Here is a 56,460-nt window from a genome sequence, read left to right as displayed (position 1 = left end):
GGCTGTGTCATGCTTGGCGCTCCCCTGCTGGCGGCCAATTTTCCGCGCGCCTATCTCGACGCCAACCGGGAGCCCTGGGAACTCGATCCGCGTATGTTTTCGGAGCCGGTGCCTCCCTATTGCAACATTCGCTCCGCCCGCGTGGCGGGCGGCCTTGGCACCGTGCCGAAGCTGGTCGGCGACGGCTTCGACATTTATTCCGGCCGCCTGCCGCTGGCCGAGGCGGTGATGCGGATCGAAACCGTCTACAAGCCTTTCCACGAAACCCTGAAAAAGCTGGTAATGCGCACTCATGCGGCCTTCGGTTTTGCCGTGCTGGTCGATTGCCATTCCATGCCCGCCGGTGTGCGTGTTTCCGATACGGGGCTGCGCCCCGATTTCATCGTCGGCGACAGGTTCGGCACCTCCGCCTCAAGCGCGCTGACCGTCACCGCGATCGACCTGCTCTCGGCCATGGGCTACAGCGTGGCCCACAACAAGCCCTATGCCGGCGGCTTCATCACCGAGCACTACGGCCGCCCGACACGAAAGGTCCACGCGTTGCAGATCGAGATCAATCGTGGGCTCTACATGAACGAGGGCACGCTTCAGAAGACTGCCGGATTTGATGCGCTTGTCGAGGATCTGACCCAGTTCTGCGCCGACCTGATGGCGTTGACGGACCATCATTTTCGCATCCCGCCGCTTGCCGCGGAATAAGCCTCTGCAGCCCCGTGACTTTGTCTGCGGCTTTGCTATGACTGGCTGACACCTGCGCTTTCCCGATCAGGAGATACCATTGCACATTTCACCCGATTTTCTTCGGCGCGTCGCCGGAGTTGCCGCGGCCGAGACGTTGCCCCGGTTCCGCGCTCAGGGAGCCGTCGACAACAAGGAGGCGGCTGGTTTCGATCCCGTGACCGAGGCAGACCAGCAGGCCGAGCTGGCGATCCGGCGCCTGATCAATGCCGAGTTTCCCGATCATGGCATTCTGGGTGAGGAGCATGGCAGCGAGAACCTTAGCAGCAGCCATGTGTGGGTGATCGACCCGATCGACGGCACCCGTGCCTTCATTTCCGGCCTGCCGGTATGGGGCACGCTGGTGGGATTGACGATCGATGGCGAAGCGGTCGCCGGAATGATGTCCCAGCCGTTTACCGGCGAGCTGTTCTATGCCGATGGTGCGGGATCGCACTATGAGGGACCGGGCGGGCCGCGAAGGCTTGCCACCCGCAAGACCGAAAATCTTGCCGAGGCCATCTCGTTCACCACCACGCCTTCCCTGTTTAAGGGCGATATGCGCAAACGTTACGACGCATTCGAGAGCAAGGTGCAATTGGCGCGCTACGGCACCGACTGCTACGCCTTCGCCATGCTGGCGGCGGGATGCGTCGATATCGTCATGGATCCCGGCCTGAAGCCCTATGATATCGTGGCGCTGATCCCGATCATCGAGCAGGCCGGCGGCATCGTGACCACCTTCGACGGCGGGCCGGCCGAAAATGGCGGTGACATAGTGGCTGCGGCGACGCCGCAGCTGCACGAAGCAGCGATGGCCGCCCTGCGTAACTGAGGCCGTAATTGCCACTCTGCGCGGCTGATGCCGCGCTCAGCCTTCAGGCGGCCTTGAATATCTCTTCTTCGGTGCCGGGAATGAAGGCATCGAAGGCAGCCAGAAACTGCTCGCGGTAGAAGTCGGCTTCCTGCAGGATTTCGTGGCGGGAGCCGTCTATGGTGAGCAGCGAGCTGAGCCGCAGGCGCCGGGCATAGTCGGATGCGGCACGAGTGGAGACGATGCTGTCGGCCCCGGCGGTTACGATCAGGGTCGGAATGCGCATGGCGGCCAGGAATTGCGGATCGCTGACCCTGAGCACGGCCATGCTGGCCGCGCGCAGCCAGCGCACCGTCAGCCCGCTGAGCGCAAGATGGGGATGCTCTTCATAAACGGACGTATTGCGCCGGTATCGGACGGGATCCGAGGTCAGGTCGTTGATCTCGAAAGGTGCCGCCGCCTTCGCCCGCTTTCTTTTGACGTACATCCGGCCAAGTCCCATGAACATGAGAGCCGTCGTCATGGTGCGGATCGACTTCATCGAGTAGCGCTGCCCCGGCATGCCGATAAGCGGGGTCAGCAGAACCATGCGCTGGACGCGGTTGACCAGCGAGGCTGACGCCAGCAGAGCGACCAGCGCGCCGGTCGAATGGGCGAGGATGTAGTAGGGGCCGCGGCAATCCGGAAGCACGACCTCCCGGAAGAAGATGTCCAGATCGTCCACATATTGGCCGAAGCTTTTGACGTATCCCTTTTGGGGATCCCGGATCAGCCGGTCCGAGCCGCCCTGACCGCGCAAATCGAAGGTGGCGGTGCCCAGCCCTCGCGCCGACAGATCGCGGATGGTCTCGAAATATTTTTCGATGCACTCATTGCGGCCCTGCAGCAGGACGACCGTTCCTTTTTCGGGCCGGCCGCCGGGCGCAAAGCGCGCATAGCGGATCTGCCTGCCGTCGCGGGCTCTGAAAAAGCCGCCGCTGGCATTGTCGGGAACGGGGTTGTCCGTCGTGTGAAAGAAAAGCTCTGTCATACGGCCGCCGGCCTGTGCTGCGGGTCTGGTCACGGTGATAGGAAGGGCACGTTCATATTGCAAAGGAAATCATTGCAGGAACAATCCGGCACGCTTGTGGCGGAGTGGGAGCCGGAAGTCGCCTCAAACGACTTCCGGCCACTGTCGACCCGGATGGAAGGGACGTTACACCCGGATCGGCTCTGGTCTGGCATCGCCGCCGTTCCGTTGCAGAGAAAGGAATAGGGCACACAAGCTGAACGGCTTTTGAGCGAGCCGTTCATCGCGCGTTCATCCCTGCGCGAATGGCATGAGCGACAGGGTCTTGAAACCGTTTTGGCAGGCACCCAAATGTACTGTGCGGTCGCCGATGTCGGGGCCGCTGGCCCGGAAAGCGCCATCAGGGTTTTCAAGTGGTCACAACGCAAACCTTGTTGCTCGACAGGAGAACACACCATGCGTCACGTTGATTTTTCGCCCCTCTATCGCTCGACCGTAGGCTTCGACCGCCTGTTCAATATGATTGACTCGCTCGGTCAGCCCGAAGGCGGCCAGTCCTATCCGCCCTACAACATCGAAAAAACCGGCGAGGATGCCTATCGCATCTCCATGGCCGTGGCCGGCTTCGCGGATGACGAGATTTCCATCGAGGCTCATCGCAATGTGCTGACCATCAAGGGTGAGCGCGGGCAGGAGACCGAAAGCGACGGCGCCGAACTGCTTTATCGCGGCATTGCCTCGCGCTCCTTCGAGCGCCGGTTCCAGCTTGCCGACCATGTCGATGTCGTCGGCGCGGCCCTCAAGAACGGCCTGCTCCACATCGACCTGAAGCGCAACATCCCCGAGGAACTGAAGCCGCGCAGGATCGCCATCACCTCGGTGCCGGCTGACAATTCCCGGCAGATCGAAGCCAAGACCGTCAACTGATCTTCTCTCACTCCTCCCGAGGGAGAGGCGGCGCGGGGAAACCCGCGCCGCTTTTGCGTTCACGCGGGATCAGCGGATCAGGCCGGCCAGCCGCTCTATATCATCGTTCTGCGTGGCGAAGCTGGTGACGAAACGATAGATTTTTTCGTCCTCGCCAAGCTGTCCGCTAAACCCCGCCGGCGCCGGCCATTGGTGGAAAGTCGCGCCGGCGGCCTGCAGTCTGGCGGCCATGTCATCGCCGAATATGGCGAAAACCTCGTTGGCCTGCGGCTGCCATGCGAGGCGCGCGGTGATGGCTGCGTCGATCGCTTCGGCAAGGCGGCTGGCCATGGCATTGGAGTGCCGGGCGTTTTCCAGCCACAGGCCGTCATGGAAATAGGCGTCGAACTGTGCGGCCACGAAGCGCGATTTCGAGAACAGCTGCCCGGCACGCTTGCGCAGGAAGGCCATTTCGCGCGCCAGATCGAGGTCGAACAGCACGATGGCCTCGGCGCACCAGCAGCCATTCTTGGTGCCGCCGAAGGACACCACGTCAATTCCGCGCTTCCACGTCATTTCCGCCGGCGTGGTTTCAAGTGCCACCAGCGCATTGGCGAAGCGCGCGCCGTCCATGTGCAGGGGCAGGCAGCGGCTGCCGGCGATGGTGGAAATCGCCTCGATATCCTGCAGTGAGTAGACAGTGCCGATTTCGGTCGACTGGGTGATCGATATGATGGCCGGACGCCCGGTGTGAACTGATTCGGGGAAGAAATGGCCGAGTGCCTTCTCCAGCGCTGCCGGGTCCATGCGGCCGAGGCTGCCATCGATGCCGAGCAGCCGCCCGCCGCCGGAGAAATATTCGACCGCCCCGCACTCGTCCTCCATGACATGCGCTTCCCGGTGGCAGAATGAAATGCCGCCGGGCTTTCCATAAAGGGCCAGGGAAAGCGAGTTGGCCGCCGTGCCGGTGGACACGAAGAACACCGCCACTTCGCGTTCGAAGACTTCGCTGAATTTTTTATAGACGGCGCGGTCGAGATCACCGTCGCCATAGGCCGTGCTGAAGCCCGCCGCAGCCCCTGACATGCGCGCGGCAACGGCAGGGTGGGCGCCGGCCCAGTTGTCTGACGCGAAGAACATTTCCGGCTCCGATGCTGATGCTTTTCAGGTGCGCAATTGATCCTTTTCAGCAGCGCCTTGCAAGGTAGCGATGGGCATTGTGCCGCTTTGCTGCCCGCAAGTGGCTTCGGAGTGAGCAAGAATCGACGGAAAGTTTCCCTTTGTGTCAGGCTTTCGCAACTTTCTATCCAAAAGACGCAATTTTTTTCATCAATCGGTCTTGTGCGCTTTTTTGATTTCTGCCATAGAAATTTAGGACAGCAATGCTGTCTTATTTATCCGCGCAAAGCAGCCCGGATCGGCGTATAGTGAAATTGTCGATCCGACTGGTGGCGCAAGCGGCTTTTCCCCGCTGACCGGCGGGGCGTGAAGAGTTCTCGCCAGCGGTTACGCATACCCAACCGGGAGCCTGATGCTCCCCAAGGCAACCAGACGCCTCTCCGGCGCGAAAATGGAGGACGACAGCGATGACGCATGTGACGCCATCTGTGACGACGGATTTCAGGCCGGCCGCACAGACCGGGGCGGCCACCACGAAACGCATCGCTAACCGGGGCATCCCTCCCTCCGCGCAAGGCCTTTACGATCCGCGCAACGAACATGATGCCTGCGGCGTGGGCTTCATCGCCAACATGAAGGGCGTGAAGTCGCACCAGATCGTCCGGGATGGCCTGTTCGTTCTGGAAAACCTGACTCATCGCGGCGCGGTGGGCGCCGACCCACTGGTCGGCGACGGCGCGGGCGTGCTCGTGCAGATGCCCGACCGTTTCTTTCGTGAGGAAATGGCGACGCAGGGCGTCGAGTTGCCGCCGTCCGGCCGCTACGGCGTCGGCCACTGGTTCATGCCGCAGGACGAGGCCGCGCGCGCCCATGTGAACGATGTGATCGTGGAATCGGCGCAATCGGAAGGTTTCACCATTCTGGGCTTCCGCGAGGTTCCCGTCGACAATTCGTCGCTTTCCAGCGCACCGGAGATCGTCGCCGCCGAACCGTTCCACACGCAGGTCTTCTTCGACCGGCCCTCCGATGCCGGCGACGATGACGAGTATGAGCGCCGCCTCTATATCCTGCGCAAGGTGATCTCCGGCCGCATCTATGCCGAGAACGACAATCGCGATGTCGGCTCCTACTGCGTGTCGCTGTCGGCCCGCACCATCGTCTACAAGGGCATGTTCCTCGCCAATCAGGTGGGCGCCTATTACACGGACCTTCTCGATCCGCGCTTCGAATCGGCGCTGATCCTCGTGCACCAGCGCTTTTCGACCAACACCTTCCCGTCGTGGAAGCTGGCGCATCCTTACCGCATGGTCGCGCACAATGGCGAGATCAACACGGTGCGCGGCAACAACAACTGGATGGCGGCGCGTCAGGCGTCGGTGGACAGCGAGCTTTTCGGCAACGACATCTCGAAGCTGTGGCCGATTTCCTATGAAGGCCAGTCCGACACGGCCTGCTTCGACAACGCGCTCGAATTCCTGTTCCAGGGCGGCTACAGCCTCGCCCATGCCATGATGATGCTGATCCCGGAAGCCTGGGCCGGCAACAAGCTGATGGGCGACGAACGCAAGGCGTTCTACGAATATCACGCCGCCCTCATGGAGCCGTGGGACGGGCCGGCCGCCGTGGTGTTCACCGACGGGCGCCAGATCGGCGCGACGCTCGACCGCAACGGGCTGCGCCCGGCGCGCTACATCGTCACCGACGACGACCGCGTCATCCTCGCCTCCGAGGCCGGCGTGCTGCCGGTGGCGGAAGAGCACATCGTCACCAAGTGGCGCCTCCAGCCGGGCCGCATGCTGCTGATCGACCTCGAAAAGGGCCGTATCGTCTCCGACGAGGAGATCAAGACCGAGATCGCCACCCGGCACCCCTACGGCAAGTGGCTGGCGAACACGCAGCTCATCCTCGAAGACCTCAATCCGGTCGAGCCACGCGCGCTGCGCAAGGACGTGTCGCTCCTCGATCGCCAGCAGGCCTTCGGCTACAGCCAGGAGGACCTCAAGCTTTTGATGTCGCCCATGGCGACGACGGGGCAGGAGGCCGTCGGCTCGATGGGCACCGACACGCCGATCGCGGCCATGTCGGACAAGCCGAAGCTGCTTTACACCTATTTCAAGCAGAACTTCGCACAGGTCACCAATCCGCCGATCGACCCGATCCGCGAGGAACTGGTGATGAGCCTCGTGTCCTTCATCGGGCCGCGGCCGAACATCTTCGACCTCGTCGGCACCTCGCGCCGCAAGCGGCTGGAAGTGCGCCAGCCCATTCTCACCAATGCGGACCTCGAAAAGATCCGCTCCATCGGCCATACCGAGGAGCGCTTCGACACCAAGACCATCGACATCACCTATTCGGTGACGGAAGGGGCCGAAGGCATGCCGGCGGCCATCGAGCGGCTGTGCGAGCGGGCCGAGGCGGCGGTCGCCGGCGGCTACAACATCATCATCCTGTCCGATCGCCAGATCGGGCCGGACCGCATCGACATTCCGACCCTTTTGGCCACGGCGGCGGTGCATCATCACCTGATCCGCAAGGGGCTGCGCACGTCGGTCGGGCTGGTCGTGGAATCGGGCGAGCCGCGCGAGGTGCATCATTTCTGCTGCCTTGCCGGCTATGGCGCCGAGGCGATCAATCCCTATCTCGCCTTCGACACGCTGGTCGACATGCACGCAAAGGGGCAGTTCCCGCCGGAAGTGGACCCGCAGGAGCTTGTCACCCGCTACATCAAGTCGATCGGCAAGGGCATCCTCAAGGTCATGTCCAAGATGGGCATCTCGACCTACCAGTCCTATTGCGGCGCGCAGATTTTCGACGCGGTCGGGCTGAAGTCCGAATTCGTCGACCGCTATTTCACCGGCACGGCCACGCTCATCGAGGGCGTGGGGCTGGAGCACATCGCTGCCGAGACGGTCGCGCGCCACGCGTCCGCCTTCGGAGACGATCCGGTGCTGCGCCGGGCGCTGGAAGTGGGCGGCGAGTACATGTTCCGCATGCGCGGCGAGGCGCACGCCTGGACGCCGGATGCGGTCGCGACCCTTCAGCATGCGGTGCGGCAGGGGTCGGCCGAAACCTTCAGGCAGTTCTCAGAACAGGTGAACGACGCCACGGCCAATGCCCACGCCATTCGCGGCCTGTTCAGGATCAGGACGGCGGAAGAGGTCGGCCGCAAGAAGGCGCGGTTGGACGACGTGATGCCGGCTGCCGAGATCGTGAAGCGCTTCTCTACCGGGGCCATGTCCTTCGGCTCTATCAGCCGCGAGGCGCACACCACGCTGGCCGTGGCCATGAACCGCATCGGCGGCAAGTCGAACACGGGCGAGGGCGGCGAGGAGCCGGACCGCTACCTGCCGCTGCCGGGCGGCGGGGCCAACCCCGAGCGCTCGGCGATCAAGCAGATCGCTTCCGGCCGATTCGGAGTAACGACGGAATATCTCGTCAATTCCGACATGATGCAGATCAAGGTGGCGCAAGGGGCGAAGCCCGGCGAGGGCGGCCAGCTTCCGGGCCACAAGGTCGATGCCACAATCGCCAAGACGCGGCATTCGACGCCGGGCGTCGGCCTGATCTCGCCGCCGCCGCATCACGACATCTATTCGATCGAGGATCTGGCGCAGCTCATTTATGACCTGAAGAATGTCAATCCGCGCGCCGACGTGTCGGTCAAGCTGGTGTCGGAAGTGGGCGTCGGCACGGTTGCGGCCGGTGTCGCCAAGGCGCGCGCCGATCACATCACCGTCTCCGGCTATGACGGGGGCACGGGTGCCTCGCCGCTCACTTCGCTCAAGCATGCCGGCAGCCCGTGGGAGATCGGCCTTGCCGAGACGCACCAAACGCTGGTGCTGAATGGGTTGCGCAGCCGTGTAGCCCTGCAGGTCGACGGCGGTCTGCGCACTGGGCGCGACGTCATCATCGGCGCGCTGTTGGGCGCCGACGAGTTCGGCTTCGCCACAGCACCGCTGATCGCGGCCGGCTGCATCATGATGCGCAAATGTCACCTCAACACCTGCCCGGTGGGCGTGGCGACGCAGGACCCGGTTCTGCGCAAGCGCTTCAAGGGCACGCCGGAGCACGTCATCAACTACTTCTTCTATGTGGCGGAAGAGGTGCGCGAGCTTCTGGCCGAAATGGGCTTCACCCATCTCGACCAGATCATCGGCAACACCGATCTTCTGGAAAAGCGCGCGCTCATCGACCACTGGAAGGCTCGGGGGCTCGATTTCTCGCGCCTGTTCCACAAGCCGGACGCGCCGGCCGAGCAGACGCACTGGACCGAGCGTCAGAACCATCCGATCGACGATGTGCTGGACCGCAGGCTGATCGAGCTTGCCGCCCCGGCGCTCGATGCCCGACAGGCGGTGAGCATCGAGGTTCCGATCCGCAACGTGGACCGTTCGGCGGGCGCGATGCTGTCGGGCGAGGTGGTGCGCCGCTTCGGCCACAAGGGACTGCGGCCCGATACGATTTCCGTCACGCTGACGGGAACCGCCGGCCAGTCCTTCGCGGCCTTCCTGTCGCGCGGGGTGTCGTTCGAGCTGGTCGGCGACGGCAACGATTATGTCGGCAAGGGCCTTTCGGGCGGCCGCATCGTCATCCGTCCGCCGCATGACACCAAGATCGTGGCCGCGGACTCCATCATCGCCGGCAACACCGTGCTCTACGGGGCCATCGAGGGCGAGGCCTATTTCGCGGGCGTCGCCGGCGAGCGGTTTGCCGTGCGCAATTCGGGGGCCATCGCGGTTGTCGAGGGCGTCGGTGATCATGGTTGCGAATACATGACCGGCGGCGTGGTGGTGGTGCTTGGACGCACGGGTCGCAACTTCGCGGCCGGGATGTCCGGCGGTGTCGCCTATGTGCTCGACGAGGACGGCGATTTCGCGCAGCGCTGCAACATGGCCATGGTCGAGCTGGAGCCGGTGCCGGAAGAGGATGACATCCTCGAAAAGCTGCACCATCATGGCGGCGACATCGCCCACAAGGGCAGGGTAGACGTGTCCGGCGACATGACCAGCCATGACGAGGAGCGCCTTTACCAGCTCATCCTCAACCATGTGCACTATACGGGCTCCAGGCGCGGCCGCGCCATTCTCGACGAATGGGCAAGCTACCGGCCGAAATTCCGTAAGGTCATGCCGGTCGAGTATCGCCGTGCCCTTCTGGAGATGGAGCGCGCCCGCATGAACGTGGCGGCGGAATAGGAATGAGCACGCCGCTCTTCCTCTACGGTGTTCCGCCAGACCTCAAACCGGGGGCGCGTCCGCGCTAGCCTGAGGAGCCTTGCCGCGCAGGGTTCCCGTACCCGTCGGGCGCGGCGTCGCGCCCGGAACCGTCAGCACCCGTACGAACGGCCCGCGCGCCATGCGCCTGCGTGCCGCACGCAAAGGTCAAGGAAGCATAATGGGCAAGGTAACTGGTTTTCTGGAGATCGACCGGCAGGTTCACAAGTATCAGCCGGCATCCGATCGCATACGTCATTTTCGCGAGTTCACGCTGCCCCTGTCGGACAGCGAGGTGGAAAAGCAGGCGGCGCGCTGCATGGATTGCGGCATTCCGTTCTGCCATGGGCCGACCGGCTGCCCGGTGCACAACCAGATCCCCGACTGGAACGATCTCGTCTACAATGGCGAGTGGGAGACGGCGATCCGCAACCTGCACTCCACCAACAATTTTCCCGAGTTCACCGGCCGTATCTGCCCCGCGCCCTGCGAGGAAGCCTGCACGCTGAACCTCGAGGACATTCCGGTTGCCATCAAGACGGTGGAGCAGGCGCTGGCCGACAAGGCCTATGAGATCGGCTATATCCGGCCCTATCCGCCGCTGATGAAGACCGGCAGGCGGGTTGCCATCATCGGTTCCGGCCCGGCCGGAATGGCCGCGGCGCAGCAGCTCGGCCGGGCCGGCCACGAGGTGCATGTCTATGAGCGCGAGAGCCGCCCCGGCGGGCTGATGCGCTACGGCATCCCCGACTTCAAGATCGAGAAGCATTTCATCGACCGCCGCATCGAGCAGATGCAGGGCGAAGGCGTCACCTTCTTCTGCGGAGTGAATATCGGCGTTGACAGGAGCGTGGACAGCCTGCTGGCGGAGTATGACGCGGTGCTTTACTGCGGCGGCTCCGAAACGCCGCGCGCCGCCGGCATTCCCGGTGCCGATCTGGAAGGCGTGCACGACGCCATGCCCTATCTGGTGCAGCAGAACCGCCGCGTCGGCGGAGAAGATATCCAGTCGGTGGCATGGGCGTCGCCGGAAATCCTCGCCAACGGCCAGCATGTCGTGGTGGTCGGCGGCGGCGACACCGCATCCGACTGTGTCGGCACCGCCTTCCGGCAGGGAGCCGTGCGCGTCACCCAACTCGACATCCGGCCGCAGCCGCCCGAGAAGGAGGACAAGCTTTCGGTCTGGCCCTACTGGGCGACTAAGATGCGCACCTCTTCTTCGCAGGCCGAGGGCGCAAATCGCGAATTTCAGGTGGCGACGCTGGAATTCATCGGCGAGGACGGCAGGCTTGTCGGCGTCAAGTGCTGCGAGGTGGACGAGAAGCGCAAGCCTATCGCGGGCAAGGAATTCGTCATTCGTGCCGATCTCGCCTTCATCGCCATCGGCTTTGCCGGGCCGTTCCGGAAGGGCGTGCTGACGGAACTGGACGGGCGCATGAAGACGATAACCGACAATCGCCGCTCCACCAACATCGCCGCCAGCGACCGCGACTATCGCACCAGCATGGACCGCCTGTTCGCTGCCGGCGATGCACGGCGGGGCCAGTCGCTGGTGGTATGGGCGATCCGCGAAGGCCGGCAGGCCGCGCGCGCCATCGACGAGGCGCTGATGGGGGCCTCGCTGCTGCCGCGGTGACGGCGCTCTAAGGCTTGTGGGGGTTCATTGTGAATTGATGACGGCTGCGGCGAGATAGATCATGGCTGAGAAGCTGCGGTCCGTCTTGCAGGCGCGCATGGCGATGCGCTTGAACTCCTTGAGCTTGCAGAAGAAGTTTTCGATGAGATGGCGCCATTTGTAGAGGTCGCGATCGAGCGGGAGCGGCTTTGCGCGGCTCGGATGCTGGGAGATGACGACCTTGGCGCCGCGTGCGTCGAGATCGGCGACGATGGCGTCGCTATCGAAGGCTTTGTCGGCGATCAGGCCCCCAAAGGCGATGCCGTCGAGCAAAGGCGGAACTCCGACTGTGTCGAAGCGATGGCCCGGCATGAGGCGGAAGCGGACCAGATTGCCCAGCGCGTCGGTGAGCGCGAGGATTTTGGTCGTCATACCGCCTTTGGAGCGGCCGATGGCCTGGCTCTGAGTCCCCCTTTTGCGCCCTGACCGTGCCGGTGGACCTTTACGATCGTCGCATCGACCATGGCATATTCCATGTCCGGCTCGTCCGAGCACGCCTCGAAAAGCCGGATGAAGACATCGGCTGCGCGCCAATCTCTAAAACGCCTAAAGGCCGTGCTCCAATTGCCGAAATGCGCCGGAAGGTCACGCCAAGGGCTACCCGTGCGGGCGATCCAGAGCACCGCCTCCACAAACCGACGATTGTCGCTGCCGCTCCGGCCGGGGTCGCTGCGCTTCCCCAGACAGTGCGGTTCCATCCTCGCCCATTGGGCGTCCGTCAAAACATAGCGATCCATCCAAAGCGTGAATCACATCTCACGCTCCTTGTGAATCCCCACAAGCCTTAGAGCATGCCGCCCAAAAGTGGGAACCGGTTTCGGGACAACGACATGCGCAAAAGCAGAAACTTAAAGCGTAAGGAACGAATCTGAAAGATCGCGACACGCTTTAAGGCCAATTCCGGGGGCAAGATTGCCGCCACTTTTGCCGGAAAGGCGTCAGTTCCTGCGGGTCACGGAACCGGTCGTCTCCTGCGGCGCAGCCGTCGCGGTCGTGCGCTGCGGCGGCCATGTGAAATCGTCGGCCCGGCCGGGAGAGACCTTGCCGGCCTCACGCGTATCCTGCTCTTTTTTTGCAGGGGTGTCTTTGGTCGGCAGGGACGCGCCGAGCAGTTCCGTGCCGCCGTCCAGTGCCGGGTCGCTCAGCAGCATCGGCGGCGTGCGGTCGATATTGACCGGCATCTGCGGGCTGTCCGGCGAGCCGGGGATCGGGGCCGGAAGCACCAGATCTGCCGTCGTGGCATTGGGAGAAGCCAGCCCGAGCAGCTTCAGCAACGGCTTTTCGGTGTAGAAAGCGACCTTGCGCTTGCCGGCGCGCGTCATGTTGATGCCGTCCTCGGCGCGCAGGGTCACGGGCTGGCCGTTGATGTCGGGGCCTCTGGTGATGAAGGCGCCGTTTTCGTCGACGAAGCCTTCCCATATGTCGACGAATTCTCCGCCGGCGGTCTCGGCCGCATCGCGGTAAATCTCGTTGAGGGCAAGCATATCGGAGGTCATCGTGCCCGGCCGGAAGGAAGGCATGCCCACCCACAGGAAGGGCAGCTTCGCCTCTGCGATGTGCTTGCCGAAATTCACGGTCCGCTGCTTGTATTCCTGCGTCCAGCCTTCCGTGCGCGGCGCTTCACGGCCCTCGCCGACCTTCATCTGCTGGCGGTCGTTGGACCCCATCATTACCAGAACGACGGCCGGCTTCTCGGTTTCCAGTATGGGGCCGATCTCGCCCGGCCAGTTGTAATAGTCGTCACGCACGAAACCGGACGAGCCGTTGGAGCGGTCCACCACGCGCACGGCCGGGTTCTCCGCGAAGACGGTGGTGAGCCCGTCGGCCAGCCCGCTGGCCAGAAAATCGCCCACCACGAGCACGACGCGCGCGTCGGCTGCCTTTTCCACAACCGGAGCCGGCGGTGGGGCGGGTTCTGCCGGCCTGGCGCGCACCACATTCTTCCTGGCGGCAGGAGCCTGGGTTCTCGGCTGCTGCTTCTGTGGCACGGCGGCGGGAGGTTCGACCCGCTCGGCGCGGCGCGGCGAGAACAGGTTGCGCAGCCACGGCCGCAGCTGCAAATCCTGCCCGTAAGCGGGTGAAGATTGCAATGAGGCGCCGGCGCCCAGAACCAGAACGGCAAAGCCCGCCAGCAGGGCAGGCTTCGCCATTTTTCCGATCCGCTGAGACAATGGCAAAGCCAAGGCGACCCCTCTCCGAGCCTGAAGACTTACACGGGAACCGCGCTCATGCCGCCTTTTCTGGCAACCGGCGGTTCCCGTATGGCTGCTCGCGACCCTTACTGGTTGCGCCGCAGCCGCGACAACACTTCCATGCTCGGATGGCCATCCTGCTGCATGCCGATCTTGGCCTGGTAGGCCATGATCGCGGACCGCGAGCCGGAGCCGATCTTACCATCGAACTTGCCGCTATAGTAGCCATACTGCGACAGGCGCTGCTGCAGTTCCTGCCGCTCGACGAAGCTCAGCTTCGTGAAAGGCCGGTTCCAGTCCTGCACCATCCCGCCATAGCCGGCGATCTCGTCGGCGAGCAGGCCGACCGCCAGCGCGTATTTGTCGGCATTGTTGTAGCGCTTGATCACTGAGAAGTTCTTGATGACGAGGAAAGCCGGACCCTGACGGCCGTCGAGAACCTTCAGTTCCGCCTGATCCGAACCGCTGACGAAAGGTTTGCCGTTGGCGCGCTTGACGCCGATCGAGGCCCATTTGTCGAGCGACATCGAACCGCTGGGGAACTTGCGGCCCGGCGGCAGCACAACCTCGTAACCCCATGTGCGGCCGCTCTGCCAGCCGTTCTTGGCGAGCAGGTTGGCGGCGGTGCCGAGCGCGTCGGGAACGGAGCTCCAGATATCGCGCTTGCCGTTGCCGTCCATGTCAACCGCATAGGCCTGATAGCTGGTGGGGATGAACTGGGTGTGGCCCATGGCCCCGGCCCACGAGCCGGTGAGGTGGCTCTCGTCGATGTCGCCGCTTTGCAGGATCTTCAGCGCTGCGATCAGCTGGGTGCGCGCGAACTTCGCCCGCCGCTTGTCGGCATAGCCGAGCGTGGCCAGCGAACGCACGACGGAGCGCATCACGTCGTCGCGCTTGAGGATTTCGCCATAGTTCGATTCCATCGACCAGATGGCGAGCAGAATGTGCCGGTCGACGCCGAAGCGCTTTTCGATGCGGTCGAGCCATGGCTTCCACTGGCGTGCCATCTGGCGGCCGGTGGCGACGGATTCGTCGTGAACGCGATTGTCGAAATAGTCCCAGGTGGGTGCCACGAATTCCGGCTGGAAGCGGGCTTTCTCCAGAACCACGGGATCGATCTCGGTAATGCCCCGGAAGGCGCGGTCGAAGGTGGCGCCGGAGACGCCGTTCTGCGTCGCCGTGGTGCGGAAGCTTTCCACCCACTGGCGGAAGCCGGCATCGGCAAAGGCCGAGCCTGCCGGAAGCATTAGAGCGAGCGACAGACCTGCCACGGTCAGGGCGCGCAGGAAGGGGCGTGCTTTTCGATCGGACATCTGGTTCTCCTGAGATATGCCGGAAAGCCAATCCATTGCAGGAATTGGGTTAGGATTTAGTTTACCATAGGCCTGACAGAGGAACGAAAACGAGGGCAGGCTGTTTACTCCACGTAACCGCCGGGAGCGGTCGGATTCCGGCTGTTCAGTATTCCTCAATTTCGCCATGCGAATGTTCCGTACGGTGGTGGCAAGAAAAGAGTGAGACGCTGAGATTATGAAGAAAGTAAGAAAGGCAGTCTTCCCGGTCGCGGGACTGGGTACGCGCTTCCTTCCGGCTACGAAGGCCATTCCGAAGGAAATGCTGACGGTGGTGGACCGGCCTGTCATTCAATATGTTGTCGATGAAGCGCGCGAAGCGGGCATCGAGCATTTTATCTTTGTCACCGGACGCAACAAGGCGGTGATCGAGGATCATTTCGATATTCAGTTCGAGCTCTACGACACGCTGGAACAGCGCGGAAAAACCGAGGTGCTGGAGCGCCTGCAGCAGTTGCAGCCGGCTCCGGGCCAGACCAGCTTCACCCGCCAGCAGGTGCCGCTCGGGCTTGGCCATGCGGTATGGTGCGCGCGCGAGTTGGTCGGAAACGAGCCGTTTGCCCTGCTTTTGCCGGACATGATCATGCAGTCGCGCAAGAGTTGCCTCGCCTCCATGGTCGAGCTTTACGAGAACACCGGCTCCAACATCGTGGCCGTTCAGGAATGCGATCCGGCCGAGGCCCATAAATATGGCATCGTCGGGCGGGGAGAAGCGGCACATTCGGGGTTCCGCATCACCGAGATGGTGGAAAAGCCGGCTCCGGGCACCGCACCTTCCAATCTCTACATCAATGGTCGCTATATTCTGCAGCCGGAAATCTTCAGCATTCTGGAAGGGCAGGAGAAGGGTGCGGGCAACGAAATCCAGCTCACGGACGCCATGCTGCGTCTGGGCAAGGAACAGCCCTTCTATGGCTATCGCTACGAAGGGCGCACCTATGATTGCGGCTCGCCTGAAGGATTTGTCGAGGCCAATGTGGCTTTCGCCCTGTGGCGCAGCGACCTGAGCGCTTCGATGGCCGGCTCGATCCGGTCGCTGCTGGACGAGATCAAACCTGCGTGATCGGCAAACGCATGTGACTTAACGGCGGGCGGCAGTGAGCCGCCCGTTTCGTTTTTGAGGCTTCCGTTCAGATGGGGTTTCGGTCTGACGACAGCTTTCAGCGTCTTGCGGTGATACCCAGATAGACACTGTTGGTTTTGGAATCCCGGCCCGTGATATTGCTGTCCAGCGTCTCGTGGCGGGCACGCACGGTAAGACCCATATAGCGGTTCATCCACCATGTCAGGCCGGCTTCGGCGCTGTAGATGAGATCGCGCGCATCCGAGCCGCTGTAGTCGCGCCAGTCGATGCCAAGTGCGGCATTGGCCGTCAGATTGGCGCGGATCTGGCGATCGCCGGTCAGGCGGAGCGCGTAGAGCACCGACCCGCTTTCGCCCGGCGTCGTGCTGCCCTCAAGTGTTGTCGTGCCACGCAGGCCGATATTGGTGCCGCGCTGCGGTGACCATCTGAGCGTCGCATCCAGCGTGGCCGCCGAAAGGGGGCGGAGGCGATCGTCGTCGAAGCTTTCGCGCAGCCAGCCGGCGGCTACTTCGCCGCCCAGCTTCTCGCCGAGATCGAATTCCGTGCCGATGCTGGCGCCGACACGGTCGGCGGAGCGGCGATAGGTGCCCGGATCGACGCGCTCGTCATAAATGCGCCGCCCGCCTTCGATCTGCACGAACGGAGTCAATGCGGGCGAAATCTCGTAACCCGTGCGCAGCCTAGCGGTGTAAAGCGTCGAATCGCGATGTTTTTGCGAAAGCGTTCCACCCGATGAGAGCTTCGCGTCCTCATAGAGGTCGCGCTGAACTTCGCCGGTAAGGCCGAGGCGCAATTTGCCGAGAGACTTCTCCACACCGATGCTGCCGTCGATCCTGTGGCGCGTCGGCTGCGAGGCCGTGCCGGTGATGGCGACCGGCGACGAGGCGGATTCGGGCGAGCTTTCATAGCCGAGCCGTGCAATGGCGCGCCATTCCCGGTCGAGGTCGAGATTGAGCGTGGCATCGATCCGGCCCCGCACCTCGTCCAGATGCTCGCCGGAAACGGATTTGCGCCATGTCGTGTAGCCGGTGATGTCGGCCGAATGCCTGTTCCAGTCCGATACGGCACCGAGGCGCAGCGTCGTGTCGGAAAGCACGGCGGAACCGCCGCCAGCACTGCCGCTGGCGTTCGATGTCGCAGTCAGGCCCTGTTCAAATGAGGGGCGCAACATAAAGCTGCCCATTCTGATGCCGGGCGCCGCAAACGGATCGTCATCGAAGCTGCCGGTTCCGCGTTCTATGGCGCCGGTGCGCTCCTCACGCATGTTGGTTCGCGAAATCTCTTCCGGATTGACGGCACCTGTGCGCGGGTTCGGCGCCTGTCCTTCCTCGCGTTCTTCTGTCACCGTTGCCGGCCGGCGACGGGTGGGCGCGGGTTCGGGAGGCGCATCGAGTGCTGCATCGACCAGCGGGTCGACGCCCTGCGCGATGTTTGCGTCTGGTGGCGGTTCGGAGTCTGCGCCGGAGGTGGCAGGCCGGTAGGCGGGTGCCGGAATGCCCCGCTGACGCTCCTGCTGCCGGGGTGAAGCGGAGGTTCCGCGCAACTCCATATCCTGAGCTGACGATGGCGCGACAGGTATCAGAAAACTCGTCATCAGAAGCAGCGCGCCGAGTTTCCCGGCACGCTGAACGGTTCCGAATCTGGAGTTCAAACGCGGCATCACCACCTCATAGGCGCGGGCGCGCCATGCTTACCGAACCGTAAACGGTGATGGTTAACGGAGGGTTGAATGGAGGTTCGGGTGAGGGCGTCAGGAGCAAATTATTGGACATGAAGCGTATGAAGCGCTAAGCGCACGCCCATGACCGATACCAGCGCTTCCGATCTGCGGCACCCGACCGTGGAATCCGCACTCCGCACCGTCGCGACCGGGCAGGCGGGATTGCTTGCTCTGACCGATGCCCTGCAGAACGGACTGGCCGGGCCTTTCCGGCAGGCCGTCGATACGATTTCGGCCATAAAGGGCCGGGTCATCGTCACCGGCGTGGGCAAGAGCGGGCATATCGGTTCCAAGATCGCCGCCACGCTCGCCTCGACGGGCACGCCGGCTTTCTTCGTGCATCCTTCCGAGGCCAATCATGGCGACCTTGGCATGATCGCCCCCAACGACGCGATCATTGCGCTGTCATGGTCGGGTGAGACGGCGGAACTGAAGGGCATCATCGCCTATTCGCGCCGTTTCTCCATTCCGATGATCGCCATTACTTCCGGTGCGGAATCGGCTTTGGCGCGGGCGTCGGACGTGGTTCTGCTTTTGCCGCGGGTTGCGGAAGCCTGTCCGCATGGGCTGGCGCCTACCACCTCGACCCTGCTGCAACTCGTGCTTGGCGATGCTCTGGCCATCGCGCTTCTGGAAGCGCGGGGTTTCACGCCGGAACACTTCCGCACCTTTCATCCGGGCGGACAGCTTGGCGCGAATCTGACGCGGGTTTCGGAAATCATGCGTGTCGGGGATCAGATTCCCGTGGTCAGGCCGGGCACTGGAATGCCCGAAGCCATCGCGATGCTCGCGCAGAAGCGCGTGGGTTGCGTGTGCGTGGTGGATGATGCCGGCAAGCTGGTGGGTATCATCACCGATGGTGATCTGGCTCGCAATCTGCATCGCGATCTGACCCGCACGACCGTCGACGATGTGATGACGCGCTCGCCGAAGACCATTGAGCCGGATATGTTCGCCGGCTCGGCGGTGGCTCTGCTCAACCAGCATTCGATCAGCGCGCTGGTGGTGGCCGAGGAAGGCCGGCCTGTCGGCATCCTGCATTTCCACGATCTGCTGCGCGTTGGCGCTGCCTGATCCGTCAGGTTGCCGGGCATTCCTTTTAAAAAAGCCCCTTAAAAAGGTCTTGACCTTCCAGCGCTGGAAGGTGGCAGCAAGGTCTGCGCCGATGATTGCGGTGGGATCAGAACCTGCTGAGAAGGGATATCTGCATGAAGGGATTAAGCCGTCGCACCGTAATGGCTCTGGCCGGAGCCGGGATTGGGATGGCGCTTGGCGGCGGGCGCGTATTTGCCGCGCAACAGGTGGTCGAAGTCGCGCGTTCGCCTTCCTGCAATTGCTGCGGAGCCTGGATCGACCATATGAGGGCCGAGGGTTTTGTTGTGCGCGACCGGCTGGTTGAGGACCTCGATCCGCTCAAGACCGCGCTCGGTGTGCCCGCCTCTGTCCAGTCCTGCCATACGGCGGTCATCGACGGCTACGTCATCGAGGGACATGTGCCGGCGCGCGAAATTCGCCGTCTGCTTGCGGAGCGGCCTCCCGCAATCGGTCTCGCGGTGCCCGGAATGCCGGTCGGCTCGCCCGGCATGGAAACCGGCGGAACGCCGGACACCTATGACGTTCTCATCTTCGGTGCCGAGGGTGCGCGCAGCTTCGCCCGCTACTGACGGGCCAAGAGCTTTTACTCGGCCTTTTCCACTGTCAGTTCGAGATCGGTATCGGCCGCGGCAATGACGCGCACGCGCGTACCGGCCGGCAGGTCTGGGCCGGAGACACGCCACAGAGTATCGCCGAGCTGGATGCGGCCGCGCCCGTCGCGGATCGGCTCGGCCAGCGTGGCGGTGCGTCCGATCATTTGCTCGCTGCGGCGGTTGAGCAGAGGCTGGTCGGTGTCGCCCTGACGTGACACGACGAATTTCTTGCCGAAATAGGCCGACGCCAGCGACAGGATGAGGAACAGCAGAACCTGCACCTGCCAGCCCCAGAAGCCTGCTTCCCACAAGGCCAGAGACGCGGCGCCGACGATGAGCGCGGCAATGCCGATCCACAGCAGGTAGACGCCCGGCGCGAAGATTTCGAGGCCGAGCAGAACGAGGCCGAGAACGACCCAGTTCCACGGTCCGAGTTCTGAGATGATGGGCGCGATCATGGCTTCCGCCTGTTGCTAAATCTCACGAGTCGGTGGACCGAACCACCGGCGGGCGTGCACCGGACTGGCGTGCGCCGGCCGAGCTGCCGCCATTGCCGAACACTTCCTTGGTGATCTCGCCGATGCCGCCCAGCGTGCCGATCAGGGCCGAGGCTTCCATTGGCATCAGCACCACCTTGGAATTGGTGGCAGAACCGATTTTCGCCAGAGCCTCGGTGTATTTCTGCGCGACGAAATAATTGAGCGCCTGCAGGTCGCCCTTGGAAATGGCTTCGGAAACCACCTGCGTGGCGCGGGCTTCCGCCTCTGCCGCGCGCTCACGCGCTTCGGCGTCGCGGAAGGCGGCTTCACGCCGGCCCTCGGCTTCGAGAATCTGCGATTGTTTGAGGCCTTCGGCGGTCAGGATCTGGGCGCGCTTGTCGCGTTCGGCCATCATCTGGCGGGCCATGGAGTCCACCAGATTGGCGGGCGGGTTGATGTCCTTGATCTCGACGCGCGTGACCTTGATGCCCCAAGGATGGGCTGCCTCGTCCACCACGCGCAGAAGGCGCTCGTTGATGGTGTCTCGGTTGGAGAGCAGTTCGTCGAGGTCCATCGAGCCCATGACGGTGCGGATGTTGGTCATGGTCAGGTTGAGGATGGCGTTTTGCAGGCCTGCCACCTGATAGGCGGCCTGCGGGGCGTTCAGCACCTGATAGAAGGCGACGCCGTCCACGGCGACGATGGCGTTGTCGCGGGTGATGATCTCCTGCGTCGGAACATCGAGCACCTGCTCCATCATGTTCATCTTCGCGCCGACGCGGTCCACGAAGGGAACGATCAGGTTGAGGCCCGGGGAGAGGGTGCGCGTGTAGCGCCCGAAGCGCTCAACGGTGAAGTTGAAGCCCTGCGGCACCGTCTTGATGCCCGCGAACAGCACCAGCAGCACAACCACCGCCAGCACCACTATGACAATATCGAACCCTGCGAGCATCGCCCGTTACCTCTCGAAAGCATTTGCTGTCGAAAGACATTTAGAGCATTGCCGGCCGAAGTGGAAACCGCCTGCTGCAAAAACAGCGGCTTCACACAGGTTCAGTGTCCGGAAAGCAGGATAAGGCTGGGATCAGGCCCAGCCGGCCAGTTCGCGGCGCACCAGAGTCTCGATGACGGCCATGCCTTCGGGGCTGTCGTTCAGGCACGGAATATGGCTGAACTTCTCGCCGCCGGCATGAATGAATTCCTCGCAAACCTCGCGGCCGATCTCATCGAGGGTCTCGATGCAGTCCGATACGAAACCGGGATTGAGGACGGCGATGCGCTTTATCCCATCCTTCGCCAGTTTCTCGACCGTGGCGTCCGTGTAGGGTTGCAGCCATTCCTGCGCGCCGAAGCGCGACTGGAAGGTGGTCATGAGCTTGTCTTCGCCCCAGCCCAGCTTCTCGCGCAACAGGCGCGTGGTTTCCAGGCAATGGCGCCGGTAGGGGTCGCCCTTGTCGGAAAAGGCTTTCGGAATGCCGTGATAGGAGGCGAGGATCACCTCCGGCTCGAAATCGAGCGTGGCCAGATGTTTCCGGATCGAGGTGGCGAGCGCGTCGATGTAAACCGGCTCGTCGTAATAGGGCGGTATGCTGCGAACGGCGGGTGCGCGGCGCATCTTCATGAACGCGCGGAAGAGCTGGTCGTTGGCGGTGGCGGTGGTGGTGGCCGAATATTGCGGATAAAGCGGGAACGAGACAATGCGGTCGCAGCCGCGCTCAACCAGCTTCTTCGCCACGCTGCCGGTCGAAGGATTGCCGTATCGCATGGCCCAGTCGACGGTGACATTGGCCAGATCGCGCAGGGAAACCGACAGTTTCTCGCTCTGCGAGCGGGTGAAGGTGTGCAGGGGCGATTCGTTGCGCTCGCGGTTCCAGATGCGGGCGTAGTTCTCGCCGGATTTCTTCGGACGCACGGTCAGCACGATGCCATACAGGATCGGATACCAGATCAGCTTGTTCAGCTCGACGATGCGCGGATCTGACAGGAATTCCCGCAGATAGCGCCACATCGGCTTGAACTCGGTGCCGTCGGGCGTGCCGAGATTGAGCAGCATGACGCCGACCTTGGCGGGGCGGACCGGAACCTGCCGGGAAACAGGCTGGCCGGGCTGGGCCGCCGGCGATTTGACGGCGGCGGCTTCTGTCTGATCGATCTGTGTCATGCGCTCGCTTTCTCCACGAGCCGCAGAACCTAGCGCTGTCCTGTCAGGATGCAATGCAGCGTCTGGCCGCACCCACATGCGGCGGACGATACGCCGCATGTGTGCTCAGATCAGGGAACTCAGGCGCGGCGCGTCAGGACGAAATTCTGGCCGGTGGCGCTGGTGCAGTTGAGCTGGCTGGTCGATACCATCAGGCAGTTGAAGCTGATGGGCGACTGGCGGATCAGCGAGGTGCCGCTGATCTCGACCGAATTCGCGCCGGTCATGCGGTAGCTGCCGTCGGACAGCTTCTGGCCGGTGTCGGTGGCGACCGTCTGGAAGGCGCCTCTGGAGAAGGTGGAAAGACCGGTGCCCTGCGCATCGATCCACGAGCCGTCGACACCGTTGCGCGCCGCAACTGGTCCGCCGGGAGGCGGTGGGGCTGTCGTACAGGCGGCCAGCGCACCGGCCATCAACATGATCAGGCCTGCATTTACAACTTTACGGGCAATGTTCATCCTGGGCATCTCCTCGATCCGCTTCTGTTCAATCGCGCGATTTAGGCTCGATTGCAAGCAGGGCAACCGGGAAGGGCACAAGCCTATCTCACCAATATGTTGCGGAACTGCCACGGATCTTTGGCGTCGATGCTTTCGGGGAACATGCCGGGGCGGTTCTCGAGCGGCGTCCAGTCGGTATAGTAACCGTTCACAGGCCCTAGATAGGGCGACTGGATCTCAAGGCAGCGCCTGAAATCCATTTCGTCTGCCTCGACGATGCCGGCTTGCGGGTTTTCCAGTGCCCAGACCATGCCGGCAAGCACGGCGGAGCTGACCTGAAGGCCGGTGGCATTCTGGTAGGGTGCCAGCTTGCGCGCTTCGGCGAGCGAAAGCTGCGAACCATACCAGTATGCGTTCCTGTCGTGGCCGTAGAGCAGCACGCCCAGTTCATCGACGCCGTCGAGCAGCTCCTTTTCCTCCAGCACATGCTGGGTGGCCTGCGGCTTTCCGGCGGCGCCGAACATTTCGTGCAGCGACAGCACCGCATCGTTGCACGGGTGATAGGCGTAGTTGCAGGTCGGCCGGTAGTGGACCTTGCCCTTCTTGCCGCCCCCCTTCTTGCCGTGGAGCGTGAAGAAATCGGCGATCGAGATGGCTTCGTTATGGGTGACGAGGAAGCCATATTGCGGCCCGGGGGTAGGGCACCAGCTCCGCACCCGGGTGGTGGCGCCGGGCTGGTCCAGATAAATACCCGCTCCGCAGCCTTTCTTGTGGCCACGGGCATTTTTCGGCATCCATTTTTCGTGGGTTCCCCAGCCGAGTTCGGCGGGCTGTAATCCCTCGGCGATGAAACCCTCGACCGACCATGTGTTCCAGAACGTATCCAGTGGTTTGGGCTTCTTCGCGCGCTGCGTGTCGCGCTCGGCGATGTGGATGCCCTTCACGCCGGCATCGCGCATGAGCTTCGCCCAGCCTTCGCGGTCGCCCGGTGCGGGCGGATCATTGGCATCGAGGCCGAGATCGCCGGCGAGATTGACCAGCGCCTGCTTGACCAGCCACGAAACCATGCCGGGATTGGCGCCGCAGGTGGAAACCGCGGTGGTGCCGCCCGGCCGCCTGCGCTTTTCCTTCAGCAAGGTTTCGCGCAGCGCATAGTTGGTGCGCGAGGCATTGTCCGCCTTCTCGTCGAAATAGAAGCCGAGCCATGGCTCGATCACCGTGTCGACATAGAGAACGCCGAGCTCGCGGCAAAGGCGCATGAGATCGACGGAACCCGTGTCGACGGACAGGTTCACGCAAAAGCCCTGGCCCTCGCCGGCCGTGAGCAGCGGGGTGAGCAGCTCTTTGAAATTGTCCTGTGTCACGGCCTCCTGAACGAAGGCGATGCCGCGCTCGTCAAGAAGCTTGCGGTTGGTGTCGCGCGGATCGATCACCGTCAGGCGCGATTTGTCAAAGCTGAAATGGCGCTCGATCAGCGGCAGCGTGCCGCGGCCGATGGAGCCGAAGCCGATCATGACGAGCGGACCGGTAATCTCGCCGTAAACCGGCCATTTCGAGTTTGCCATTCTTCGCATGCTCCCTGTTGGATCGCGTTCGGCAGGCTTGCCGCAGGACGGCGCAACAATCACAGATCTTTGTCACATACCAGTGAAAGGCGGCGCGTTCGACAATTGCGACCCGATCAGGCCGCTAAATCTCGATATATGGTGAAGCGATAGCCGTCTTTCCCTAGGGAAGAAACGTCGCGGGGATCAGGCCACGCAGCGCATTGCCCACATAGAGCGCACTTGCCGATGGAAGCGATGAGGCCGGGATCACGCCTTCCACGGCGCGCCCCTGATCGATGAGTGCGCCGCGCAACACGCCGGCCAGCAGGCCGCAGCGCAGGCGGGGCGTGACGAGAACTCCCTCGCCGAAATCGGCGAACAGGCTGGTGATGGTGCCTTCGCAGACCTCATCGTGCTCGTTCATCAAAAGCACCTCGTCAACTTCAGATAAGGGATATTCCGCACGGGCGCTTTCATAGAGCGTGCGCCGCGTCGTCTTGTGGCGCAGCAGCGGGTCGTTCGAGGCAAGGCGCGCCCGCGCCAGCCCCAAAAGCCAGACCGTGCCTTCCGGCAAGGGCTGGAAAGGCTGGGCGGTGGCCGTGACCGTGCCGTCATGGCTGAGCAGCAATCGCATGCGCAGCGCCGTCGTTGCCCCGGCAGCGGCGTTTTCCAGTGCCTGAACGGCCTTGTCTGTGTCGCAGGAAAAACCAAGTTCGCAGGCCGAGGCGGCAAGCCGCGCCATATGCCGGTCGAGCCGCAGGAAGCCTGTTTCGGGCTCCCGTCGCAGCGTCTCGATCAACTCGAAGCCGGGACCGTTCCGGTCGCGAAGCGGGCCTTCAGCAGGCATTCGCGGTACTCCTCCTCAGCCGTGGAATCGTACACCACACCGCCGCCGACATTGTAGACGGCCTCGCCCTGCGGGTAGAGCGAGATGGTGCGGATGGCGACCGAAAAGCGCATGGCGCCGCCGGGCGCGATCCAGCCGATGGCGCCGCAATAGACGCCGCGCGGACTGGTTTCGAGGTCCCGCAGCACTTCCATGGCCCTGATCTTGGGCGCGCCGGTGATCGAGCCGCAGGGAAACAGGGCCGCAAAAATGTTGCGCAGCGAAAGGTCTGGCAAAAGCTTTGCCCGCACGCGGCTCACCATCTGGTGGACGGTCGGATAGCTTTCGATGCGGAACAGTTCCGGCACATCGAGCGAGCCTACTTCGCTGATGAGGGAAATGTCGTTGCGCAGAAGATCGACGATCATCCGGTTTTCGGCCTGGTTCTTCTCGTCGTTGCGCAGGAATTCCTTCAGCCGCGCGTCTTCTTCCGGCGTGGCACCCCGCGGCGCGGTGCCTTTCATCGGATGGGTCTCGATCCAGCCTTCCCCGTCGATCTCGAAGAACAGTTCGGGCGAGCGCGACAGCACGATGGGACCCGCGCCGAGATTTGACAAGGCGCCGTAGCGAACGGGCTGGCGCTCGGTCAGCGCATCGAAAGCGGCGAGCGGATCGCCGGTCCATTGCGCGTCGATCGGGAAGGTCAGATTGCCCTGATAGCAGTCGCCCTCGCGCAGATGCCGGTGCAGGCGCGAAAACCGCTTCTCGTAATCGGCGAAGGACCAGCGTGCCTGCGCATCATGAATGGGGTCGTTGGTGGCCGGCCGTGCCGGCTCAGGCGCCTGCTGCTCCAGCGGCGCATCGAAGACACCGATGCACAGCAGTGGCGCACGCCTGCCATCGGGCAGGCGCGGCACAAGCTTGGGCTCCAGCAGGTAGCCGGCTTCGTAGGAAAGATAGCCGGCCAGCCATTTCCCGGCCTCGTGAGCTGCCTGCAGCCGCTCCCATGCGGGCTCGAATTCATCGGCTTCAAAGGGCGCTATGATCTCGGAAGGCTGCGAAAACAGCTTTTCGCGGCGCGCGGGATCGTCGCGGAACAGAATGAAGGAAGTGTCCGGCACCTTGCACCCGTTCTCAGGCAGCGCTGTCCAGAGCTTCAAGCTCGTCGATCAGCGCGGAAATGACACCGAGTCCGCCCTGCCAGAAGCCGGGATCGGTGGCATCGAGCCCGAACGGCTTCAGGAGTTCGGAATGGTGCTTCGTGCCGCCGGCGCGCAGCATGTCGAAATACTTCTCCTGAAAGCCGCTTTCGGCGTTCTGGTAGACGGCGTAGAGCGAGTTCACCAGGCAATCGCCGAAGGCATAGGCGTAAACGTAGAAGGGTGAGTGGATGAAGTGAGGGATATAGGCCCAGAAGGTCTCATAGCCTTCGCCGAGCCTGATCGCCGGGCCGAGGCTTTCAGCCTGTACCTCCATCCAGAACTGTCCAAGCTGTTCAGAGGTCAGTTCGCCATTGCGGCGCTCGGTGTGCACCTTGCGCTCGAATTCGTAGAAGGCGATCTGGCGCACGACCGTGTTGATCATGTCCTCCACCTTCTGGGCAAGCATGGCCTTGCGCTCGCGCTTGTCGGTGGTGCGCTCAAGCAGCGAGCGGAAGGTCAGCATCTCGCCGAAAACCGAAGCGGTTTCGGCCAGTGTCAGCGGGGTGGAGGCCATCAGCGCGCCCTGTGCGCCGGCCAGCACCTGATGCACTCCGTGACCCAGTTCGTGGGCCAGCGTCATCACGTCGCGCGGCTTGCCCATGTAGTTGAGCAGCACATAGGGGTGGACGGACGGCACCGTCGGATGCGCGAAGGCGCCCGGCGACTTGCCGGGGCGGGTCGGCGCGTCGATCCAGTTCAGATCGAAGAACTGGCGGGCAATGTCGGCCATCTTCGGCGAAAAGCCGTTATAGGCGTCGAGAACGGTGCTCCTGGCGTCGTTCCAGCCGATTGTCGCCTGCGGGGTCTCGGGCAGGGGCGCGTTGCGGTCCCAGTGGTTCATGGTCTCCATGCCGAGCCAGCGGGCCTTCATGGCATAATAGCGGTGGGACAGGCGCGGATAAGCTTCGCGCACTGCTGACGCCAGCGCGTCGACCACCTCGCGCTCGACGCGATTGGCGAGGTGGCGGGAATCGGCGATGTCCTCGAAGCCACGCCAGCGGTCGGAGATTTCCTTGTCCTTGGCGAGCGTGTTGGTGATCAGGCTGAAGGTGCGGATGTTCTTCGAGAAAGTGGCGGCGAGCGCCTCGGAAGCCTTGCGGCGCACTTCGCCATCGGCATCCTGCAAGCGGTTCAGCGTGGGTTCCAGCGTCAGCTCCTCGCCGTCGATCTGGAAGCGCAGGCCGGTCATGGTCTCGTCAAACAGGCGGTTCCACGCGCCGCGCCCGGTGACGGATTTTTCATGGAAAAGCTGCTCGACGCGGTCTTCGAGCTGATAGGGCTTTTCCTTGCGCAGATCCTCAATCCACGGCCGGTAGTGGCCGAAGCCCGCATCTGCCGACAGCGCTTTTTCAATCAGCGCATCGTCGATCTTGTTCAGCTCAAGCCCGAAGAACAGGAGATGCGAGCCGGCATCGGTCAGCTTCTGCTGCACGTCGCCGTAGAACTTGGCGCGAACCGGGTCGGACGTGTCGCCCGTGTAGAGCAGGCCGGCATAGGAGCCGATGCGGCCGGCCAGTTCGTCCAGTGCTTCATATTCGCGCATGGCTGCGCCCAGCCCCCCCTCGCTGCCGCGTTCGGCCTCGGCGGTGAGCCGGCCTTTCCAGCGGGTTTCGAAGGCGATGGCATCGGCCGCCGCCTTTTCCAGATCGCGCTTCAGTTCCGGTGCGTCGTGGCTGGCATAGAGATCCGAAAGGTTCCACACCGGCAGGTCGCCGAGATCCGCCTTCGCCTGTGCTGCGGAGGACGCGGCAAACTGTCTTTCCGGGAAACTTGGCATGGGAAACCTTTCGATCTGAAATTCTATAGTACAGCGGCCATTTGGCCGGCGGCGAAACAATTCATTCACCGGCTTTCTTGAAACCTTATTTAGAACCCTGTGCCACGTTGATCCATAGGGGAAAATCAAAGGCGGGCTGTTCGGGCGTTCATGTCAGGTTCCGTGCTCATAGTCGATGACGATCCGGTCCAGCGCAGGCTGCTGGAGGCGGCGGTCTCGAAATTCGGCCACAAGGCCGTGGTTGCCGATGGCGGAGAGGCCGGCCTTCGGGCCCTCGACGGGGGAGGCGATATTTCGGTCGCGATCCTCGACCTGTCGATGCCGGGGCTGGATGGGATCGGCGTGCTCAGGGCCATGCGCGAGCGCGATATCCGCGTGCCGGTCATCGTTCAGACCGCGCAGGGCGGCATTGAAACGGTCGTGCAGGCCATGCGCCACGGCGCTTTCGATTTCGTCGTCAAGCCGGCATCGCCCGAGCGCATCCAGTCGGCGATCACCGGTGCGCTGAAGGTCGGTGCGGCCGAGGGGGAGACGCGACGGGTGGCGCGGCGTGCTGCCGGCATACTCACCTTCAGGGACCTGCTGACACGCAGCCCGGCGATGGAACGCGTGCTGCGGCTCGGCCAGAAGGCCGCAGCCTCGCGCATTCCGATCATGATCGAAGGCGAATCCGGCGTCGGCAAGGAGATGGTGGCACGCGCCATACAGGGCAGCAGCGACCGCCGCACGAAACCTTTCGTCACCGTCAATTGCGGCGCCATCCCCGAAAATCTCGTCGAAAGCATCCTGTTCGGCCATGAGAAGGGCGCTTTCACCGGCGCCACGGATCGCCATACCGGCAAATTCGTCGAGGCGCATGAGGGAACGCTGTTCCTGGACGAAGTGGGCGACCTACCTCTGGATGCGCAGGTGAAGCTGTTGCGCGCGGTGCAGGAAGGCGAGGTCGATCCGGTCGGCGGTCGCCAGACGGTGAAGGTCGACATCAGGCTGATCTCGGCCACACACCGCGACCTGATCCAGCAGGTGCGGGACGGCAAATTCCGCGAAGACCTGTTCTACCGGCTCAATGTTTTTCCAATTCTGGTGCCTCCGCTGCGTGAGCGCCGGGAAGACATTCCGCTGCTGGTGAAGCATTTCATGAAGGAGGTGGTCGTCGACCATCCCCCGCGAAACATATCCGATCGAGCTCTCTCGCTGCTTGAGGCCTATGACTGGCCGGGAAACATCAGGCAGCTTGAAAACGCTGTTTTCCGCGCATCTGTGCTCTGCGAAGGGGATATGCTGACGGAAGAGGAGTTCCCGCAGATCCGCGCACAGGTGGAAGGGACGATCGACCTTGACCGCGAGCGCGGAACTGGCAGGGAACCACCTGTTCCAAACCCGGATGAAGCACCTGTCGAGGCGCCTGCGCAACCTTCGGAGCCGGAATTGCGGCCGGGCCTTCTTCCGATGCTGGACGCGCGCGGCCATGTGCGCGCGCTCTCAGCAGCCGAGCTTGAAATGATTCGTTTTGCGATCGAACACTACAACGGCCGCATGAGCGAGGTGGCACGAAGGCTGGGTATCGGTCGCTCGACCCTTTATCGCAAGCTCAGGGAATATGGCATCGACCCGGAAACCGGGCGCGCCGTCCGGGTCGAGACGGCGTAAGTCTGTCACGTTAGCTCTTTGTTAACGCTTTATAAATGGCTTGTTTACCATGCGCGGCCATGTGCGTTTTTGGCCGTGCGGTTGCCACGCTGTCACCGCATTTGGCCTTCAATAAGGGACCATTAACCATTAGGATTGATATTCGGATTTGGTTAATCCATATCCGTTTGCTCAAATCCGGGGACAAACGGCAGCCTGCAAGGCCTTTTGATTTGAACAGAAGCGAGCGACACATCAACGGTCGGCATTCCTGCGGAACCCTCACCAGATGGGTGGCGGCGGCGGTATGCGCTTTCGGTCTTTATTCAGTTTCTTCTACAGCCGCTCATGCGGAGGTGAGGACGCTGAAGCTCCACAATCTCCACACCAAGGAGAAGGCGGAGATCGTGTTCAAGCGCAATGGACGCTACGATCAGGATGGCCTGAAGAAACTCAACGTTTTTCTGCGTGACTGGCGCCGCAACGAGCCCACAAAGATGGATCCCCGCCTGATGGATCTTGTCTGGGAGGCTTACAGGGCCAGCGGATCGCGCGAATATATCCATGTCGTCAGCGCCTATCGCTCGCCCGCGACCAACAACATGCTGCGTGGCCGCTCGAAGGGCGTTGCCCAGAAAAGCCAGCACATGCTCGGCAAGGCGATGGACTTCTTCATTCCCGGTGTGCCGCTGAAGAAGCTGCGCGACATCGGCCTCAAGATGCAGGGCGGCGGCGTCGGCTATTATCCGACATCGGGATCGCCCTTCGTTCACATGGACGTCGGCAATGTTCGTCACTGGCCGGGCATCAGCCGCAAGGAACTGGCGAGCGTGTTCCCCGACGGCAAGACGCTGCATGTCCCGAGCGACGGCAAGCCGCTGCCGGGCTATGAGCAGGCTCTGGCTGCCTACAAGTCGCGAAATGCGGCCGGTGCGCCGGCAATCGCTCTGGCCGGCCCCACCACATCGGGCAAGTCGGGCAAGTCCGGAGGCCTGCTGGCAGCCCTGTTCCGCGGTGGCGGAGCTGATGAGGACGAGGATAACAGCGTGGCCGTTGCGGCAGCGCCTGCGCCGAAGAAGCCGGTTGCCTCGGCACCCGCTTCCGCACAGGCAAAGAAGCCGGCAGAGCCATTGCCCGGCATTGCCGTGATCTCGCCTGATCGGGCCAATCGTGCCGAAATTCCACAGCTTGCGGACGAGCCGGTGCAGGAAACGCCTGAGACGATCATTGCCGCACTGCCGGTCAGGAGCATTCCTGTTCCGGGCGCCGCGCCGCGACCCAGGGCAGAGGTGGGCGTTCAGACGCCGGATCAGGTTCCGTTCGGCATTGCCGACGTCAACCCGATTCAGACGGCGGCTGTGCCACCGGCGAATGTTCCGTTCGCTCAGGCCAGCGCCGAGCCGCCGCCGCAGGTGGCCGCGAATGAAAGCGTGCCGGTGCCGAGTTTCCGGCCGCGTGAAAGCACGGCTTCGCAGAACCTGACCGCACTTGCAGCGCTGGAAGTCGATGAAGCTCTTCCTGCTTCGGACGCCGTGGTTGCTGCCGTGCCGACCGCCCGCCCGAATGACGAGGTCAAGGCATTGCTGGCTGAAGCGGAAAAGAAGACGGAGGACCTTGCCGAATATCAGGTGGCCGCCGTGCCGACGCCGCGCTCGGCTTTTGTCGATCCCGCCGATGTTGATGCTGCACCTGCAGCCTCTCCACGCTCGGCAGCCATCGCAACGCCGGCCGATCCGGCTGGCGCGATCGGCGGCTCGGTCAAGACCACCCGCAAGGCTGCCCGCCCGACGCCCGATGTAGCGAAGCCGGAGCCTAAGGCTGTGGTTGTTTCCGCCGAGCCGAAGCTTGCCCGCTGGGCGCTCAATTCCGGCGAGCATGTGGAAAAGGCCGCCAACGCCACGACCGCACCGCGCTATGCCTATAATCTGGTGCGCACCGCGCCGACCGAGGTCTACACCACCGGTTTCCAGGCCCGTAACGAGATGGGGAAAGCCAATCAGTTCACCGGAACTGCCGTGAACTTCCTGTCCGTGGCCAAATTTGAAACCAAGGTCAACTGAGGTTTCGGCCAATAAAGCATTTCTGCCTTTCTCTGAATCGCAGAAATGCTGTATCTCTTTGTTTTCGCTGCATTTATGCACCGCAAGGTGTTTCAATCTGGCTGCAAAATGCTCTGGCGGCCGGGAACGGTTGGGACTGCAAAACAGGCAGGCCACCCTGCAAATGCGGGTGAACTGAGTTCCCGACGGATGAGTTGGGTTCGGCCTTTAAAGACATCGGCGCGAGGACAATAAAAAAAGGCCACCCCGGAACGGGGTGGCCTTTTTCATATGAAAATCAAGCGGCGCGTGTGCGTTCGTTCCGTTTCCGGCGGCCGGATGCGGTGATGGTGCCGCAGGCACCATCCAGCGCGCCCTGCGTCAGTTCGAGCGCCAGCAGGCGGTGACGCTCATAGGGGCCGGGCATTGCCAGTTCCCCGGTGCGCTCGGCCGAAAAGCCGAAACGGCCATAATAGGGCTCGTCGCCGACAAGCAGGATCGCGCCGTGGCCGAGATCGCGCGCCTCGGCGATCGCCTGCCGCATGAGGGCGGAGCCGATGCCGGCGCTTTTCACGGACGGTTCCACCGCGAGCGGGCCAAGCAGCAGGGCCGGCCGGCCGCCGGCGCCGAGGGTGACATTCCACAGGCGCACGGTTCCGAGAACCGCGCCATCGGCCGAGCGGGCGACGAGCGCAAGACCCTCTGCCGGCAGGCGTCCGCGGCGTAGCGCCTCGGAAGACTTGCGCTTGCGTCCCGGCCCCATGGCGCGGTCGAGCAGAGCCTCGCGCGCAGCCTTGTCGGCTGGACGTTCGGCTTCGATGGCGAAAGCCGGCATGTCCTGAACTGCACCGGCAGTTCCGAACGAGATGTTGAAATCAGCAGAGGCGATGGCGAGGCTGTTCATATCCGCGATCCTTCACAGGCGGAGTTTTTCCACGAGCGAGCCCGCGCGCCGGAGACAATTTCACCGGCGCACGGATGATCTGACGAGCCGGGAGCCCGTCAGATCACGTAGGATCGGAGGGGCTCGAAGCCGTTGAAGGCGACCGCCGAATAGGTGGTCGTGTAGGCGCCCGTGCCCTCGATCAGCACCTCGTCGCCGATGGTCAGCGACAGGGGCAGGGGATAGGGCTTCTTCTCGTACATCACGTCGGCCGAATCGCAGGTCGGGCCGGCCAGTACGCACGGCTCCATCGCATCGCCGTCACGCGGGGTGACGATGGGGTAGCGGATGGACTCGTCCATGGTTTCTGCCAGACCGCCGAACTTGCCGATGTCGAGATAGACCCAGCGCACATTGTCGTTGTCGGCCTTCTTCGAGATCAGGACGACTTCCGACTTGATGACGCCGGCATTGCCGACCATGCCGCGGCCCGGCTCGATGATCGTTTCGGGGATGCGGTTGCCGAAATGCTTCGACAGCGCATCGAAGATCGCTTGTCCGTAGGCCTGAGCGGCGGGAACGTCGGTCAGGTAACGGGTCGGGAAACCGCCGCCCATGTTGACGAGCTTGAGCACGATGCCTTCCGCCGCCAGCTTGCCGAACACATTGGCGGCGTCAGCCAGCGCGCGGTCCCACGAGGTGAGGTCGGTCTGCTGCGAGCCGACATGGAACGACACGCCATAGGCGTCGAGGCCGAGCGCCGCGGCATGGCGCAGCACGTCGACGGCCATCGCCGGGGCGCAGCCGAACTTTCGCGACAGCGGCCATTCGGCGCCTTCGCCATCGGTCAGCACGCGGCAGAACACGCGGGCACCGGGAGCGGCGCGCGCGATCTTCTCCACCTCTTCGACGCAATCCACCGCATAGAGCTGGATGCCCAGCTCATGGGCGCGGGCAATGTCGCGCTCCTTCTTGATGGTGTTGCCGAAGCTGATGCGGTCGGGCGTGGCACCGGCATCGAGCGCCATCTCGATCTCGGCGACCGAGGCGGTGTCGAAGGACGAGCCCATCGAAGCGAGCAGGCGCAGGATCTCGGGCGCAGGGTTAGCCTTCACCGCATAGAAGATGCGCGACTGCGGAAGCGCCTTCTCGAACGCGCGATAGTTCTCCTGCACGACGTCGAGATCGACGACGAGGCAGGGACCGCTCGGGCGGCGGGTGGCGAGGAAATCGAGGATACGCTGAGTGGCCATGGGGTCTTCTCCATCGCGCCGGACAAGGCGCACACAAAGGCTGCGTCGAGCGGGCGCGCAGCCTCGCATGAACGCGGTGGACAAAGGCGGAAGAGAATTTGCGGGGAGCCGGCCGGTGGAGACACCGGAACCCCGAAACGCCTTTCCGCGGCGGTGAGCTGAAGCCTTGCCCGGCTTCGGCTCGCTTTGTCTGCCTTGGCTTGGATGGGAATTCCCAACCGCACTGCCGGCAATGAAGGTGTGCCTCTTCAGTAACCCCGATCTATGGACGATCGGCAGACACCAGAAAGGCCCGCACCGTCGTTGCTTCAAGGCGTCCTCGATCACGTGGTTGGCCACTTGATCGACCGGGCTCGTTATTTCCCGGGTACCGTCCCGATTGTCCTCGCCATTCGAGGAACCGGGGGACGCCCACAGGCACGTGCGACTTTGGGCAAGCGCGATATAGGAACAGCGCATGTCACAATCAACTCAAATCTTTGAGTGCCTTGAAAAAATTCCGGCATCGAACAATCCTGCCATCATCGTTTCACTTTTGGAGACGATGGCTGCGCCTGTTATCCGGCGGAAGGAAGCCTCATGGACACGCTGACACGCATGCGCGCATTCATAGATGTGGTGGAGGCCGAGGGTTTTTCGGCCGCCGCACGCAAGATAGGGCGGTCGAAGGCCCTGCTTTCCAAATATGTGCGCGAACTTGAGGACGAGCTGGGCGCGCTTTTGCTCAACCGCACCACGCGCCAGTTCTCCCTCACCGAGGCCGGCCACACCTACTACCGGCGCGCCTCCGAGATCGTCCGTGAGATCGACAGCCTTGCTGATTCGGTGCGCGAATCATCCGGCGACGTGCGCGGGCGAATCAAACTGTCGGCGCCGCGTACCCTTGCCGACGCGCCCATTGGCCAGTCACTGGTCGATTTTGCAAAGGCTCATCCCGACATCGTGCTGGAGATCAGGCTCGACGACCGCTTTGTCGATCTGGTCGAAGAGGGCTTCGACCTCGCCATTCGCATCTCGCGGCTGGAGAGCTCGTCGCTGATCGCCCGCAAGCTGGCGCCATTCAGGGTGATGATCTGCGGTTCGCCGGAGCTGCTGGCTGCGCATGGCAGGCCCGCCAGGCCGCAGGACCTCGCCGGCATGCCCTGCATCGTTGACACCAACGGAAGGTGGCTGTCGAACTGGCCCTTCAAGGGCGAGGGCGGCGAGACGATCAGCGTGTCCGTGGCCGGCCCCATCGAGGTCAACAGCCCGATCGCCGCGCGCGCTGCCGCCGTTTCCGGCCTCGGCTTCGCCGGTCTGCCGGATTTCATCGCCGAACCGGAGGTTGCCGCCGGCCGGTTGGTGCCGGTTCTGGAAGACCGGATCCTGGAAGGCGGCGGCATCTTCGCGGTCTACCCGCACCGACGCTACCTGCCGGCCAAGGTGCGTGTTTTCGTGGATTATCTCGCCGACTGGTTCAAAACCCGCGCAGCGCCATGACACATCTGTCATGGTTTCGTGCGATTGTCCCATTTTCGCCTGCTTTGTGATAATCCTCGGGCACGCAGCAAGACAGGGAACACGAACCTTCATATGTCCTTCAAACGCACAGTGCTGAAGGCGGGGGCCGCGATTGCCGCCCTGCTTGCATGTACGGTTCCCGCAAGCGTGCATCCGCATGTGTTCGCCGAAGCGCGGCTCGACGTGGTGCTTGGTCCCGATCACCAGACGGTGAAGGCGCTGCGCCATCTGTGGCGCTTCGACGACCTGTTTTCCTCCACCGTCCTGATGGAGTTCGATGCCAATGCCGACCTGAAGCTCGACGCTGCCGAGCTGCAGGAGGTGGCCAACACCATCCATGCCTCGCTGGCCGACTTCAACTATTTCCAGCTCGTCACCGTGGACGGCAAGGATGTAAAGATGAAGCCGCCGGCCGCGATCATGGCCAATTTCGAGAACAACCAGCTCATCATCCTGTTCGAATCCGAGCCCGAGACGCCGATCCAGCTCGCAGGCGACATCCGTCTCGGCGTCTACGATCCCACCTTCTATACCGCCATCGACTTCACCGAAGACGCCAACATGGCGGTGGAGGGCTTGCCTTCTTCCTGCGTCCGCACGGTGATTCGTCCCGATCCAGATGCCGCCCTGGCCGAAAACCAGCAGACCCTGACCGAGGCATTCTTCAATGATCCGGCAGGCACCGACATGAGCAAGATTTTCGCGACCAAGCTCGAACTCAAATGCCATGCGTGAGGACCGTCCCTTGAACAAGATCTTCATACGCACAACGTTCGCCCTGCTGGCGGTCGCCTATATCCTGTCGCATTTCGCCGGCCATGCCCATGCGCAAAGCTCGCTCGGCATCGGCGCCAATGAAGCCGTCATCCCCTCCACCGGCATGTTTTCGGGGCTGATGATCTGGATCAACCAGCATCAGCAGGCGTTCTACCGCTCGCTGTCATCAGCCATGAAGGCGCTGCGCGACGATGGCGGGCAGGTGTGGATGCTGGTTGGCCTGTCCTTCGCCTATGGCGTTTTCCATGCGGCCGGACCCGGCCACGGCAAGGCGGTGATTTCTTCCTACATGCTGGCCAACGAGATAGCACTGCGCCGCGGCGTGGTGCTGTCCTTCATCTCGGCATTCCTGCAGGCGGCAACCGCCATCGTGATCATGCTGCTTGCCTATTTCGTGCTGCGCGGCACGTCCGTGTCGATGACCAATGCCGCGCATTTCCTTGAAATCGCGAGCTATGTCTTCGTTACCGGCTTCGGCGCCTGGCTTCTGTGGAAGAAGGCGGGGCCGGTCGTGAGGCGGATGGTGGGAGTAGCCCCAGCCTACAGCCTTTCAGCAGCCAGCGCAGCGCACGTCAATCACGATGACCATGATGAGGCGCATCACCACCATCATGACGGCCATTGCAGCCACGGCCACCATACCCATGACGACGCGCATCATCACCACGATCATGCCCATCATCATGAAGATGGCATGGTGTGCTCGAGCTGCGGCCATTCGCATGCCGTTGACCCGGCGCTTCTGTCGACGGACCGGTTCGACTGGCGCACCGCATGGTCGGCCATGGCGGCCGTCGGCCTCAGGCCGTGCTCGGGAGCGCTGATCGTGCTGTCCTTTGCCCTGCTGAACGGGCTATGGATGGCGGGCATCCTGTCGGTTCTGGCGATGGCGCTGGGCACCGCCATCACCGTCTCGACGCTGGCCGTTCTGGCGGTGACGGCGAAGAACTGGGCGGTGCTGCTGGCCGGCGGCGGCAGGCTTGGCAACCGCATTCATGCCACGATCGAGATCGGCGCCGCCGCCTTCATCTTCCTTGTCGGCGTGACCCTTCTGTCGGCCAGCCTCAGCGTCTGAGGACTCAACTGTTGCCGTTCTGGCGGCGCGAACGCAGCCAGAAAAACAGGAACGGAGCCACCAGAACGAGCCCGATGACGACGGCGCCCAGAACCGGCGATATGGCGCCGACCGCGATCATGATCTGCGGCACGAAATAAAGGAATGTCCCGAACACGGCCAGAATCAGGAAGGTGGCGATCGCCGTCTGTCTGGTTTCGCGGGTCATGGTCGTTCCTCGGTGGCGTGCGGCTGGCGCCAGCCAGCCATGTCAAACATCATGAACCCTGCTTTGCCACGTTGTGCTGCGAATGACCATGGTGTTCGTCCTCGTTGCCATGGCCGTCTGCGCAGCAACCGAGTTCCGTTTCGACCGTCGCATGGTCTACGCCATGATCTGAAGCCAGCCTTCGCTTGATAGCCGCGACCGTCTCATGGGCGTCGGCTCCTTCGTCCAGCCGGGCGTGAAGCGTGGCCATATGCTTCGAGCCGTCGAGAGACCACAGGTGCACATGATGGACGTCGCGCAAGCCCGCGATATTGGCTGTGAGATCGGCTGCGACCGCGTCGCGGTCCAGCGTTTCGGGCGTGCCCTCCAGGAGGAGATGGGCAGCCTCGCGCATCAGCCGCCAGGCCGTGGACAGGATGATGACAGCCACCAGCACCGACAGGATCGGATCGATCGGGTACCAGCCGGTGGCGATGATGATGAGCGCCGCGGCAATGGCGGCGACCGACCCCAAAAGGTCGCCCAGCACATGAAGGATGGCGCCGCGCATGTTGAGACTTTCGCGGTCGCCGCCATGCAGGATCAGGAAGCCCGCGACATTGACCAACAGCCCGAGCGTCGCGACCACCAGCATCGGAGCGCCGAGCACCTGCGGCGGCTCCTGAAAACGCTGCCACGCCTCATAGACGATCCATATGGCAATGACGAAGATGGCAATGCCGTTGGTATAGGCAACCAGCGTCTTCACCCGTCCGAAACCGTAGGACATGCGGGCCGTGGCCGGACGTTCGGCCAGATGGAACGCATACCATGCCAGGCTGAGCGCCAGCGTGTCGGTGAGCATGTGGCCGGCATCGGCAAGCAGCGCCAGCGAATTGGTGAAGATGCCGCCCAGCGCCTCGGCGATCATGAAGCCGCCCGTCAGGCAGGCAGCGATCATCACCCGGCGCTTGTCGGTGGCGCCGCCATGGTCATGCGCATGGTTATGGCCGGCATGATTATGTGCCGCGTGACCGTGCGCTGCTTCGCCAGCCTTGTGCGAATGAGCCATGCTCGCCGCCTTTCGAGGCTCAGGTGACGGCGCGGAATTCCTCCAGCCGCCGGATCTGCTGTCCGTCCGAATCGAAATTGGACGGGTCCAGCCAGGAAATATAGGCGCTTTTCAGCGCCGGCCACTCCTTGTCGATGATCGAATACCACGCCGTGTCGCGATTTGCGCCCTTCACCACCATGTGCTGGCGAAAAAGGCCTTCGAACGTGAAGCCGAAACGTTCGGCGGCGCGTTTCGAGGGTTCGTTGGCGTTGTTGCACTTCCATTCATAGCGGCGATAGCCGAGTTCATCGAAGACATAGGAGGCGAACAGGAATTGCGCTTCGGTGGCGGCCGGCTTGCGCGAGACCAGCGGGCCCCAATAGATATTGCCGATCTCGGCTACGCCGTTGTTCGCATCGATGCGCATCAGTGTCTGGCGGCCGGCAACCTTACCGCTCGCCTTGTCGATGACGGCGAAGAACAGCGGATCGGGGCTGGCTTCGGCCTTTTCCAGCCATGGCTGGAAGGCGGCGCGATCCTGAGGCGGCAGTTCCGGCAGCCAGGCGAAGCGCGATCCGGCATCCGCGACGGCAGACGCCGCAAACAGTTCGTCGCCGTGGCGCGCGGCCTCGAGCGGCTCCAGCCGCACGTTACGTCCCTCCAGAACCTTGCGCCCGGGGCGCGGTCTTGGCTGCCAGTCGCTCAGAACGTCTGCCATGCTTGCTTCCCTTCCTCTTTGCGGTGAGGCTCACAGGAAAGAAGCCGGCCGGCAAGAACCAGCGCGATGCGGGACCTGTTCCAGGGCGAGAAGGTCAACCCCTGCCGACGAACGGCATTTTGGTTGCCATCACCGTCATGAACAGCACATTGGCATCGAGCGGCAGGCCGGCCATGTAGACGACCGCTTCCGCCACCCGCTGCACATCCATCACCGCCTCGACCGCCACGCTGCCATTGGCCTGCGGAATGCCTGCCGCCATAGGTGCCGCCATTTCGGTCAGCGCATTGCCGATGTCGATCTGGCCACAGGCAATGTCGAAGGGGCGGCCGTCGAGGGCGAGCGTTTTGGTGAGCCCCGTGATGGCGTGCTTGGTGGTGGTGTAGGGAACCGAGCCCGGACGCGGCGCGTGGGCCGAGATCGAGCCGTTGTTGATGATACGGCCACCCATGGGCTCCTGCCGGCGCATGGCGCCGAAGGCCGCGCGGGCGCACAGGAACGACCCGGTGAGATTGACGCCGAGAACCTCGTGCCAGCTTTCGACCGGGATTTCATCTATGGGGGCCGCCTTGCAGCCCATTCCGGCATTGTTGAACAGAAGATCGATGCGGCCGAAAGCTTCGGCCGCCGTGCGAAACAGGTTTTCAACCTGCTCTGGCGAGCTTACGTCGCAGGAAACGGCAAGGCCTTTTGCCTCGGTGTCCAACGTTTCGGATATAGCCGCTTCCAGCGGTTCGGTGCGGCGGCCACAGAACACCGTGTTCCAGCCGTCACGCAGCAAAGCCTGCGCCACGCATTTGCCGATGCCGGAGCCGGCGCCCGTTACGATTGCTGTTCCCTTGATTGCCATGCTTCCTCCTCAGGACTGGCAGAGGGTTCGCAGAACCGGCGGCGCAAGGCAAGCATACAAAAGGGGCGATCATTCGCGATCGCCCCAATTTGCAGACAGCGTCCGGGAGGAGGAAGACGCGTCCGTCTGTTTCAAATGCTGCGCCCTGAAGGCTAACAACTGGTTAACGGCTGTGTTCTCACCACGGCGAGCCGGGAACGGGGGCCGGTTGCGGCGCACCGGAGGAGGCAACCGTGGCCTCGATGTGATCGACAAGCTGGTCCGCAAGGCCAAGGCGTCCGGCCAGCAGATCGAGATAGCCGCGTTCGGCACGGGTGTCGGCTTCGACGGCAAGGCGCGAGGCCGTATAGAGCTCCACTTTCTGCGCCTCGGTCCGGGCAGCCGCCACCAGCGCGTCGAGGTCGAGCGGCGATTCGAGCTCTGCCCTGAGGAAGCTCTCCGCGTCGGAATCGAGCCCCGAAAGGCTGAGCTTCTCGCCGATGCGGCGGCGCTCTTCATCGTCGATCCTGCCATCGGCCCTGGCGGCGGCGATCATGGCGCGCACCAGCGTCAGGGCGAATTCGGCTTCGCCCTGTGGGGCCTGCGAGGGATGGAATTCGGTATCGGCGGGCGGGGGCAGCAGAACCTGTTCTTCAGCGGGCGCGGCCTCGTCCGGCTTTTTGCCGTTCTGGTAATTCTGGTAGGCCTTGTAGGCGAGGCCGCCAATGGCCGCCAGACCGCCGAGCTTCACCGCAGCACCACCGACCTTGCGGCCGGGACCAGTGCCAAGAAGCACGGCAGCGAGCGCGCCGGCGGCCAGAGGATTGTCCTTGGCCATCTGCACGGCCTGACCGGCCTTGTCCCGGACGGTTCCGGTCGTTCCGGGAATCTGCGAACCGAGCAGATCGTCGAGAAGCTTCTTGGGGTCGAACATCGGCACCTCCGCTAAGGCCCATAGGGCGATTTCTGTCGCAGACAGGTAGGGCGGCAACCTTGTCATTACAATGACACGGAAGGAGCACCGATGCGAAAGGGGGAGGCAGTCAGCTTCCGATATGGTCCCTGCCGCGTCTGGCGGCCAGTTCCACCTGCCGCTGGCGCTCGGCATAGCGGGCGCGATCTTCCTCGGAGCGGCTGTCGTGGCAGTACTCGCAGGAAATGCCGGGGCTGTATTTCGGCGAGGCCCGCTCGGCGGGCGTCAGCGGATGGCGGCAGGCACGGCACAGTTCAGCCTCGCCTTCCACCAGCCCGTGCGCAACCGATACGCGCTCGTCGAAGACGAAGCATTCGCCTTCCCACAGGCTCTGTTCGGCGGGCACTTCCTCCAGATATTTCAGGATGCCGCCCTTGAGGTGGAGCACCTCGTCGAAGCCCAGCGACTTCACGAAGGCGGTGGCCTTCTCGCAGCGGATGCCGCCGGTGCAGAACATGGCAATCTTGCGATTTTCCAGTTCGCCGCGGTGCTCGTCCACCCATTGCGGGAACTCGCGAAAACTGTCGGTCTGCGGATCGAGGGCGCGCCTGAAGGTGCCGAGCGCCACCTCGTAGCCGTTGCGGGTGTCGATGACCACGGTTTCCGGGTCGGAAATAAGCGTGTTCCACTCCGCCGGCTCGACATAGGTTCCGACGCTCTCCAGCGGGTCGATGCCTTCCACGCCCATGGTCACGATCTCGCGCTTCAGCCGCACCTTCATTCGGTGGAACGGCATTTCGGCGGCGTGGCTGTATTTGACGTCGAAGCCGGTCAGCTCAGGCTGCGCATTCAGGTGGCCGACCAGTTCGGCGATCGCTTCCGTGGTGCCGGCAACGGTGCCGTTGATGCCTTCGCGGGCCAGCAGCAGCGTGCCCTTGATGCCGCGCGCGCAGCAGAAGGCGGCCAGCGGCGCGCGCATCTCCTCGAACCGGTCAAGCCGGCAGAAGCGGTAGAGCGCGGCGACCCGGAAGCTTTTGGGATCTGGAGTTTCGTTCATGCGCAGGGCCTAGCGCTTACCGCGCGTGGATTCAAGATGTTCCGGCCGGCTCATGATAAGGCAAAAAGCGCCAATGCTTTCAGGTGTGCGGAAGGGAAACCGGCATTTTCCGGACGCGTTTTTATCCCCACCGTTCCAATCGCGCCGAAACTCGGGCCTGCCAATGGGAACCGACAGGGGAGCGCGCAAGCCAATGTTCAGCCAGGATGTCATCCGCGAAGCACAGGCCGCAGCACGGCAGGCCGGCATCACACCGGCTGCCCTTTTGGCTGTCATGGAAGTGGAAAGCGGCGGACGTCTTTTCGCCGTCGTGCAGGGGCGCAACGAGCCGCTCATCCGCTTTGAAGGCCATTATTTCGACCGCCGCCTAACTGGCAGCAAACAGGCGCGCGCCCGCGAGCTTGGGCTCGCCTCCCCGAAGGCGGGCGCGGTGGCCAATCCCGCCACCCAGAGCGCCCGCTGGGTGCTGCTCGGCAAGGCCACGCAGATCGATGCCAGCGCCGCCTATGAATCCACATCATGGGGGGTCGGGCAGGTGATGGGTTCGCACTGGCTGTGGCTTGGCTATCCCAATGTGCAGGCACTGGTTGCCGAAGTGCGGTCGGGCGCGGCCGGCCAGATCCGGCTGATGGTGCGCTATATCGACAAGGCGGGCCTGATCTCAGTGCTGAATGCGCAGGACTGGCCGGCTTTCGCGCGCGGCTACAACGGTCCCGGCTATGCGAAGAACGGCTATGACAGGAAGCTCGCCGCCGCTTATCGGCGCCATGCGGGAGGCGCGGGCACAACTGATGCCGGCACTGTTCTGAAGGCTGGCTCGAAAGGCGAAGCTGTCCGGGAATTGCAGCAGCATCTGGCCGCGCTCGGCTATGGCATTGCGGCTGACGGGCTTTTCGGGCCGGCGACACAGGCTGCGCTGCGCCGCTTCCAGAAGGAGAATGGTCTCGTCGCCGACGGCATCGCCGGGCCAAAAACGCTTGCGGCGCTGAAGACGGCCATTGCGCGCCCGACGCCGGGCTGGTGGTCCGCCATCAAGGCGGGGTTTTTCCGGCTGTTCGGGCTGTCCTGAGGCGATGGCTTCATAGACTTGACAAATCTGTCGTGCTAAATCGGTTGAATTACTGATTTTGCTGAAAGATCGCCATGCCGAACAAGTCCGACAAGCTGGTTGCCCTGCTCGCTGGCCAACCCGTCATCCCGGTGCTCAGGATCGCGGATGCGAGACGCGCTGTGCCGCTCGCGCGCGCACTGGCACGAGGCGGGCTGCCGGCCATCGAGATCACGCTGCGCACCGACGATGCGGTCGAGGCGATCCGGCGTGTGGCCGGGGAGGTCGGTGAAGCGATCGTCGGCGCCGGCACCATTCTCGATCCCGCCCAGTATGAAGCGGCGGTGTATGCAGGCTCGCGCTTCATCGTCAGCCCCGGCATCACCAAGGAACTGCTGAAGGCATCCGCCGACAGCGACGTACCGTTCCTGCCCGGGGCGATCACGCCGGGCGAGATCATGGCCGCCCGGCAGGCAGGCCTGCACTTCCTGAAATTCTTCCCGGCCGAGCAGGCGGGCGGCGCTGCCTTCCTCAAGGCGCTGGCCGCGCCGATCGCCGATGTGCGCTTCTGCCCGACAGGCGGCGTCAGCCCCGCCAATGCCTCCACCTATCTCGGACTGCCGAATGTCATCTGCGTCGGCGGCTCGTGGGTGGCGCCCGACGATCTGGTCGAAAAGGAAGACTGGGGCCGCATAGAGGAACTGGCGCGCGAGGCCTCCGGTCTGCGCAAGGTAGGCTGAACTGAAAGGCGCGGGCAAACGCCCTGCCATATCGGCTTGAAAGCAAAGAAGGCCCCGGTTGAACGGGGCCTTCTGTTTATCCTCAGCCTGTTGCGGGCCGGGGTGTGTGCCGTGCTGACCGATCAGCCGATGAGCTGGCTGAGCTGCATGGCGATCGACATGTCGCCCTCGATCTTCAGCTTGCCGCTCATGAAAGCCATGGTCGGGTTCAGATCGCCGGCGAGCAGCGATTCCAGATCGTCGAGCGAGAGCTTGATGGTGCAGTCGGCCGGGCCGTCGGTGGTGGAGATGCTGGTGCCGTCGATGAGGATGACGCCATCGCTTCCGGTATCGAACTTCACCGACCGGTTAAAGCCGGCGCTCTCGACCTGAGACTTCAGCTTGTCCGCGATGTCCTGAACGCCCATGATTCTCTTCCCGTGATTTTGCGCCTGTGCGCTGTTGCGTTTGCCCGGACTGTGCCAAGCCTCCATACGGTGCGGAAGACCCGCGCCGTTTGCAGGTTTTATAGGTCAAAATTGACGTTTACGTCAACGTGATTTCGACGGTTTCTCCGCGCCGTATCTTATGGGGCGGCTTCCGGTGCCGGGTTGGTCTGTGCGGCGGGTTTGCGGCGGCGGTTTGGATGGTTGCGGATCTCGTCCTTGGTCAGAAAATCCACCTGTTCCACCAGCACCTCATGAATGAGCTTTTCACCGACGCGGGCATTGATGGCCTCGCGCACGCCGTTGCGGAACTTGTCGATGTTAATTGGAGCCTGGCCCGTGAAATCGAGCTGGGGCGTGGAGTAGAGGTAGGAATAGACCTCATCGGTTATCAGGGCCGGCGCCGGCACGGAAAGCTTGTTCAGACGGGCCGGTTCGGCGGTGAAGACCAGCCGCGCGATGAAATAGCCATCGACCTTCGCGTCGCGCACCACCGGTACGGTGATGATGTCGGTCTTCACATAGTCGAGACCGCCGAACATGGCGGGGGCGGGCGCCGCATCGTCGCTCTTGCCGGAGGCCTGAAACGCGTAGAAGACAGCCCCCACCGTTGCTGCGCTGATCCACAAGGCCGAGACGACGAACTTTATCATGGCAGCACGGCAAGCCCCGTTCGCATGGCAAGCCTCGTCATGATTGCGCCCAGCCGAACTGGCCGGCGGAGTAGGTGCCGTCGGCTTCCGCGTGCTGGATCGCGTCCTTCAACAGGTTCGCCACCTCGGTCACGGCATTGAGATGCGCCAGAATGGCGGCCTCGTTGCGCGCCAGCTTCTGGCGCAATCGCAGGAGACCGTCGCGATGCTCGGCCATGGTTTCGGGCCGGCCGGCTTTCATCGCCCGGTTCAGCTCGTAGAGATAGCGGCTCTTGCGGGCATTGGATGCCTTGATGTCGAATGCGGGATCGGAGCGAATGGCTTGCGTCTCGGCCTCGACCGCTTCCTCGATGCGGCCGATTATGGCGGCGAGGCTGCCGGGTGCGGCGCCCGCGGCAACCATGTCCGACGGGCGGGGAAGGCCGGGGCTAAATTCGGAATACTCGCTCATGACCCTGCCTTACTTGCTGCGGGATTCTGTCTGGGTTGGGCTGGTGTCGCCAAGCGAGCGCATGACCCGCAGCTGAAGCTGGTGGACAAGCGATGACGACATGCTGAGCTGCGCGTCCAGCTCGGCCTTGCGCGGATTGGCCGAAGCCGTGCCCGCCGCATCGGTCTGACCGGCGGCCAGATAGTGGGCCGATGCCAGGGTCTGGGCGATGCCGATGCCGCCGCGCGCGGCCACAACGTCCGCAATATTTTCGGACATGCGCGCCTTCCACATGTCGCCGGCGAGACCTTTGCCGAAAACGCCCTCGGCATCTTTCGGCAGCATGTTCTGGATGAAGGTCTGCAGGACCATGGCCTCGAATCGCCTGAAGCTGTCAGCCCCTTCGGCAGGCCGGGAGGCGCGGGCATCGCGGACGCCTGCGACCTCGAACGGCGCGTCGCTTTCGCCGGCGCGGCTGAGCAGTTCGGCGTGTGCCTTGCGGATGTCGGCCGGGTCTGCCGCCCGCGCCACATCGAGCACTATGTCGCTGGGAGGAGAGATCGCCAAGAAAAGAGCCTTCCACCGGTTTTTCTGTAAAGGATCATGACGCCGAAACCTTGCCGCAGGCTGACGTGCGTTCGTTCAGCCGCGGGTTTGTTGCTGTTCGATGAGATCGAGCAGCGTGCGTTCTTCCATGTGGCGCTCGTCGGCCCGGCGAGCCTGCCGGTAGGCGCGTTCCACGATGTTGGTGCGGGCCGTGGCAGAGGCAAGCTGCGCTGCCTCGGCGCTCGCCTTTCCGTTTTCTTCATCAGCCCGCGCCAGAGCGTCGGAAATCCTGCGGTTGTAGACATCGGGAAAGAGGGCAGAGAGCGAGCCGGGCGCATCGAAGCCGGCGGCAATCTCTTCTGCGTCGCGCTTCGCCGCTGCCGATGCCGCCAGATGCATGGCATGGCGCATCTCGTGCAGGGCGGTGAGCTGTTCCTGCACCTTGACGAGCTTTTTCAGGCGCTGGGTGCGTGGTGCCATGCGCGTTACCTTGCAAGGGTCATGCCGAGGAAACCGTCGGCGAACAGGGACAGCATGGTCGAGAAGGCGAAATAGAACAGGATCAGCCCGCCGGCGACCACGAAGGGCAGGGAGATGAAGTAGATCGGGATCTGCGGCGTCAGCTTGTTGACGAAGCCGATGGTGAGGTTGACCAGAATGGCATAGGCGATGAAGGGGCTGCCCAGCCGCAGCACCAGAAAGAAGCTTTCCGAAACGGTGTCGGCCACGTCGACCAGCGCCGATTGCGGGTTGAAGAAGACGTTCACCGGCGCGATCGAATAGGAGGCGACGAGGGCGCGGACTATTTCCAGATGGAAATCGAACACGAACAGCAGCAGCAGGGCCGACAGCGAGATGAGGGCGGCGAGCGGCCCCTGCGGGTCGGGCTCCTCGATGGCCGTGCCGCCCATGCTGTTGAACCCCATCAGCATGGCGATGGCCGTGCCGATGAAGCGCATTGCTTCCATGTAGAGGCGCGTCAGCGCGCCGATCAGCCCGCCGATGAGCAGTTCGGAGACGATCATCGGCGCCAGCACGGAAGGGCGGGCATCGACAAAGGGATAGATGCGATCCCACAGGAAGGCGAGCAGCGCCATGGTAACGGCGATCGCGGTGAACAGGCGCACCTGCACCGGCACGCGCACGCTGGAAAGGCCGGGCATCAGCATCATGCAGGCGCCGATGCGGCAAAAGGCGAGGAAGCCCGCCAGAATGGTGCTCTCGGCCAGAGCGGTCACGATATGGTTCCAAGCACCCTGATCTCGACGCCTCTGGCGATCTCGACATGGCTGAGCACGGGCAGGGTCGGGAACAGGCGTTCGATGATCATGCGCACATAGGGGCGCGCATCCGGCGCGGTGACGAGAACGAAGCGCTCGCCGGCTTCCAGATGCTTGCGGATCGCCTTGGTGGCATCCTGACCGAACTCTTCGAGCTGGCGCGGATCGATGTCGAATTCGCGGATCTCGCCCTTGGCGTCGCGCTTGAGGCTCTGGTGGAAGGCGAGGTCCCAGCGGTTGCCGAGACGCAGCACCTTCAGCACGCCGCCTTCGGTGAGGTCGCCGCAGATCTGCTGCGCCATGCGGATGCGCACATGCTCGACGATCTGTTCGGTGCGGCGCACATGCGGCGCGATCTCGGCGATGGCCTCGATGATGAGGTGCAGGTTGCGGATCGACACGCGCTCGGCCAGCAGCAGCTTCAGTACTGCCTGCAGGCCCGGATAGGAGATGTGGGTGGTGCAGATCTCGTCGGCAAGCTTGCGGTATTCGGGGTCCTGACGCTCCAGAAGCGCCTTCATGTCCTTGTAGGACAGAAGCTGCGGCAGGTTGTTGCGGATGACTTCGGACAGATGGGTGAGCAGCACCGACATGTTGTCGGCATAGGCGAACTGTTCGCGCTTGAGGTCTTCCGCGAAGGTTTCCAGCACCGAATAGGCGCGCATTCCGAAGGCCGGCTCCTTCACTTCCTCGCCCGGAATTTCGGGAAGGTCGCGATTGCCGAGCAGCACCATGATCTCGCCGACACGGGTCTCGTATTCGGCCACGACAGTGCCGTGGATCTTGATCTGGTAGCTTTTCGGCGGGATGGCGAAGTCATCGGTGAGCCGGATTTCCGGCACCACGAAGCCATACTGGGTGGCGAATTTCTTGCGCATCTTGCCCATGCGGAAGGCGAGTTCCTGATGCGAGGTCAGCAGTCGCGTCGAAAGCTGCTTGCCGACCAGAAGTTCGATCTCGGCGGTGGCCAGTGAGGCTTTGACCGAGTTTTTCTCTTCATCGGCCTTGGCGGCTTCCTCGCTCTTGCGCGCGGCATCTTCGGCGGCCATCTCGCGCTTCTGGCGCATGGGGATCACATAGCCCAGACCAGCCATGGCGCAGGCCAGAACCATGAAGGGAAACAGCGGCAGGCCGGGCATGATGCCGAGAAGGGCAAGCAGCGATGCGGCAACGTAAAGCGCGCGCGGATGTGCGCCCAACTGGCCGAACACGGCCTGGTTGGCCGAGCCGCGCGTGCCGCCCTTGGACACCAGCAGGCCGGCGGCCAGCGAGACGATCAGCGCCGGAATCTGGGTGACGAGACCATCGCCGACCGAGAGCTTGATGAAGACGTCGGCTGCCTCGCCCATGCTCATGCCATGGCGCAGATAGCCGATGGCGATGCCGCCGACGATGTTGATGGCGGTGATGATGAGGCCGGCGATGGCATCGCCGCGCACGAATTTCGAGGCGCCGTCCATGGAGCCGAAGAAGGAGGATTCCTCTTCCAGTTCGCGCCGGCGCAACTGGGCGGTCTTATCGTCGATGGTGCCGGCGGAAAGGTCGGCGTCGATCGACATCTGCTTGCCGGGGATGGCGTCGAGGGTGAAGCGCGCGCCCACTTCGGCGATACGGGTCGCACCCTTGGTGATGACGATGAAGTTCACCACGATCAGGATCAGGAAGACGATCAGGCCGATGACGAAATCGCTCGACATGACGAGTTTCGAGAAGCCGCTGATGACGTGGCCCGCCGCGTTGGTGCCCTCATTGCCGTGCGAGAGGATGACGCGGGTGGTGGCGATGTTGAGCGACAGGCGCAGCATCGTCGCGATCAGCAGGATGGTGGGGAAGGACGAGAAGTCGAGCGGGCGCTGGATCCACAGCGCAACCATGAGGATCAGCACCGACAGGGCAATCGAGAAGGCGAGGCCGATGTCGATGAGGAAGGCCGGGATGGGCAGGAACAGCACTGCCAGAATGATGACGATGCCGAGCGCGAAGAAGACGTCGCGCCCGTTACGGGCCGTGCTCCCCGTCGAAATGCTTTCGCTGATCGCCATGGTCTGCCGTTGCCACCCTTGCGCAAGTTCTCTGCGAAACTAGCCGCTCAAACTTGCGCGAGGGTGGGGTGCAGGGTCAGTGCAGGTCGATCGGGCCCTTCGGCGTGACGATGGCCTGCTGGGCGCTGGTCTGCCGCTCGATCAGGCGGCGCACGCGGGGTCTTTCCGTGCCGCTGTGCAGGGCGCGGATGCGTTCCGAAATCGCGGCATCGGCGAAGGTGGCGCGGGTGTTGTGACGCACATATTCCAGCCATGTCGGCGTATGGTAGCTTTCCATCCAGATGTCGGGATTTTCGAGATCGCGCGCCAGCGTCCAGTTGCGCGCGCCGTCGCGGCGGCGGATGCGCCCGCGCTCGGCCATCAGCTCGATGAACTCCGGCAGGTCCTTCTCCTGAATGACATATTCGATCATGATGGCGATGGGGCCGCTGCGCGGCTTCAGGTCGAGCGACAGCAGCGGTTCGGTCCAGCGGTTGAGCGGGTCGAGGTTCATGGTGGTCAGCTGCGGCAGCGGCACGGCAAAGCCGATGGCACCGCCGGCAAGCATGGTCAGCGATGACGCAATCAGGGCTGCCTCCACGCCATGCGTTTCGGCGACGACGCCCCAGATCCAGCTTCCCAGCGCGATGCCGCCGAAAGTGGCCATCTGGTAGATGGAGAGGGCGCGACCGACCACCCAGCGCGGGGTCGACATCTGCACCGTCACGTTGAAATGCGACAGAGCCAGCACCCAGCAGGCACCGCCGATCAGCAGGCCGGAGGCCGTCAGCCAGGCATAGGAACTGAGTGCTGCGGTGAGCGCGCAGATGGCGAAGCCGACGAAAGCGCAACGCACCATCACCTCGCTCGACAGCATCTGGCGCAGGCGACCGCTGATCAGCGCGCCGCCGACGGCGCCAAGCCCGAATGCGCCCAGCATGATTCCGAAGGTAAGCGGCCCTCCCTGCACCAGATCGCGCGCGACCAGCGGCAGGAGGGCGAGAATGGAACCGCTGGTAAAGCCGAAGGTGGAGGAGCGCAGCAGCACCTTGCCGATATTGGGCGACATGGCGACATAGCGGATGCCCGCTCCCATCGCGGCCCCCAGCGTCTCGCGCGGCAGCTTCGAGGCGGGCAGGTTCGGCTTCCAGCGGGCAAGGACGGTCAGAAGGGCGATGTAGCTGGCGGCATTGACGGCGAAGGCTGCCGCGGCACCGGCCGCGGCGACGATGATGCCGCCGATGGCAGGGCCGACCGAGCGGGTGAGGTTGAAGCCCATGGAGTTCAGGGCCACCGCTGCCGGCAGGTCTTCGCGCGGCACCATATCGCCCACCGAAGCCTGCCATGAAGGGTTGTTCAGCGCGGTACCGCAACCGATCAGGAAGGTGAAGGACAACAACAGCCACGGCGTGATGAGGCCCTTATAGGCGAAGATGGTAAGCAGAACGGAGACGATGAGCATGAAGCTCTGCGCCACCAGCATCACCTTGCGCCGGTCGAAGCTGTCGGCGATCGCACCGCAGGCCAGCGAAAACAGCATGATCGGCAGCGCCGTGGAAGCCTGAACAAGGGCCACCATATCCGACGAGGTGGTGATCGAGGTCATCAGCCACGCCGCGCCCACGCTCTGGATCAGGCCGCCGAAATTGGAGGCGAGGCTTGCTGTCCATACCGCACGGAATATTCCGTGCCTGAAAGGGGCGAGAGTGGAGCTTCGGTGGGTGTCGTGTTCGTCGTCGATCACTCGTTATGTTCCACCGTGAGGCGGACCTTTTCAAAATCCGGGTTGCCCATGGACGAATATATTGGGCGCAAATCGTTTCGGAGAAGTATGTTTCTAACATGGGCGCGTCGCGCCGCCGTGTCCAGTCTCGCCACGCGTGGACCGGTGCCGGAGAGCGAACTGGCACAGAGGGTTCGGACGAGGGACCCGAAGGCAAAGCTGCTTTCGCGTCTTTGCCGGAAAGGCTCTAGAAGCCGTTCTCGACGCGTTCGAAAATGACGTTGGCAAAGGCCGAAATCTGGCTGCCGACGAAGGGCCCCGAGAGCGCCACCACAAGCATGATCGCCACGATCTTGGGCACGAAGGTCAGGGTGATTTCCTGAATCTGGGTCAGGGCCTGCACGAGCGCGATGCCGATGCCGATGACCATGGCGACAAGCACTACGGGGGCGGAGGCGACAAGCACCGTCCACACCGCATATTGCATGATGTCGAGCGCATCGGCTTCGTTCATGGCAAAAGCCCCGTCCTGAGGGCGATCCGTTCAGGTTGTGGCCGGACCGGTGTCACCTGCCGGCGGCGCCGTGATGCTGATGCCGGGACCGACCAGAACCTGCTCTCCGGATTCCAGAACGGCCACCATGCCGTCGCTGAAAACCCGCACTTCCTTGACGATGCCGGAAACCTCACCATCAAGCGAACTGATGGAATGCCCGATCAGGCTGGTCGCCTGCGACAGGCTCGACGCCTGCAGGATCTGGTCCAGCTTGGTGTTGGCTTGCATGGACTGCTCGACCTGCGAGAAGGTGGCGAGCTGGGCCACATACTGGGTGGAATCCATCGGCTGCGTCGGATCCTGATTTTTCATCTGCGCGATGAGCAGCTTCAGGAACGAGTTGTAGTCCACCATGGCCTTGGACTGGGCCGAGGACGACTGGTTGGCGCCGGCAGGAATTGATGTGGTCATATCGACGTTCATGGTCAGCGTGCTCCCATGGCCAGCGGTTCGAAATCCCGCAGTTTTTCCCGGTCATTGCCGCCCTGCAGGGCGGCCTGCTCGGCCGGATAGAGTGAGCGTATGGTTTTCAGCGCGCCGTAGACGTCGCCTTCTGCGACCATACGGTCGACCTGCTTGAGGCTGGCAAGGATGTGCTCGTCCCCGAAACTGGCCAGCAGAAGCGGCAGCGACTTGCGGAACATGTCACGCGCGTCGGGGGCACCTTGCGGGTTCATCAGCATGACCTGAAGGATGAAATAGATCTGGCGCAGGGGCGTGCTGGCGTCTTCCGGCTGAAGCACGTGATTTTCCAGCAGGAACTGAGCGTCGTTCATGATCTCGATGGAGACCTTGCGGTCAGGGCGGATCACCGCGCCATTGATGTAGAGCTTCTCATTCGCCTTCAGGGACAGCTTGAGGGTGCTTTTCATTGAATGCCATCCCGGATGATCTGGGAGATCTCGATGATGCCCTGAAAATCGCTGGTGCGGCCCTGCCTGATGTCCTCGGCCTCGCGCAGCACCCACATGCCGATTGAGATGAGATTTGCGCGCAGCTCCTTCGGCAGGGCATTTTCGCCGGAACCGAGATCCTCAAGCAGCGTCGCCCAGATGCGTGCGGTGAAATGCAGCGCCTCCACGGCTTCGCGCGATTCCGCGCCGGCTGCGGCTGCGGCCGTCAGCATGTCGATCGACCGGCTGAGCAACTGGCGCTCGCGGTCTTTGGCATCGGCCACCGAGTCGGTCTGAATGTCGGCGTAGGAGAATTGATACATCGCGAATTCGCCCCGTCAGGTGAGGTAGTTCAGCAGGCTGAGCTGGTTGATGCGCGCCGTCAGCGCGAAGGATGTCTGGATATGGCTCATCAGATCGTTGACGCGGTTGGCGGCCTCGTACGGGTCTACGCCCTCCAGTGCGATGATGTGCTTCTCGAACAGATCGATCTGGGTGTTGATGCGGGTGCTGGCATCCGACACGCGATTCTGGATGATGCCGGTCTGCGACTGCAATTGTCCGAGATCGGCAATCGCTTCACCGGCCAGGGCCTGCGCGCGCGTGGCGACGGCCATTTTGGCTTCCTGCGACAGGTTGCCCGAGAAAGCCTCGAAGGCGAGCGTCGCGGCCATGGCGACCTTGCGCAGACCCTCGTTGTTTGCGCTCACCGAGGTCTGCGTGGTCTCGTTCAGGGCTATGCGGCTGACGATCGCCTGATCCGTCGCGCTCGACCAGTTCGCTTCCCAGCCCGCACCCATGAACTGCGGTTCCACCACGCTGGTCATGAATGTTTCGATATCGGCGGCGGAAATGCCGGCGGCGGCCGGATCGTCCTTGGTGAATCCGAAATGGCTTAGGAAGGCGGCATCGAATGCTGCTTTGGCCGGCGAGGAGGATGACGTGTAGTCGTCGAGGGGACGGACGTCGGTGTTGGTGCCGGCAAACAGATATTCGCCGTTCATGCTGGCGTTCAGCAATGTGGACAGCGATTGCAGCGTAGTGCTGCCGCTCTTCGATGTTACGCTGTCGGATGCATCGCCGGCGACGGCCACGGTCAGCACGTTCACGAGGTTCTGCGTTGCCGATACGATCTGGCCGAGCGAATCCTGTGTTGATTTGAGGCGGGCGGACACCAGCGCGTTGGAATCGACCAGCGCGTTCAGCCGGTCGAGGTCGCGGTGAAAATTCACCGCCTGCGCGCTTCTGGCCCCCAGCGCCAGCCCGGTATCGGCCACCTTGCCGGTGTCCATCTCCTTCTGGGCTTTTACCAGGTCGACCTGCATGCGCGTCTGCGAATAGCGCATCGCATTGGAGATGGCGGCTGATGAGACGGAAACTGCTTTCATGGTCAGACCGCGTTCAGCAGGGTTTTCAGCATTTCGTCCACCGTGCTGAGCAGACGGGCGGATGCCTGATAGGTGTGCTCAAGATCGAGCATGAGCGACATTTCAGTGTCGATGTTGACGCCGGTGGCGTTGGAGAGCGCTTCGGCCGTCCGGGATGCAAGCGCCTCCTTGGTATCGGCCTGCGCGGTTGCCTGCTGGCGCGCATTGTCGAGCCAGCCTATGGCGCTGGCCGAATAGGCCGTGACGCTCGAAGACGCCGTGATGCCCGCGGCCGGGCTGAACGTCATGGGCTGGTCGAGCTTGTCGCCGAGCGCAATCAGCCGGTCCGCGAAGGATGCCGTTCCTCCCGCGTTCGCCACATAGGCGGCGCCATTGGCCCCGCCATCGCGCAGCAGGGTGACGTCGCCGCCCTGCTCGGGATCGAAGGCCGCGTTGACCGAAATCTGCCCGGCAAGGCCGGTGACGAGGCTGCCGGGGACGGCTGGCGCGCCGTTCCATGTGAACAGTCCAGCGGCATCCGACAAAGGCGGCGCGCTTTCGGCAAAGGCGCTGATGAGTCCGCGCGCGATCTCATCGAGCTGCGCCTGCATCGTCACGCTGGTGCTGTCGCGCAGTTGCAGCAGGCCCGCAAGCTTGCCCGATGCCTCATCGGTGCCGGCGGAAACCGGCACATTGTCGATGTAGACAGTCGAGCCGGCCATGCCCGGCGAATAGGCTGCCGATGGCGCGAAGGAAACGGGGCGCGCCACCGTCTCGAACATGGTGATGCCGTTCGTGGTGGTGATCACCATGTCGTTGTCGGCGCGCATATGCGTCGTCACGGGCACATGCTCGGCAATTCTCTTCAGCAGGGCGTCGCGCTTGTCGAGCGCATCCGACACATCGGCTCCGGTGCGGGTGCCGGAGACGATGGCCTTGTTGACGTCCTCGAACTGCGCCAGCAACTGGTTGAGTTCCGAGACCGAGGCGGCGATCTGGCTGTCGGCTTCGGCGCGGAAGGCCTGTATGGCCTGTGTGCCGTTGTTCAGCGAGCGCACCGCCTGTTTGGCCGCATCAACGACGGTAGCGCCGACATTCGGGTTGGACGGCGTCGTTGCATAAAGCTGCAGGGCATTGTGCAGCTTGCCGATGGCGCTGGAAGCCGACGAGGCGTTGTCCACGCCGTTGACTGCAAGTTGCAGCCGGTCAAGCCCGCTGGCCAGCGTGCTTTGTCCGCTCCAGGCCGAAATGGCGGTGATGTTCTGGCGAAAGAGCTGCTGGTCGACGGCGCGCTGGATGGTGACCATGCGCGCGCCGGGCGCGGTGCTGACAACCACGCCGGTGCGGCGCGCATAGTCGGGGTTCGACGCATCCGCCACATTCCGTGTGACAACGCTGGTCTGGCGCGACGTCGAAAGAAGCGCAGATTGAGCGATGCTGAGTGCGGATGAAAGTGACATGCTGCGGTTTTACGGCTGACGCCGCCTTTATCTCTTGAGGTTGACGAGAACGTCCATGAGTTCCGAACCGGTCTGGAACACCTTGGAATTGGCCGTATAGCTGCGCTGCGCGGCGATCATGTCGGTCAGCTCCTCGGCGATATCGACATTGGAGTTTTCCAGTGCGCCCGAAACGATGGACCCGCGCGTCTTTTCATTGGCAAGGCCGATGCTGACATCCCCGGACTCACTGTTGGCCGCGAACACGTTGCCGGGCAGAACGGTCAGACGGTCGGGGCTCGGAACCTCGGCCAGCGGAATGGAGAACAGCTTTTCGATCGTGCCGTTGCCGTAGATGGCCGACACAACGCCATCCTTGCCGATCTCGATCTTCTCGATGGCGCTGCCGGCGTAGCCATCGGCATTCTGCACGACCGACGGCTGGGTGCCGGTCTCGGTCATCTGGGAAAAATCGAGATCGATTGCCTGTCCGCCCGGCAGGGACAGCGACAGCGTTGTGGCAGCCGGATCGATGGCGCCAGTGACCGGATCGAAGGTCAGGTTCGTGGTTCCCAGCGCGCCGGAGGAATAGGGAAAGCCGCCGCCCGGAGCCGCATCGGCGCGGTCGAAGACTGCGACCTCCCATGTGCCGGCGCCGGTGTTGGTGAAATGCACATCGAGGATGCGCTGGGTGCCCTGCGCATCATAGACGACGAGCGAGGAGCTCACCGTGCTTTGCGCCGATACGCCGTTCGCAGACGGCAGGTTGGCCGGCGGCACCGGAGTGGAGCCGGTGGGTATGCTGCCCTGAAAAGCGCCTTGCGTGGTGGCCTTCGCCGGGATCTCGCCTTGCGGAACGGCGACGGGAACGAGGCTGCCATAGTCGGCCGAACCGGATGCGGGCGTAAAGCCGTAGGGGTAGGCCATGAGCTGGAAGCCGGCCGCATTGACCAGACGGCCCTGACCGTCAGGCACGAAGGCGCCGGCACGGGTCAGGAACTTGGTGCCGCCGGGATCCTGCACGACAAAGAAGCCGTTGCCGTCCACGGCAAGGTCGGAGGCGGAGGTGGTGTATTTGTGGATGCCCTGCTGGCTGATCGAATTGATCACCGTGGTGGTGACGCCGCCCGATGTATAGCTGCGCCCGGTGTTGGGCATGACCATCGACGAGAATTCGGTCGAAGCGCGCTTGTATCCGGTGGTGTCGGAGTTGGCGATGTTGTCGGCGGTCGTGGCCAGCTTGCTCGACTGGGCCGCCATGCCGGAAACGCCGGTACGCATCATTCCGTAGAGGCTCATTGAGACGTCTCCTCAGGTCCACCTTGTGTGGCGGGCAGGATAGACCGTCTGTCTTGCGCGAAGCTGGCGCGGACCTGACCTTGTGTCGCGCCTTCCTGCCTCACAGTACCAGCCGGTAGCCAAGGAAGCGCTTGGACTCGATGGGGTCGTGCCCCAGCCTTTCCCG

The 56,460-nt window shown here is 63.3% G+C and carries 52 protein-coding genes and 1 pseudogene (2 of these 53 cut by a window edge); 15 read left to right on the top strand and 38 right to left on the bottom strand.

Annotation, left to right across the window (positions count from 1 at the left end; translation table 11 throughout):
* Nucleotides 1-699, top strand: partial view of an N-formylglutamate amidohydrolase gene (locus HNR59_RS15085; protein WP_183831846.1) — the 3' portion only. It extends 243 nt beyond the left edge of the window; 699 of the gene's 942 nt are visible here — the last part of the coding sequence; its start codon lies beyond the left edge, outside the window; it ends in the stop codon at nt 697-699.
* A 79-nt stretch (nt 700-778) separates the two neighbouring features.
* Nucleotides 779-1,552 carry a histidinol-phosphatase gene (gene hisN / locus HNR59_RS15080; RefSeq protein ID WP_183831845.1) on the top strand — a complete coding sequence of 258 codons (774 nt, stop codon included), beginning with the start codon at nt 779-781 and terminating at the stop codon, nt 1,550-1,552.
* 43 nt (nt 1,553-1,595) lie between these two features.
* Here the strand turns inward: hisN and HNR59_RS15075 are convergent, their stop codons facing one another.
* Nucleotides 1,596-2,561, bottom strand: a complete 966-nt coding sequence (locus tag HNR59_RS15075) for an alpha/beta fold hydrolase (protein WP_183831844.1) — start codon at nt 2,559-2,561, stop codon at nt 1,596-1,598.
* A 435-nt stretch (nt 2,562-2,996) separates the two neighbouring features.
* Between HNR59_RS15075 and HNR59_RS15070 the strand changes: the two genes are divergently transcribed.
* A complete protein-coding gene (locus tag HNR59_RS15070; protein ID WP_183831843.1) occupies nt 2,997-3,467 on the top strand; it encodes an Hsp20 family protein in 471 nt (156 codons plus the stop codon).
* Nucleotides 3,468-3,536: 69 nt separating this feature from the next.
* On the opposite strand, the gene HNR59_RS15065 is transcribed toward HNR59_RS15070, so the two are convergent.
* Nucleotides 3,537-4,586 carry a threonine aldolase family protein gene (locus tag HNR59_RS15065; protein WP_183831842.1) on the bottom strand — a complete coding sequence of 350 codons (1,050 nt, stop codon included), beginning with the start codon at nt 4,584-4,586 and terminating at the stop codon, nt 3,537-3,539.
* A gap of 446 nt (nt 4,587-5,032) precedes the next feature.
* Between HNR59_RS15065 and gltB the strand changes: the two genes are divergently transcribed.
* Together gltB and HNR59_RS15055 are read left to right on the top strand one after the other, a co-directional pair.
* Nucleotides 5,033-9,760, top strand: a complete 4,728-nt coding sequence (gene gltB, locus HNR59_RS15060) for a glutamate synthase large subunit (RefSeq protein ID WP_183831841.1) — start codon at nt 5,033-5,035, stop codon at nt 9,758-9,760.
* Between the two features lie 199 nt (nt 9,761-9,959).
* The gene (locus HNR59_RS15055) at nt 9,960-11,414 is read left to right on the top strand and encodes a glutamate synthase subunit beta (protein WP_183831840.1); all 1,455 of its coding nucleotides are present in this window, start codon (nt 9,960-9,962) and stop codon (nt 11,412-11,414) included.
* Nucleotides 11,415-11,438: 24 nt separating this feature from the next.
* Here the strand turns inward: HNR59_RS15055 and HNR59_RS15050 are convergent.
* The 3 genes and pseudogenes from HNR59_RS15050 to HNR59_RS15040 all read right to left on the bottom strand — a co-directional run bounded on the left by HNR59_RS15050 (nt 11,439) and on the right by HNR59_RS15040 (nt 14,958).
* Nucleotides 11,439-12,151 (bottom strand): annotated as a pseudogene (locus HNR59_RS15050) (IS5 family transposase).
* Nucleotides 12,152-12,391: 240 nt separating this feature from the next.
* Complete coding sequence (locus tag HNR59_RS15045) at nt 12,392-13,603, bottom strand: SGNH/GDSL hydrolase family protein (protein WP_183831838.1); 1,212 nt, start codon at nt 13,601-13,603, stop codon at nt 12,392-12,394.
* A 128-nt stretch (nt 13,604-13,731) separates the two neighbouring features.
* Nucleotides 13,732-14,958: a lytic murein transglycosylase gene (locus HNR59_RS15040; protein WP_183831837.1), complete on the bottom strand. Its 1,227-nt coding sequence runs from the start codon at nt 14,956-14,958 to the stop codon at nt 13,732-13,734.
* Between the two features lie 217 nt (nt 14,959-15,175).
* Between HNR59_RS15040 and galU the strand changes: the two genes are divergently transcribed.
* A complete protein-coding gene (gene galU / locus HNR59_RS15035) occupies nt 15,176-16,060 on the top strand; it encodes a UTP--glucose-1-phosphate uridylyltransferase GalU (RefSeq protein WP_183831836.1) in 885 nt (294 codons plus the stop codon).
* Nucleotides 16,061-16,157: 97 nt separating this feature from the next.
* Here the strand turns inward: galU and HNR59_RS15030 are convergent, their stop codons facing one another.
* Nucleotides 16,158-17,741 (bottom strand): outer membrane beta-barrel protein, encoded by a 1,584-nt coding sequence (locus tag HNR59_RS15030; protein ID WP_183831835.1) that lies wholly within the window; start codon nt 17,739-17,741, stop codon nt 16,158-16,160.
* A 141-nt stretch (nt 17,742-17,882) separates the two neighbouring features.
* Between HNR59_RS15030 and HNR59_RS15025 the strand changes: the two genes are divergently transcribed.
* The gene (locus HNR59_RS15025; protein WP_183831834.1) at nt 17,883-18,875 is read left to right on the top strand and encodes a KpsF/GutQ family sugar-phosphate isomerase; all 993 of its coding nucleotides are present in this window, start codon (nt 17,883-17,885) and stop codon (nt 18,873-18,875) included.
* 134 nt (nt 18,876-19,009) lie between these two features.
* Nucleotides 19,010-19,465, top strand: coding sequence for a DUF411 domain-containing protein (locus HNR59_RS15020; RefSeq protein ID WP_183831833.1), 456 nt, complete (start codon nt 19,010-19,012; stop codon nt 19,463-19,465).
* Nucleotides 19,466-19,479: 14 nt separating this feature from the next.
* Here the strand turns inward: HNR59_RS15020 and HNR59_RS15015 are convergent, their stop codons facing one another.
* From HNR59_RS15015 to HNR59_RS14980, 8 genes are all read right to left on the bottom strand, one after another.
* A complete protein-coding gene (locus HNR59_RS15015) occupies nt 19,480-19,947 on the bottom strand; it encodes an NfeD family protein (RefSeq protein WP_183831832.1) in 468 nt (155 codons plus the stop codon).
* 22 nt (nt 19,948-19,969) lie between these two features.
* Nucleotides 19,970-20,920 carry an SPFH domain-containing protein gene (locus tag HNR59_RS15010; protein ID WP_183831831.1) on the bottom strand — a complete coding sequence of 317 codons (951 nt, stop codon included), beginning with the start codon at nt 20,918-20,920 and terminating at the stop codon, nt 19,970-19,972.
* A 132-nt stretch (nt 20,921-21,052) separates the two neighbouring features.
* Nucleotides 21,053-22,129 carry a ferrochelatase gene (gene hemH, locus HNR59_RS15005; RefSeq protein ID WP_183831830.1) on the bottom strand — a complete coding sequence of 359 codons (1,077 nt, stop codon included), beginning with the start codon at nt 22,127-22,129 and terminating at the stop codon, nt 21,053-21,055.
* A 119-nt stretch (nt 22,130-22,248) separates the two neighbouring features.
* On the bottom strand, nt 22,249-22,626 hold the full coding sequence (gene omp10, locus HNR59_RS15000) for an outer membrane lipoprotein Omp10 (RefSeq protein ID WP_183831829.1): 378 nt from the start codon (nt 22,624-22,626) through the stop codon (nt 22,249-22,251).
* A gap of 83 nt (nt 22,627-22,709) precedes the next feature.
* A complete protein-coding gene (locus HNR59_RS14995) occupies nt 22,710-24,173 on the bottom strand; it encodes a homospermidine synthase (RefSeq protein ID WP_183831828.1) in 1,464 nt (487 codons plus the stop codon).
* A gap of 163 nt (nt 24,174-24,336) precedes the next feature.
* The gene (locus HNR59_RS14990; protein ID WP_183831827.1) at nt 24,337-25,002 is read right to left on the bottom strand and encodes an aminotransferase class IV family protein; all 666 of its coding nucleotides are present in this window, start codon (nt 25,000-25,002) and stop codon (nt 24,337-24,339) included.
* Nucleotides 24,951-26,102 (bottom strand): aminodeoxychorismate synthase component I, encoded by a 1,152-nt coding sequence (locus HNR59_RS14985; RefSeq protein WP_183831826.1) that lies wholly within the window; start codon nt 26,100-26,102, stop codon nt 24,951-24,953. Before HNR59_RS14985 ends, HNR59_RS14990 begins: the two co-directional genes overlap by 52 nt.
* A gap of 13 nt (nt 26,103-26,115) precedes the next feature.
* Nucleotides 26,116-27,960, bottom strand: a complete 1,845-nt coding sequence (locus HNR59_RS14980) for a M3 family oligoendopeptidase (RefSeq protein ID WP_183831825.1) — start codon at nt 27,958-27,960, stop codon at nt 26,116-26,118.
* A gap of 150 nt (nt 27,961-28,110) precedes the next feature.
* On the opposite strand from HNR59_RS14980, the gene HNR59_RS14975 reads away from it, so the two are divergent.
* Complete coding sequence (locus tag HNR59_RS14975) at nt 28,111-29,610, top strand: sigma-54-dependent transcriptional regulator (RefSeq protein ID WP_183831824.1); 1,500 nt, start codon at nt 28,111-28,113, stop codon at nt 29,608-29,610.
* Between the two features lie 272 nt (nt 29,611-29,882).
* Entirely contained in the window at nt 29,883-31,649 is a 1,767-nt protein-coding gene (locus tag HNR59_RS14970; protein WP_425488669.1) for a peptidoglycan L,D-endopeptidase MepK, read from the top strand.
* Between the two features lie 277 nt (nt 31,650-31,926).
* Here the strand turns inward: HNR59_RS14970 and HNR59_RS14965 are convergent, their stop codons facing one another.
* Together HNR59_RS14965 and odc2 are read right to left on the bottom strand one after the other, a co-directional pair.
* Nucleotides 31,927-32,463: a GNAT family N-acetyltransferase gene (locus HNR59_RS14965; RefSeq protein WP_183831975.1), complete on the bottom strand. Its 537-nt coding sequence runs from the start codon at nt 32,461-32,463 to the stop codon at nt 31,927-31,929.
* 167 nt (nt 32,464-32,630) lie between these two features.
* Nucleotides 32,631-33,764 carry an ornithine/lysine decarboxylase gene (gene odc2 / locus HNR59_RS14960; RefSeq protein WP_183831822.1) on the bottom strand — a complete coding sequence of 378 codons (1,134 nt, stop codon included), beginning with the start codon at nt 33,762-33,764 and terminating at the stop codon, nt 32,631-32,633.
* A 579-nt stretch (nt 33,765-34,343) separates the two neighbouring features.
* On the opposite strand from odc2, the gene HNR59_RS14955 reads away from it, so the two are divergent.
* The 3 genes from HNR59_RS14955 (at nt 34,344) to HNR59_RS14945 (ending at nt 37,116) form a co-directional block, all read left to right on the top strand.
* Complete coding sequence (locus HNR59_RS14955; RefSeq protein ID WP_183831821.1) at nt 34,344-35,243, top strand: LysR family transcriptional regulator; 900 nt, start codon at nt 34,344-34,346, stop codon at nt 35,241-35,243.
* 93 nt (nt 35,244-35,336) lie between these two features.
* Nucleotides 35,337-35,999: a DUF1007 family protein gene (locus HNR59_RS14950; RefSeq protein WP_183831820.1), complete on the top strand. Its 663-nt coding sequence runs from the start codon at nt 35,337-35,339 to the stop codon at nt 35,997-35,999.
* A 10-nt stretch (nt 36,000-36,009) separates the two neighbouring features.
* The gene (locus HNR59_RS14945; RefSeq protein WP_425488666.1) at nt 36,010-37,116 is read left to right on the top strand and encodes a nickel/cobalt transporter; all 1,107 of its coding nucleotides are present in this window, start codon (nt 36,010-36,012) and stop codon (nt 37,114-37,116) included.
* Nucleotides 37,117-37,120: 4 nt separating this feature from the next.
* Here HNR59_RS14945 and HNR59_RS14940 read toward each other — a convergent pair whose 3' ends face one another.
* From HNR59_RS14940 to trhO, 6 genes are all read right to left on the bottom strand, one after another.
* Nucleotides 37,121-37,324 (bottom strand): hypothetical protein, encoded by a 204-nt coding sequence (locus tag HNR59_RS14940; protein ID WP_183831818.1) that lies wholly within the window; start codon nt 37,322-37,324, stop codon nt 37,121-37,123.
* A 49-nt stretch (nt 37,325-37,373) separates the two neighbouring features.
* Nucleotides 37,374-38,375 (bottom strand): cation diffusion facilitator family transporter, encoded by a 1,002-nt coding sequence (locus HNR59_RS14935; RefSeq protein WP_183831817.1) that lies wholly within the window; start codon nt 38,373-38,375, stop codon nt 37,374-37,376.
* A 19-nt stretch (nt 38,376-38,394) separates the two neighbouring features.
* Complete coding sequence (locus tag HNR59_RS14930; RefSeq protein WP_183831816.1) at nt 38,395-39,075, bottom strand: GNAT family N-acetyltransferase; 681 nt, start codon at nt 39,073-39,075, stop codon at nt 38,395-38,397.
* Nucleotides 39,076-39,169: 94 nt separating this feature from the next.
* Nucleotides 39,170-39,925, bottom strand: a complete 756-nt coding sequence (locus tag HNR59_RS14925; protein ID WP_183831815.1) for an SDR family oxidoreductase — start codon at nt 39,923-39,925, stop codon at nt 39,170-39,172.
* 178 nt (nt 39,926-40,103) lie between these two features.
* Entirely contained in the window at nt 40,104-40,838 is a 735-nt protein-coding gene (locus tag HNR59_RS14920; RefSeq protein ID WP_183831814.1) for a tellurite resistance TerB family protein, read from the bottom strand.
* A gap of 109 nt (nt 40,839-40,947) precedes the next feature.
* Nucleotides 40,948-41,874, bottom strand: coding sequence for an oxygen-dependent tRNA uridine(34) hydroxylase TrhO (trhO, locus tag HNR59_RS14915; RefSeq protein ID WP_183831813.1), 927 nt, complete (start codon nt 41,872-41,874; stop codon nt 40,948-40,950).
* 193 nt (nt 41,875-42,067) lie between these two features.
* Here trhO and HNR59_RS14910 point away from each other — a divergent pair, with 193 nt between their 5' ends.
* Together HNR59_RS14910 and HNR59_RS14905 are read left to right on the top strand one after the other, a co-directional pair.
* Nucleotides 42,068-42,943: an N-acetylmuramidase domain-containing protein gene (locus HNR59_RS14910; protein WP_183831812.1), complete on the top strand. Its 876-nt coding sequence runs from the start codon at nt 42,068-42,070 to the stop codon at nt 42,941-42,943.
* Between the two features lie 74 nt (nt 42,944-43,017).
* The gene (locus HNR59_RS14905) at nt 43,018-43,662 is read left to right on the top strand and encodes a 2-dehydro-3-deoxy-phosphogluconate aldolase (protein WP_183831811.1); all 645 of its coding nucleotides are present in this window, start codon (nt 43,018-43,020) and stop codon (nt 43,660-43,662) included.
* A 122-nt stretch (nt 43,663-43,784) separates the two neighbouring features.
* Here HNR59_RS14905 and HNR59_RS14900 read toward each other — a convergent pair whose 3' ends face one another.
* The 16 genes from HNR59_RS14900 to HNR59_RS14825 form a co-directional block, all read right to left on the bottom strand.
* Nucleotides 43,785-44,069, bottom strand: a complete 285-nt coding sequence (locus HNR59_RS14900) for an SCP2 sterol-binding domain-containing protein (protein ID WP_183831810.1) — start codon at nt 44,067-44,069, stop codon at nt 43,785-43,787.
* Nucleotides 44,070-44,227: 158 nt separating this feature from the next.
* Entirely contained in the window at nt 44,228-44,740 is a 513-nt protein-coding gene (locus HNR59_RS14895) for a hypothetical protein (RefSeq protein ID WP_183831809.1), read from the bottom strand.
* A gap of 37 nt (nt 44,741-44,777) precedes the next feature.
* Nucleotides 44,778-45,191: a hypothetical protein gene (locus HNR59_RS14890; protein ID WP_183831808.1), complete on the bottom strand. Its 414-nt coding sequence runs from the start codon at nt 45,189-45,191 to the stop codon at nt 44,778-44,780.
* Between the two features lie 9 nt (nt 45,192-45,200).
* The gene (locus HNR59_RS14885) at nt 45,201-45,737 is read right to left on the bottom strand and encodes a rod-binding protein (protein WP_246374732.1); all 537 of its coding nucleotides are present in this window, start codon (nt 45,735-45,737) and stop codon (nt 45,201-45,203) included.
* Between the two features lie 75 nt (nt 45,738-45,812).
* Nucleotides 45,813-46,196: a hypothetical protein gene (locus tag HNR59_RS14880; RefSeq protein WP_183831807.1), complete on the bottom strand. Its 384-nt coding sequence runs from the start codon at nt 46,194-46,196 to the stop codon at nt 45,813-45,815.
* A 5-nt stretch (nt 46,197-46,201) separates the two neighbouring features.
* Entirely contained in the window at nt 46,202-46,945 is a 744-nt protein-coding gene (gene fliR / locus HNR59_RS14875) for a flagellar biosynthetic protein FliR (protein WP_210307375.1), read from the bottom strand.
* 5 nt (nt 46,946-46,950) lie between these two features.
* Nucleotides 46,951-49,038, bottom strand: a complete 2,088-nt coding sequence (gene flhA, locus HNR59_RS14870; RefSeq protein ID WP_183831805.1) for a flagellar biosynthesis protein FlhA — start codon at nt 49,036-49,038, stop codon at nt 46,951-46,953.
* 76 nt (nt 49,039-49,114) lie between these two features.
* Nucleotides 49,115-50,761: an MFS transporter gene (locus HNR59_RS14865; RefSeq protein WP_183831804.1), complete on the bottom strand. Its 1,647-nt coding sequence runs from the start codon at nt 50,759-50,761 to the stop codon at nt 49,115-49,117.
* Between the two features lie 226 nt (nt 50,762-50,987).
* Nucleotides 50,988-51,254, bottom strand: a complete 267-nt coding sequence (gene fliQ / locus HNR59_RS14860; protein WP_183831803.1) for a flagellar biosynthesis protein FliQ — start codon at nt 51,252-51,254, stop codon at nt 50,988-50,990.
* A 30-nt stretch (nt 51,255-51,284) separates the two neighbouring features.
* On the bottom strand, nt 51,285-51,719 hold the full coding sequence (flgD, locus tag HNR59_RS14855) for a flagellar hook assembly protein FlgD (protein WP_183831802.1): 435 nt from the start codon (nt 51,717-51,719) through the stop codon (nt 51,285-51,287).
* A gap of 2 nt (nt 51,720-51,721) precedes the next feature.
* The gene (flbT, locus tag HNR59_RS14850; protein ID WP_183831801.1) at nt 51,722-52,168 is read right to left on the bottom strand and encodes a flagellar biosynthesis repressor FlbT; all 447 of its coding nucleotides are present in this window, start codon (nt 52,166-52,168) and stop codon (nt 51,722-51,724) included.
* On the bottom strand, nt 52,165-52,512 hold the full coding sequence (flaF, locus tag HNR59_RS14845; protein ID WP_183831800.1) for a flagellar biosynthesis regulator FlaF: 348 nt from the start codon (nt 52,510-52,512) through the stop codon (nt 52,165-52,167). The genes flbT and flaF overlap by 4 nt, the downstream gene beginning before the upstream one ends.
* Nucleotides 52,513-52,527: 15 nt before the next feature.
* Nucleotides 52,528-53,577, bottom strand: coding sequence for a flagellar hook-associated family protein (locus HNR59_RS14840; protein WP_183831799.1), 1,050 nt, complete (start codon nt 53,575-53,577; stop codon nt 52,528-52,530).
* A gap of 2 nt (nt 53,578-53,579) precedes the next feature.
* On the bottom strand, nt 53,580-55,016 hold the full coding sequence (flgK, locus tag HNR59_RS14835) for a flagellar hook-associated protein FlgK (protein WP_183831798.1): 1,437 nt from the start codon (nt 55,014-55,016) through the stop codon (nt 53,580-53,582).
* Between the two features lie 27 nt (nt 55,017-55,043).
* Nucleotides 55,044-56,294 (bottom strand): flagellar hook protein FlgE, encoded by a 1,251-nt coding sequence (locus tag HNR59_RS14830; RefSeq protein ID WP_183831797.1) that lies wholly within the window; start codon nt 56,292-56,294, stop codon nt 55,044-55,046.
* Nucleotides 56,295-56,394: 100 nt separating this feature from the next.
* A protein-coding gene (locus HNR59_RS14825; protein ID WP_183831796.1) for a response regulator transcription factor crosses the window boundary here: on the bottom strand, nt 56,395-56,460 show its 3' end. The gene runs 603 nt beyond the window's last position; only the last 66 of its 669 coding nucleotides appear in the window; its start codon lies beyond the right edge, outside the window; its stop codon occupies nt 56,395-56,397.

It is taken from the genome of Aquamicrobium lusatiense, assembly GCF_014201615.1.
In the GTDB taxonomy this organism is placed as follows: Bacteria; Pseudomonadota; Alphaproteobacteria; order Rhizobiales; family Rhizobiaceae; genus Mesorhizobium; species Mesorhizobium lusatiense.
Note: the sequence above shows the minus strand (reverse complement) of the source record. Positions and strands in the feature narration are given on the sequence as shown.

Excerpts from the sequence above, each read along its gene's own strand:
- HNR59_RS15075 (WP_183831844.1), bottom strand. The coding sequence starts at position 2,561 with ATGACAGAGCTTTTCTTTCACACGACGGACAACCCCGTTCCCGACAAT.
- HNR59_RS15070 (WP_183831843.1), top strand. The coding sequence starts at position 2,997 with ATGCGTCACGTTGATTTTTCGCCCCTCTATCGCTCGACCGTAGGCTTC.
- HNR59_RS15065 (WP_183831842.1), bottom strand. The coding sequence starts at position 4,586 with ATGTTCTTCGCGTCAGACAACTGGGCCGGCGCCCACCCTGCCGTTGCC.
- gltB (WP_183831841.1), top strand. The coding sequence starts at position 5,033 with ATGACGCATGTGACGCCATCTGTGACGACGGATTTCAGGCCGGCCGCA.
- HNR59_RS15055 (WP_183831840.1), top strand. The coding sequence starts at position 9,960 with ATGGGCAAGGTAACTGGTTTTCTGGAGATCGACCGGCAGGTTCACAAG.
- HNR59_RS15045 (WP_183831838.1), bottom strand. The coding sequence starts at position 13,603 with ATGGCGAAGCCTGCCCTGCTGGCGGGCTTTGCCGTTCTGGTTCTGGGC.
- HNR59_RS15040 (WP_183831837.1), bottom strand. The coding sequence starts at position 14,958 with ATGTCCGATCGAAAAGCACGCCCCTTCCTGCGCGCCCTGACCGTGGCA.
- galU (WP_183831836.1), top strand. The coding sequence starts at position 15,176 with ATGAAGAAAGTAAGAAAGGCAGTCTTCCCGGTCGCGGGACTGGGTACG.
- HNR59_RS15030 (WP_183831835.1), bottom strand. The coding sequence starts at position 17,741 with ATGCCGCGTTTGAACTCCAGATTCGGAACCGTTCAGCGTGCCGGGAAA.
- HNR59_RS15025 (WP_183831834.1), top strand. The coding sequence starts at position 17,883 with ATGACCGATACCAGCGCTTCCGATCTGCGGCACCCGACCGTGGAATCC.
- HNR59_RS15020 (WP_183831833.1), top strand. The coding sequence starts at position 19,010 with ATGAAGGGATTAAGCCGTCGCACCGTAATGGCTCTGGCCGGAGCCGGG.
- HNR59_RS15015 (WP_183831832.1), bottom strand. The coding sequence starts at position 19,947 with ATGATCGCGCCCATCATCTCAGAACTCGGACCGTGGAACTGGGTCGTT.
- HNR59_RS15010 (WP_183831831.1), bottom strand. The coding sequence starts at position 20,920 with ATGCTCGCAGGGTTCGATATTGTCATAGTGGTGCTGGCGGTGGTTGTG.
- hemH (WP_183831830.1), bottom strand. The coding sequence starts at position 22,129 with ATGACACAGATCGATCAGACAGAAGCCGCCGCCGTCAAATCGCCGGCG.
- omp10 (WP_183831829.1), bottom strand. The coding sequence starts at position 22,626 with ATGAACATTGCCCGTAAAGTTGTAAATGCAGGCCTGATCATGTTGATG.
- HNR59_RS14995 (WP_183831828.1), bottom strand. The coding sequence starts at position 24,173 with ATGGCAAACTCGAAATGGCCGGTTTACGGCGAGATTACCGGTCCGCTC.
- HNR59_RS14990 (WP_183831827.1), bottom strand. The coding sequence starts at position 25,002 with ATGCCTGCTGAAGGCCCGCTTCGCGACCGGAACGGTCCCGGCTTCGAG.
- HNR59_RS14980 (WP_183831825.1), bottom strand. The coding sequence starts at position 27,960 with ATGCCAAGTTTCCCGGAAAGACAGTTTGCCGCGTCCTCCGCAGCACAG.
- HNR59_RS14975 (WP_183831824.1), top strand. The coding sequence starts at position 28,111 with ATGTCAGGTTCCGTGCTCATAGTCGATGACGATCCGGTCCAGCGCAGG.
- HNR59_RS14965 (WP_183831975.1), bottom strand. The coding sequence starts at position 32,463 with ATGCCGGCTTTCGCCATCGAAGCCGAACGTCCAGCCGACAAGGCTGCG.
- odc2 (WP_183831822.1), bottom strand. The coding sequence starts at position 33,764 with ATGGCCACTCAGCGTATCCTCGATTTCCTCGCCACCCGCCGCCCGAGC.
- HNR59_RS14955 (WP_183831821.1), top strand. The coding sequence starts at position 34,344 with ATGGACACGCTGACACGCATGCGCGCATTCATAGATGTGGTGGAGGCC.
- HNR59_RS14950 (WP_183831820.1), top strand. The coding sequence starts at position 35,337 with ATGTCCTTCAAACGCACAGTGCTGAAGGCGGGGGCCGCGATTGCCGCC.
- HNR59_RS14940 (WP_183831818.1), bottom strand. The coding sequence starts at position 37,324 with ATGACCCGCGAAACCAGACAGACGGCGATCGCCACCTTCCTGATTCTG.
- HNR59_RS14935 (WP_183831817.1), bottom strand. The coding sequence starts at position 38,375 with ATGGCTCATTCGCACAAGGCTGGCGAAGCAGCGCACGGTCACGCGGCA.
- HNR59_RS14930 (WP_183831816.1), bottom strand. The coding sequence starts at position 39,075 with ATGGCAGACGTTCTGAGCGACTGGCAGCCAAGACCGCGCCCCGGGCGC.
- HNR59_RS14925 (WP_183831815.1), bottom strand. The coding sequence starts at position 39,925 with ATGGCAATCAAGGGAACAGCAATCGTAACGGGCGCCGGCTCCGGCATC.
- HNR59_RS14920 (WP_183831814.1), bottom strand. The coding sequence starts at position 40,838 with ATGTTCGACCCCAAGAAGCTTCTCGACGATCTGCTCGGTTCGCAGATT.
- trhO (WP_183831813.1), bottom strand. The coding sequence starts at position 41,874 with ATGAACGAAACTCCAGATCCCAAAAGCTTCCGGGTCGCCGCGCTCTAC.
- HNR59_RS14910 (WP_183831812.1), top strand. The coding sequence starts at position 42,068 with ATGTTCAGCCAGGATGTCATCCGCGAAGCACAGGCCGCAGCACGGCAG.
- HNR59_RS14905 (WP_183831811.1), top strand. The coding sequence starts at position 43,018 with ATGCCGAACAAGTCCGACAAGCTGGTTGCCCTGCTCGCTGGCCAACCC.
- HNR59_RS14900 (WP_183831810.1), bottom strand. The coding sequence starts at position 44,069 with ATGGGCGTTCAGGACATCGCGGACAAGCTGAAGTCTCAGGTCGAGAGC.
- HNR59_RS14895 (WP_183831809.1), bottom strand. The coding sequence starts at position 44,740 with ATGATAAAGTTCGTCGTCTCGGCCTTGTGGATCAGCGCAGCAACGGTG.
- HNR59_RS14890 (WP_183831808.1), bottom strand. The coding sequence starts at position 45,191 with ATGAGCGAGTATTCCGAATTTAGCCCCGGCCTTCCCCGCCCGTCGGAC.
- HNR59_RS14880 (WP_183831807.1), bottom strand. The coding sequence starts at position 46,196 with ATGGCACCACGCACCCAGCGCCTGAAAAAGCTCGTCAAGGTGCAGGAA.
- flhA (WP_183831805.1), bottom strand. The coding sequence starts at position 49,038 with ATGGCGATCAGCGAAAGCATTTCGACGGGGAGCACGGCCCGTAACGGG.
- fliQ (WP_183831803.1), bottom strand. The coding sequence starts at position 51,254 with ATGAACGAAGCCGATGCGCTCGACATCATGCAATATGCGGTGTGGACG.
- flgD (WP_183831802.1), bottom strand. The coding sequence starts at position 51,719 with ATGAACGTCGATATGACCACATCAATTCCTGCCGGCGCCAACCAGTCG.
- flbT (WP_183831801.1), bottom strand. The coding sequence starts at position 52,168 with ATGAAAAGCACCCTCAAGCTGTCCCTGAAGGCGAATGAGAAGCTCTAC.
- flaF (WP_183831800.1), bottom strand. The coding sequence starts at position 52,512 with ATGTATCAATTCTCCTACGCCGACATTCAGACCGACTCGGTGGCCGAT.
- HNR59_RS14840 (WP_183831799.1), bottom strand. The coding sequence starts at position 53,577 with ATGAAAGCAGTTTCCGTCTCATCAGCCGCCATCTCCAATGCGATGCGC.
- flgK (WP_183831798.1), bottom strand. The coding sequence starts at position 55,016 with ATGTCACTTTCATCCGCACTCAGCATCGCTCAATCTGCGCTTCTTTCG.
- HNR59_RS14830 (WP_183831797.1), bottom strand. The coding sequence starts at position 56,294 with ATGAGCCTCTACGGAATGATGCGTACCGGCGTTTCCGGCATGGCGGCC.